This window comes from Paraconexibacter sp. (assembly GCF_059438195.1).
Genome location: NZ_JBLKKY010000031.1, coordinates 1 through 49,869 on the forward strand (window position 1 = coordinate 1; position 49,869 = coordinate 49,869).

A 49,869-nucleotide genomic window follows, 5' to 3' on the forward strand; every position below is an offset into this window, starting at 1 on the left:
GAGGCGGCCGACGAGGCGCGCGCCCTCCGCGAGGCCGCGGAGCGGGAGACGGCCGAGGCGTGGTCGCGTACCGAGACCGAGCTGCGCGACCTGCGCGCCGACGCCGAGGCCGAGGTCGCGGCCGCCCGCGACGAGGTGGCGCGGCTCCGCGAGGAGACCGAGGCCACGCTCGCCGCCGCACGCGAGGAGGCCGATCGCGCGCGTCCGGCCGCCGAGGAGGAGGCGGCTCGTCTCCTCGAGGAGGCGCGTGCCGAGGCCGACGCGATCCTCACCGTCGCACGTCGCGAGAGCGAGGAGAGCGTCAACCGCGCCGTGGCGCTCCGCGAGGAGGCCGACGCGGTGCGTCGCAGCGCCGCACAGGACGCAGCGGAGCGCCGCGCCGAGGCGGAGCGCGACGCGTCGGTCATCCGCGAGGCGGCCGAGCGCGCCGCCGAGGAGCTGCGCCGCCCCGCCGAGGAGCAGGCGGCGGCGCTGCGCGCCGAGGCCGAGGCGCAGATCGAGGAGCGCCGATCCGTCGCGGAGGCGGAGATCGCCGATCGCCGGTCCGCGGCGGAGGCGGAGGCCGAGGCGATCGTGGCGAAGGCGAACGAGGGCATCGAGGCCGCCCGGGCCGAGGCGTCGCGGCTCCGCGAAGAGGCGGAGGCGATCCGCGCGACCGCCGCCGAGGAGGCCGAGCAGGTGCGTGCCGCGGGCGAGGCGGAGGCGGCGCGTCTCAAGGAGGAGGGGGAGAGGATCCTCGCCGAGGCGCGCGCGGAGGCGGAGCGCTTCGAGCGCACGCGCGAGCACCAGGCCGCGGACCTGCGGCGCCGGGCGACCGAGGCGGCGCAGGCCGACGGCCGGCGCATTCTCGCCGAGGCCCGCAGCGCCGCCGACGAGATCCGTGAGCAGGCCGAGGCGGAGCTCGCCGACGCCCGGCGCGGCGCCCGCGAGACCCAGCGCGAGGTCCGTCAGCAGGCGGACCTCCTCCTGCGCGAGGCGGCCGCCCAGGCCGAGCGCGCGGCCGCCGAGGGCGCCGCTCTCCAGGAGGCCGTGAAGGCGGCGACGGACCAGCTCAGGGACTTCGGCGGCCGGCTCCAGGGGGAGCTGCGCGATGTCCACAAGCGGATCGCCGACGCGACGACGGTCCACTCGGTCCAGGCGCGCATCCGCGACCAGGGGACCGACGTCGACCAGGCGGCGAACGAGATCGCGGAGCGCGTCGCGCGGATCCTCGCGAGTCGCGAGCCGCAAGGCGACCCGCCCGCCGCGCCCGCCCCCGCGCAGCCGGCGCGGCCCGCGCCGGAGCCCCGCGAGCCCGCGGCGGAGCGTCCCGAGGCGCAGCGCCCCACGCCGACGTCCGCGCCCGCGCAGCAGCGCGAGGGCGCAGCGCAGCGCGGCGCGCCGCGCTACCCGCTCGAGGAGCCGCCGATCCGCGGCGACGGCCTCCGCCCGCGGTCACGCTGAGCACCGGACGACCGGGACCCGGCGACCGCCCCGGCCTCCTCAGGAGCGGCCGCGGGTCACGAGGCGATGAGCCAGAGCGCGAAGGCGGCCGTGGCGAGCGTGAGCACCGCTCCGAGGACCGTGAGCCCCGCGTACGCGCCGGCGAGCAGCGAGTTGCCCTCGCGCCGGTGGTCGCTCGAGCGGGTCGCCCCGAGGACCGAGAGCGCGAACACGACCGAGACGCCGATGCCCGCGACGGTCGCGGTCCAGATCGCCTCCCACAGCGCGCCGATGTCGACGACGCTCGCGAGGGTCGTCATGCCGGAGCCTCCGCCGCGGCGCCGGCGGGATCGCCCGCGCCCCCGCCGCCGTGCGCGTGCGCGCGACGCTGGAAGACCATCGTGAGGCAGACGACGAGGACGATCGAGACGATGATCGGCCCGGCGGCCCCGCTCCCGAACACGCTCGTCACGCCGTAGGCGGCCGCGCCGATCGCTCCCGCGGCCGGGATCGTGAGCACCCAGGCCGTGACGATGTTCCCGGCGACGCCCCAGCGGACCGCGCTCAGCCGCTTCGCGGCGCCCGCGCCGATGACTCCGCCGTTGATGGTGTGCGTCGTCGAGAGGGGGTAGCCGGCGTGCGAGGCGGCGAGGATGACCGAGGCGCCCGCGCCCTGCGCCGCGAAGCCCTGCGCGGCGTCCATCTTGATGATGCGCGTCCCCATCGTCTTGATGATCCGCCAGCCGCCGCTGTAGGTGCCGAGCGCGATCGCCGTCGCCGCGGAGAAGATGACCCAGAACGGCACGTCGAAGTCGTTCTCCGGCAGGTGGCCGCTCGCGATGAGCGCGAGCGTGATGATGCCCATCGTCTTCTGGGCGTCGTTCGTGCCGTGCGAGAGGGCGAGGAGACCCCCGGAGAGCAGCTGGCCGCCGCGGAACCCGCTCGACACCGGTCCCGGGCGCAGCCGGCCGACGATCCGGTAGATGAGCACGATCGAGACCCCCGCGACGGTGAACGCGAGGAGCGGCGCGATGACCGCGGGGATCATCACCTTGCCGAGGAGCCCCTCGCCGAGGATCGCGTCCGGTCCGGCGGCGGCGAACGCCGAGCCCACGAGCCCGCCGATGAGGGCGTGGGACGAGCTGGACGGGAGCCCGAACCACCACGTCGCGATGTTCCACGCGATCGCCCCGACGAGACCCGCGAAGACCATCGTCATCGTGATCGCCGAGGCGTCGACGATGTCGCTCGCGACCGTGGCCGCCACCTCGAGCGAGATGAACGCGCCCACGAAGTTGAGGATCGCGGCGAGGAGGACGGCGAGCTTCGGCGGTGCCGCGCGCGTCGAGATCGCCGTCGCGACGACGTTCGCGGTGTCGTGGAAGCCGTTGGTGAAGTCGAAGCCGAGGGCCGTCACCACGACGATGACGAGGATGATGTCCGCTTCCATCGCGGTCAGGCGTGCTTGATGACGATGCCCTCGAGCGTGTTCGCGACGTGCTCGGTCGCGTCGATCGCCGCCTCGAGGCCCGCGAAGATGTCCTTCCAGCGGATGACGACCATGGGGTCGATCCCGCCGTCGAACAGGGAGGCGACCGCGTCGCGAGAGAGACGGTCGCCGTCGTTCTCGAGGCGGTTGACCTCGACGGTGTAGTGCTTGATGTCGCGGAAGTCGCGCAGCCGCGGCATCGCCTCCGCGAGGTGCCGGCAGGCCTCCAGGAGGATGTGCGCGAGCTGCTGCGCCTGCTCCATCGGCGCCTCGATCTTGTAGAGGCCGAGCATGTCAGCGACCTCCTCGGTGTAGTCGACGACGTCGTCGAGGGCCGAGGCGAGCTCGAGGATGTCCTCGCGGTCCAGCGGCGTCACGAACGTCGTGTTGAGCCGGCTGATGATGTCGTGCGTGATGCGGTCGCCGTCCTGCTCGCAGATGAGGATCTCCCGCGCGAGCTCCGTCGTCTCGGGCCACCCCCGGAGCTGGCGGTCGAGGAGCTCCGCGGCGCGGACGGCGTTGCTCGCCGACTCCTCGAAGAGCTGGAAGAACTCGCGGTCCTTCGGGGCGAAGACGTTCGAGAGGCGCGCCATGGGCCGCGACCCTAGCGTGTGAACGGGATGTGAAAGTCCCGCCCCGTCCGCAGCGGACGGGGCGGGACGCCGCTCAGATGCGCTCGCGGAGCTCCGCGAGCTCGGAGGGGTCGATCGCGTACCCGTGCTCGGGGCCCGGGTAGCGGCCGCTGCGGACGTCGTCGGCGTAGGCGCCGACCCCGGCTGCCATGTCGTCGAGGATGTCGGCGTAGCGCTGGACGAACTTCGCGCCGCGCCCCTCGCGGATGCCGAGGAGGTCGTGGAAGACGAGCACCTGGCCGTCCGTCGACGGGCCGGCGCCGATCCCGATGACCGGGACGTGCATGCGCTCCATGACGATCTCGGCGACCGCGCTCGGGATCGCCTCGAAGACGACCGAGAAGCAGCCGGCCTCCTGGAGGGCGACCGCCTCGTGCACGACGCGCTCGGCGGCCGCCGCGGTGCGGCCCTGCGCGCGGTACCCGCCGAGGGCGGTCGCGGTCTGCGGCGTGAGGCCGACGTGGCCCATCACCGGGATGCCGGCCCCGACGATCGCGCGGGCGCGCGCGACCGAGGTCGGGCCGCCGCCCTCGAGCTTCACCGCGTCGCAGCCCGCCTCCTTCACGAACCGCATCGCCGTCTCGATCGCCTGCTCGTCGCTCACCTCGTAGGACCCGAACGGCAGGTCGCCGACGAGGAACGGCGTCTGCAGGCCGCGCCGGACCGCCTTCGCGAGCACCAGGATCTCCTCGAGGGTCACGGGGACGGTCGAGGGGTGGCCGAGGACGGTCATCGCGCCGCTGTCGCCGACGAGCACCATGTCGACGCCGGCCCGGTCGACGGCGAGCGCCGAGGGGTAGTCGTAGGCGGTGACCATGACGATCGGCTCGCCGAGCTCGCGCTTCTCCATGAGGCGCGGCAGGGTGACGGGGAGGCGCGAGGCGTCGTTCGGGACGTGGACCTCGGGCAACGTGGACATTCTCTGGCTCCGTTCTCGTCGGACGTGTCGCGCCTACGTGAGGAGCGTCGCGACCGCGGCGTCGACGTCGATGATGCGGTTCGTGCCGGACTCGACGTGGACGACGCGCGGCTCGTAGCGCTCGAGGTCGGCCTCGTCGTACTGGCCGTAGGAGATGACGATGATCGTGTCGCCCTTGTGGACGAGGCGCGCGGCGGCGCCGTTGATCTTCATGTCCCCGGAGCCCCGCTCGCCGAGGATCGTGTAGGTCTCGAAGCGGGCCCCGTTGTCGACGTCGACGACGTGGACCTGCTCGTGCTCCATGATGTCGGCCGCCTCGAGCAGGTCGGGATCGATCGTGATCGACCCGACGTAGTGCAGATCGCAGTCGGACACCGTCGCCCGGTGGATCTTGCTCTTGAGCATGACGCGCTGCATGGGTTCAGCGTCTCCCTGTCGTGGTGGCGGACGGCACGCCGGCCGCCCTGATGATCGTGTTGTCGATGAGTCGGACCCCGCCGACGCGCGCAGCGACCGCGACGAGGACGTCGCCGTCGATCTCCGCGCGGGGGGCGAGGGTCTCCGGGTCGACGACCGCGAGGTACTCGGGGTCGACCGAGAGGTCGGTGAGCTCGGCGCGGGCGGCGGCGAGGACGGCCTCCGCGTCGCGCTGCCCGTCGGCGACGGCGCGCTCGGCGGCGCGCAGCGCGCGGGGGAGGGCGAGCGCGCGCTCGCGGGCGTCGTCGTCGAGGCGGGCGTTGCGGCTCGAGAGCGCGAGCCCGTCGGCGTCGCGGACGGTCGGGCGGACGTCGATCCGCACCGGCATGTCGAGGTCGCGGACGAGGCGTCGCACCACGAGCGCCTGCTGGGCGTCCTTCTGGCCGAAGTAGGCGACGTCCGGCCCGACGATGTTGAGGAGCTTCGTGACGACCGTCGTCACGCCGTCGAAGTGGCCGGTGCCGCGGTGGGCGCCCTCGAGCGTCGTGGTGAGCGGCCCGTCGACGCTGACGACCGTCGAGAACCCGTGCGGGTAGATCTCCCTCGCCGACGGGGCGAAGAGGACGTCGCAGCCGGCCGCCCGCGCGAGGTCGGCGTCGGCCGCCTCGTCGCGCGGGTAGGCGTCGAGGTCGGTGCTCTCGTTGAACTGGGTCGGGTTGACGAAGAGGGACAGGACGACGAGATCGCAGTGCTCGCGGGCCGCGCGCAGGAGCGCGAGGTGGCCGTCGTGCAGCGCGCCCATCGTCGGGACGAGGCCGACCGTGCGCCCCTCCCGTCGGGCCCGGGCGGTCTCCTCGCGGACCTCCGCGATCGTCCGCGCGACCCTCATGCCGCGGCCTCCTCGGCGTCGCGGCGCCCGGCGAGCGCCCGGGTCGCGTCGGCGAGCGCGTCGACGAGGGGGAGGAGGTCCGGCGCGCGCTCGGCGACGACGGCCCGCTGGCGGGCGACCGTCGCCTCGTCCCCGCGGGCGATCGGGCCGGTGAGCGCGTCCCGCGCTCCGTGCTCGGCCCAGTTCTCGACCGTCGCGCGGACGAGCGGCACGAGGAGGTCGCGGGAGGCGCCCGTCGTCGCCAGGAGGCGTTCGGCGGCGGCCTCCAGCGCGACGAGGTAGTTCGAGGCGATCGAGGCGGCGGCGTGGTAAGCGGTCCGGTCGGCGTCGGCGACGCGCGCGGGGATCATGCCGAGGGCCTCGGCGACCGCCGTCACGGCGGCGAGCGCCGCCGGCGTCGCGCCGTCGACGGCGGCGCCGGCGCCGGCGAGCTCGGCCCCGCTCGCGGGAACGGTCATGAGCGGGTGGAGGGAGGCGGCGACGTGGCCGGCAGCGGCGATCGCGTCGAGACCCGTCGCGCCCGAGCAGTGCGCGACGACGCGCCCCTCGCGGACGGGCAGCGCCGAGGCGGCCTGCGCGATCGCCGCGTCCGGGACGCAGAGCAGCACGAGGGCCGCGTCGTCGGCGGGCTGCGCGCCGCGCCCGTGCGGTCCGTCGACCTCGAACCCGGCGGCGGGGAGGGCGGCGGCGAGCGCGGAGCCGAGGCGTCCCCGGCCGATGATCGCGCAACGGCGGGCGCCCACGGCAGCGGGCCAGGAGGGGGCGGGTGTCTTCATGGTCTCGGTCCAGTCCCCGGCGGCGGGGTACCGGTCGCGTCGATGAAGCGCGGCGGTCTGCAGGTGCTGCTCGAGGTCCGGCCCGCAGGAGCGGTGACGGCCTCTCGCTGGAGACTACACCCCGTCGGCGCGTTCGCAACACCTCCGACCGAGGAGCCCGCCGCCCGGGTGGGTCCGGACGGGCACTACCATCAGCCTCGTGCCGGACGCCGAGCCACGCGCGGACGCCCTCGCGGAGTGGGCCGCCGAGACGCGCGGCTGCGCGTGGTGCCCGCAGCTCGCGGCGGTCCGCGCCCAGGTCGTCGTCGGCGCCGGCCGACCGGACGCCGATCTGCTCCTCGTCGCCGGGGCCCCCGATCGCGACGAGGAGCGTGAGGGGCGCGCGCTCGTCGGGCGCGCCGGCGCGCTCCTCGACGATCTCCTCGCCGGGATCGGCCTCGCCCGGGCCGACGTCTTCCTCACCCACGCCGTCATGTGCCGCCCGCCGGACAACCGCGACCCGACCGCGGACGAGCTCGAGCGCTGCCGCGACCACCTCACGCGGCAGATCGAGCTCGTCGAGCCCCGCGTCGTGTGCCCGCTCGGCAACGTCGCGACGAGGGCCCTGCGCCGCGACGCCGCCCCGGTCACGCGTCTGCGCGGGCACGTCGAGAGCGCCGTCGCGGGCCGCCGGGCGTTCCACCTCTATCCGCTGCTCCACCCGGCCGCCGCCCTCTACCGGGACGAGACGGTCGCGCTGCTGCGCGCCGACGTCGCGCGCCTGCCCGAGATCCTCGGGCGACCCGTCCCGCCGCAGCCGGGCGACGCCGCGCCGACCCCCACGCCCGCGCCGGAGGCGGGCGGGCGGCCCGCCGCGCCCGCGGCCGCCGAGCAGCTCGAGCTGTTCTGAGGGCGCGGCCGCCGCGGCTGGCGGCGTGGGTCGCGGAGCGCCCGGTTAGGCTGGCGCGTCCCGGTGCCTCTTCGCCGCCCCGCCCGTCCCGCCCTCATCCCCCTGCTCGTCGCCGCCGGCGCGCTCCTCCTCGCGATCCTGCAGCGGCCGGGGACGCTCATCGCCGACAGTCGCGCCGCGCTCGCCGTCGACCCCGGCGGCCATCTCGGCGACGCGTCGAGCGCCTGGACGGCCACGGGCGCGCTCGGCGAGGTGTGGGCGGGACCGGCCGCGCTCGAGATGCTGCCCGCCTCGCTCCTGCTCGCGATCGGGGACGCGCTCGGGTTCCCTGAGTGGATCGCGCAGCGGCTCTGGGTCGGCGGGCTCCTCGCCGTCGCCGCATGGGGGACCGTCCGGCTCCTCGACCGGCTGCTCGCGGGTCCGCGCGGTCCCGAGCACGCGATCGCCGCCGTCCTCGTCGTGCTCAGCCCCGTGGTCGCGGCCGCCCTCTCCGGGGCGAGCATCGTGCTCGTCGCCTACGCCGCCCTGCCGTGGCTCCTCCTCGTCGTCCACGACGGCCTGAGGGAGCCCCAGGCGTGGGGCCGGCCGCTCGCGGCCGCGCTCCTGCTCGGGCTCGCGGCCGGAGGCACGCTCGCGGCGCTCGGCTGGGTCGCGGCCGGGGCGGCGCTCCTCGTCGTGCTCTCGGTCGCCTCGGGCGCCGTCGGAGGCGCGGCCGCCGTCGCGTTCTGCTGGCGTCTCGCGCTCCTCGGCCTCCTCCTCTGCGCATGGTGGCTCGTGCCGCTCGTCGTCGGCCTCGCCGCGGGCACCGAGACGCTCGGCCCCGCCGCGATCGATCTCCGCGACGTCCGCGGTGAGGGGCCGGTCCTCCTGCGGTCGGACGTCCTCGCGGTCGCGGGGCTCGCGGTCCTCGGCGCCGCCGTGCTCTCGTGGGCGTGGACGTGGAGGCACCGGGCGACGACGCTCGCCGCGGCGCTCGTCGCCCTCGGGCTCGCGGGCGTCCTCGCCGCCTTCCCGGACGCCGCGCCGCGCGGCGGGCTCGCGGCGGCGGGCCTCGACGACGGCGACCTCCTGCGCACGGGCGGGGAGGCCGCGCTCCTCGTCGGGCTCGGCGTCGCGATCCTCCTCGGCGTCGCGACCGGGCGTGTCGTCCGCGCGGTCGGGGAGTCGCGCGGCCCACGACCCGCCGTCCTCGCCGCCGCGCCGGTCGTCGCCCTCGTCGCGCTCGCCGCGTGGCCGCTGGCGTCCGGCCGCGCGCCCGACGCCGACCTCGGGATCGACGTCCCGGGCTTCTGGGAGGACGCCGCCGACGACGTCGACGCCGTCGAGGGCGACGCCCGGGCCCTCCTCGTGCCCGGTCAGGTCGTCGCGTCGCGCGACTTCGGCGAGGCGGTCGAGCCGGTGCTCGGGGCGCTCTCCGCGGCCCCGGTCGCACAGCGCTCCGGCCGCGCGCACGGCGACCCGCGCTCCGCCGCCCTGCTGCGGTCCGTCGACGACCTCGTCACGCGGGGGACGCTCCTCCCGGGCCAGCTCGCCCCCCTCCTCGACGTCCTCTCAGTCGGGCGCCTCGTCCTCGCCCGTGACGGCGTGCCCCGGCGCAGCGGCGAGACGCCCTCCGGGGAGGTCACCCGGACCCTCGGCGGCCAGCCCGCCGCGGGCGCCTCGCGAGCGAGGACGCTCGGCCCGCCGGTCCTCCTGCGCGACGACCCCGGCCGCATCGCCGGCGCCCGGACCGCACCGGCGATCGAGATCCGTCCCGTGCCGACCGACGGGCTCGTGCGGGTCCTCCCTCGTGGCCCGCTCACCGTCGTCGACGGGGGAGCCGAGGGGCTCGTCGACCTCGCGGCGTTCGGCGACCTCGACCCGGCCGCCCCGCACATCTACGCGCCGGACCTCGCGCGCGACGGGATCACCGAGGCCGCACGCTCCGGCGCGTCGTTCGTCATCGCCGACGGAGCGCACCGCCGCCTCCTCGCCCGCGACCGCCTCCGCGCGAACCGGGGGCCCGTCGTCGCGGCGGGCGAGGAGGTCGACGACCGCGCGCCCCCGCTGCCGTTCTCCACCGGCCTCGACGGCGCCGGCGGGCTCGACCGGCCGGAGACCCAGACCGTCGCGGTGATCCGCGGGGAGGGCGTCCGTGCCGTGCGCGCCCCCGTCGACCCGCACGCCGCGCAGTCGCCCGAGCACCGCGCCACGGCGGCTCTCGACGGCGACCTCGGCACGATGTGGCTCGCCGAGCCCGGGCTCCCCGAGGACGAGCACAGGCTCGACGTCGAGTTCGTGCGGCCGCGCGACGTCGACGTCATCGCCCTGCACCCCGCCTCCGACAGTCGCGGCGTCGTCCGCGCGGTCGAGGTGAACGGCACCCGGCACGAGGTGCGCCGCGGCTGGAACCGCATCGACGTCGACCTCGAGGACGTCGACCGCCTGCGGGTCCGGATCGCGGAGGTGGACCGCCCCGACCGGCGGCGCGCCGGGGCGGGCGGCATCCGCGAGCTCCGGATCCCGGGGGTGCGGGTCCGCGAGCTGCTCCGGCCGCCCGTCGTCCTCGAGCGCGCGCTGCGCGAGGAGGACGTCTCCACGAGCCCGCTCACCTACCTCCTCTCCAGGGTCACCGCCGTGGCGCCGCGCACGCGCGGCCGCCTCCGCGGCGAGCCGCAGGCCCGCGACCCGAGGGACGCGCGGGATCCCGAGGCGCGGATCTCGCGGATCCTCACGCCTCCCGCGGCGCGCAGCTTCACCGCCGAGGCGTGGGTCAGCCTCGACCCCCGGGCCTCGGACCGCACGATCGACCGCGCGATCTCACCGGCCGCCGCCTCGCTCGGCGCGCGGTCGTCCTCCCGCTACCGCAACCTCCCGCGCCATCGCGCCTCGGGCGCGTTCGACGGCGGACTCGACCGCGCCTGGATCGGCGAGTGGATCCCGGGGCGCCCGGCGTGGATCTCGTGGCGGACGCCGCGCACCGCGTCGCTCGAGCGGCTGCGGATCGTCCCGCCCGCCGTGAGCGTGCGCCGGCCGACCCGCGTCCGGCTGCGCTCCGAGAACGGCGCCTCGGACGTCGTCGCCGTCCGCGACGACGGCTTCGTGCGGCTGCCCGAGCCTCTGCGCGGGCGCTCGTTCCGCCTCGACGTCGTCGACGCCGACTACGCGCCGGGGGCGCCGCCGGCGGCGCGGGCGCGTCGCGCCGTCGGCATCGGCGAGCTGCGCGGCGCCGGCGTCGATCCCGTCCCCGCCCGCCGGTCGGGCCGGGTGAGCGTCGCCTGCGGCGCCGCCGAGATCGAGGCCGGCCGCGAGCGGTCCGAGCTCCGGATCCCCGCCCAGGACGTCCGTCGTCTCGACGCGGGGCGCCCGGTCCGCGCGGAGGGCTGCTCGCCCCTCGACCTGCCGTCCGTCCGGCTCGAGCTCAACGACACCGGTCGCGGCGCGTGGCGGATCGACCACCTGCGGCTCTCGTCGACCCCGCCCGCGGGACTCGCCGTCCCCGGCCTCGGAGGCTCCGTCCTCGACACCGGCACCCGCGGGCGCGGCGAGCGCACCGGCGTGCGCGTCGAGGTCGCCGGCCCGGCCTGGCTCGTCCACGGCGAGGCCTTCGACCCCGGCTGGCGCGCGAGCTGCGACGGGCGGGACCTCGGCGACCCCGTGCCGCTGCAGGGGTACGCGACCGCCTGGCCCGTCGAGGAGGGGTGCGAGGAGGTCGAGATCTCCTTCGCCCCGAACGGCGCGGTCGCGGCCGGGCGCGTCGCGACGGCCGCGACGCTCGTCGTGCTCCTGGCGCTGCTGCTGCTCCTGCGCCGCCAGCGTCGCGTCGCGACGACGACCGCGGGCCTCGGCCGCGTCCTCGGCGCCATCGGCGGCGCGAGCCTCACCGGGGAGACGCCGTCGCACCTGCGCCCGCGGCCGGCGCGTGACGTCGGTCCCCTCGCGGCCCGCTGGGCGCGACGCAGCGCCTTCGTCGCCGGCGCGGCGCTCCTCGTCGCGGCGCCCGCGCTCCACCTCCTGCGGGACGAGATCGACGCCGCCGGGCCGAGCGGGCCGGTCTCCCTGCTCGACGTGCCCGGGCACTGGGCGGTGCTCGCCGCCCTCGTCGTGCTCGCCGTCGGCGTCGCGGGCTCGACGCTCGCCGACCGGCGACCGTCTACGCCTCGCTGATCCCGACGCGGCCGTGGAGCCGCCGCAGGGGCGAGGGCGACCACCACGCCGAGGGCCCGAGCAGGTGCATGAGCGCCGGGAAGAGGAGCACGCGGACGAGGGTCGCGTCGATCGCGACCGCGAACGCGGTGCCGACCCCGGACTGCTTGAGGAAGATGAGAGAGCTCGTGGCGAGAGCGCCGATCGCGACGCAGAACAGCGCGGCGGCGGCCGTGATGAGGCTTCCCGTCCGCTCGGTCGCGAGCACGATGGCGTCGCGGTCGGCGTAGCCGGAGCGGCGCAGCTCGGCGATCCGCGCGAGGAGGAAGACGGCGTAGTCGGTCGAGAGGCCGAAGACGAGCGCGAAGAGGAGCATCGTCGTCGCGGTCTCGATCGCCCCGAGGCTCGTGTAGTCGAGGAGCCCCTCGAGGCGCCCGTCCTGGAACACGAAGACGAGCATCCCGTAGGCGGCGACGAGGACGAGGCCGTTGGCGAGGACCGCCTTCACCGGGAGCACGACGGACCCGGTGAGGAGGAAGAGGACCAGGAGGGTCGCGCCGCCGGCGACGAGGAGCGCGGCCGGGAGGTGCTCGTCCACGCTCGCGCGGAAGTCGAGGAGGCCGGCGCCCGCTCCGGTGACGCCGAACGGCACCGACGCGCGCAGGTCCCGGACGCGCTCCACGTAGGCGAGGCCCGCGTCGGACATGGGGGCCGCCCGGGGCAGCGCCTGGAGGAGGACGAGGTCGGGCCCGAGCCGCCTGGGGAACGTGACGCTCGAGGTGCCCGGGAGCGCGCGCAGGCGCTCGGCGAGGGCGGCGACCTCGTCGTCCTGCTGCGGAGTCGCGCGGACGGCGAGCGACACCGGGCTGTCGAGGTTCGGCGCGAAGTCCCGTGAGACGGCGTCGGCGACGACGCGGACGTCGGTGGTCGGCGGGAGGACGCGCTCGTCGATGCCGTTGCGCTCGAGCCGGGTCGCGGGGACGGCGATGAGGACGAGGAGCAGGAGCGCGACGATGCTCGTCGCCCCCGGGCGGCGGGCGACGAGGCCGGCGACGCGCCGCCAGCGCGCCGCGCGGGCGCGGTTCGCGGCCTCGTCGCCGCGCCCGAGCCGCAGCGCGTCGATGCGCGGTCCGAGGACGACGAGGAGCGCCGGGACGACGGTGAGGGACGCGATCGCCGCGAAGATCGTCACGAAGGTCCCGCCGAGGCCCATCGAGTAGAGGAAGCGCTGCGGGAAGAGGGCGAGCGCCATGAGCGCCGCCGCGACGGTGAGGGCGCTGAAGGCGACCGTGCGCCCGGCCGTCCGCATGGTCGTCCGCAGCGCGGTCCGGGGGTCTGCTCCCGCGGCGAGCTCCTCGCGGTGGCGCGAGACGAGGAAGAGGCTGTAGTCGACCGCGAGACCGAGGCCGAGCGCGCTCACGATGTTGATCGAGAAGATCGAGATCGGGACGAGCTCGTTGAGGAGCCGCAGGCCGAGGATCGAGCCGACGATGCTGATGATCCCGACGAGGAGCGGGAGGGCGGCCGCGACGAGCCCCCGGAAGACGACGACGAGGAGCAGGAAGAGGATCGGCACCGCGAGCAGCTCGGCCCGCGCGAGGTCGGCCTCGACCTCGTGGTTGACCTCGGTGAAGGCGGCGCCCGGGCCGCCGATCATGAGCGACAGCGGGCCCGCAGCCTCCTCGACGCGGTCCTCGAGCCGGTCCACCGCCTCGGCCTTCGGCTTCTCGTCGCGCTCCCGGAAGAAGACCGCGAGGAGCGTCGAGCGGCCGTCGGGGGCGAGGAGGCGCGGGTCCTGCGCCGGGCTCGCGACGCGTGCGACGGCGGGATCGCCGGTGAGGGCGCGGGCGGCGTCGGCGAGCTGACGCTGCGCGGCCGGCTCGGCGAGCGAGACGCCGTCCGGGGCGGAGGCGAGGAGGACGATGCCCGGCTCGGTCTCGAAGCCCGCGGCGTCGCGGAGCGCGTCCGCGGTCCGCTCGGAGGGCGAGTCGCCGTCGCGGAAGCCGGCCGGCGAGAGCGCGTCGAACGTGCTCGGGACGAACGCCACGCAGACGGCGACGAACACGGCGGCCACGGCGAGGAGACGCCGAGGGTGGGTCGTCGCGAGCGACGCGAGTCGGTCCATGGCGCCGCACCCTAGTGCATCCACTATGTCTTTTTGAAGTCATCGCGCGGAAGTGGCATCATCGCCGTCGATGGCGGAGCGCAGCTACGGCCAGGCCTGCCCGCTCGCGCGGGCGCTCGACGTCCTCGGCGAGCGCTGGACCCTGCTCGTCGTGCGTGAGCTCGGCGGAGGCCCGCGGCGCTTCGGCGAGCTCCTCGAGGGCCTCCCCGGCATGAGCACGAACCTCCTCGCGATGCGCCTCCAGCGCCTCTCCGACGCCGGGCTCGCCGAGCGGGCGCCCGACGAGCGGGCCTGGCAGCTCACGGAGCGCGGCGCGGCGCTGCGTCCCGTGCTCGCCGAGCTCGCCCGCTGGGGGATCGAGACGCTCGGCGTCGACGAGGCGTTCCTCAGCGGCTTCCGGCCCCGCGTCCTGGTGAGCGCGATCGCCCTCACGGCGCCGCTCGACGGCGAGGACGTCTCGGCTCTCCCGGGTCCCCTCGAGCTCCGCTCGGAGGGAGAGGTCGTCACCCTGCGCCCGGGCGCCGACGGCGTCCTCGTCGAGGAGGGTGCGGCGGCCGGCGGAGCCCGTCTCGGCGTGACGATCGATCGCGGCACCCTGCTCCTCCTCCTGGGCGGGCACGTCACGGTGGCGGCCGCCGTCGACTCGGCTGCGCTCACGCTCGACGGCGCGACCGAGGACCTCGAGGCCTGGATCGCGGCGCTGCGCCTCGACGTCCCGCTCCGCGCCGGCTGAGACCGGCCGGGGAACCGCTACGCCGGCGCGGTCACCGGCGCCGGCATCGGAGAGCCCGGGCGCGCCGCGCGCCATCCGAGGACGAGGACCGCCGCCGAGGCCACGACCTGGGCGGAGAGGACGACGGCCGCGAACGACTCGATCCCGACCTCCAGCGCGAAGAGGAGCGCGATCTCCGTCGCGGCGACGACCGCGAGCACCCCGAGGAAGCGGACGAGATGGAGCGCGAGCATGTACTGCACGGTGAGGTAGGAGATCGCGAGCAGCGTCATCGCGACGCCGAGGAGGGGGAGGGCACCGGCGCCGTCCGCGCCGTCCGGGCCGAAGCCGACGCGGAGGAGGAGCTCGGGGGCGACGGCGAAGATGAGGAGCGCCGGTGCCGCGACGGCGACGAGCACGCCGAGGGCCCGTGCGAGGACCGGGCGAGGGTCCCGTCCCTCGGCGGCGCGTCGGGTCGCCTCCGGGAGCAGCTGGAGCCCGACGCCGATCGCGACCCACACGACGCTCTTCGCGGCGACCGCGGCGATCGCGTAGGCGCCGGCGCGCTCGGAGTCGAGCTGGTGGCGGGCGATGACGACGTCGACGTTCTGCAGGAGCGCGAGGAGGAGCAGCCCGGCGATCGGGACCCAGCCGCCGGAGACGAGCCCGCGCAGCGTCGAGATGCGTGGCAGCGCACCCGCCGGCTCCCCCTCGGCGGCGAGCCGGCGGGAGATGACGAGCCCGAGCGCCACCGCCGTCACCCCGAGGGTGAGGGGCGTCGCGACGAACGCGCCGGTGACGCCCGCCCCGGCGAGGACGAGGCCGACGCCGACGACGAGCCGCCCGAGGGACTCGACGATGAGCGAGGTCCCCACGGCGACGTAGGCGTGGAGTCCCTGCAGGACCCCGCGCTGCAGCGAGACGAGCATCCAGAGGCCGCCGGTCGCCGGGATCGCGGCGGCGGCCCACGAGTGCTCGGGCGTCCCGGCGAGTGCGGCGAGCGGCGACCGCAGCACGAGCCCGGCGAGGACGAGCGCGAGGGTCGCTCCGGCGATCTGGAGCGTCCACGCTCGCACGGTGCGGCGCGCGCGGACCGGATCTCCGAGCGCGCCCAGCGCCGTCTCGCGAGCGGCCGCGGCCTGCACCGCCTGACCGGTCACGAGGAGGATGAGGAAGAGCCCGACGATCGCGGCGAGGGCGCCGTAGTCGTCGGCGCCGAGGAGCCGCGTGACCGCCACGGTGAAGCCGAGCTGGACGACGTTGCTCACCATCGTCGCGCCTGCGAGTCCGGCGGCGGCCCCGGTGCTCGAGCGCTCGAGAGCCGCGACGAAGGCGGGCAGCCCGCGAGCCGCGGTGTCGGACCGGACGCTCGGCACCGCGCGACGGTAGCGCAGCGGGGGGCTGCAAGCGGCAGACCCGGGCCGCGTCCGGCTCCTCCCTAGACTTGCGGATCGCGTGACCGGACGCCGTTCCATCGCCGCGCTCACCAGCGCGCTCCTCATCGCCGCCGCCGTGCCGGCCCCCGCCCTCGCCCAGGACGCGACGGGAGAGGCCGTCGACCCCGCGACGCTCGCCCAGGAGATGCCGCCGCTCGAGTCCGTCGCCCCGCTCACGCCGGTCCCGCAGACCGACGAGCCCGCGCCGGAGCCCGAGCCGGAGCCCGATCCCCGGCCGGAGCCCGATCCGGAGCCCGATCCCGCACCGGAGCCGGAGCCGGCACCCGAGGTGAGCGACGCCCCGCGCGAGGCGTCGCAGGCCGAGCTCGCCGAGACGGGCGCCGATGCGCGGCTCGTCCTCGGGATCGGCCTCGCGATGCTCCTCTCCGGAGCCGGGCTGCGGCTGCGCACGATCCCCGAGCGGTTCTGACCGGGTCCCGGCGCCGGACCGCCGACCCGGGCGGGGCGCGTTCGTATGCTTCCGGTCCGATGCGCACGCGCACCGTCCGCACCGCCGCAGCGCCGGAGACGGAGGCCCTCGGGGCCGAGCTCGCGCGTGGGCTGCGTCCCGGGGACGTCGTCCTCCTGCGGGGCGAGGTGGGCGCGGGGAAGACGACCTTCGTGCGCGGCGCGGCGGGCGCGCTCGGGGTCCGCGGCCCGGTGACGAGCCCGACCTACACGCTCGGCCGCCGCTACGACGAGACGACGCCGCCCGTCGCGCACCTCGACCTCCATCGCCTCGCGACGCTCGAGGGGGAGGACCCGGGGCTCCTCGACGACTACGTCGGCGCCGACACGATCGCCTTCGTCGAGTGGCCGGAGGCCGCGGGATCGCTGCCGGGAGTGCGCTACGAGGTGACGCTCGCGCACGCCGGGGCCGACGCCCGCGACGTGACGATCCGCGACGCGGAGGACGTCGCGTGATCGTCCTCGGCCTCGACACGGCGACCGCCGACACCGTCGTCGGTCTCGCCCGCGACGGCGTCCCCACGGGGGTCGCGCGCGACGTCCCCGCGCCTGGCGACCGCCCGGGGCACGTCGAGCAGGTGCTCCCGCTCGCCCAGCGGCTCCTCGACGACGCGGGCCTGCGCTTCGCCGACGTCGACCTCGTCGCCGTCGGCGTCGGGCCCGGCACGTTCACCGGCCTGCGCATCGGCGTCGCGACCGCCCGCGCGCTCGCCCACGCCGCCGGGGCGGGCATCGTCGGCGTCCCGACGCTCGCCGTGCTCGCCGCCGCCTCCGCGCACCCGGGTCCGGTCCTCGCCTGCCTCGACGCCCGCCGCCGCGAGGTCTTCGTCGCCTCGTGGCCGGACGACGCCTCGGCGGCGGCCGGGCGGCCCGCCGCAGCGGGTCCCGTCGCCGTGCCGCCGGCCGAGGCGGCATCGCGCGCCGGCGTCGCCGGGCCCGGCTGCCTCGCCGTCGGCGACGGTGCGGTGCGTCACCGCGAGGTCCTCGCCGCCTGCGGGCTCGAGATCCCGCCCGACGACGATCCGCGCCATCGCGTCGACGCCCAGGCGCTCTGCGCGCTCGGCACGACGCTCGGTCCGCTCGAGGATCCGGACTCCCTGCGACCGGAGTACGTCCGCGCCCCGGACGCCGTCCCGGTCGCCGAGCGGGAGGCGGGCCGGTGAGCCGCGCGCCGACCGCGATCGTACGCCGCCTGCGCTACCAGGACCTCCCGCAGGTCATCGCGATCGAGCGACGCGCGTTCCCGACGCCGTGGTCGCTCGCGATGTTCGTGCTGGAGCTCTCGAAGCCCGGCGGGGTGTGCCTCGGCGCGTGGCGGTCCGCGGACGGCGGGGAGGAGGAGACGCTCGTCGGCTACTGCGTGTGCAGCCGCTACGACGTCGTGTGGCACATCATGAACATCTCCGTGGACCCCGTGCACCAGCGCACCGGCGTCGCCAGGACGCTCCTCGACGCGCTCCTCGCAGAGCACATCACCGACCCCGAGGCGCGCTTCACGCTCGAGGTGCGCCAGAGCAACACGCCGGCCCTGCGGCTCTACGAGCAGTACGGCTTCCTCAGCGCCGGCGTCCGGCGCCGCTACTACCAGGACAACGGCGAGGACGCCTACATCATGTGGCGGACCCCGGGCACGCTCCTGGGTCGCCTCGACGACGTCCCGAACGCCGGCCCCGTCATGCCCTCGCCGTCATGAGCGACGTCGTCCTCGCCATCGAGACGAGCTGCGACGACACGTGCGCGGCGGTCGTCACGCCCGACGCGGAGATCCTCTCGAACGTCATCTCCTCGCAGGGCGTCCACGACGCCTACGGCGGCGTCGTCCCCGAGATCGCCTCGCGCCAGCACCTCGAGCTGTGCACGGTCGTCGTCGACGACGCCCTCCGGCGCGCCGGCCGCACGCTCGACGACGTCGCGCTCGTCGCGGTGACCCGCGGGCCGGGGCTCGTCGGCGCGCTCCTCGTCGGGCTCTCGACCGCGAAGGCGATCGCCGCCGTGCGCGAGCTGCCCCTCGCGCCGGTCGACCACCTCCAGGGCCACGTCGCGGCGAACTTCCTCCACGTCGACGGCGATCCGCCGTTCGACCCGCCGTTCCTCTGCCTCGTCGCGAGCGGCGGCCACAGCTTCCTCGCCCGCGTCGAGGACCGCCGCGGCTTCACGGTGCTCGGCAGGACGCTCGACGACGCCGCCGGCGAGGCGTTCGACAAGGGCGCCCGCATGCTCGGGCTGCCCTTCCCCGGCGGCCCGCACCTCGAGCGCCTCGCCCGGGACGGGGACCCGTCGGCCTTCGCGTTCCCGACCGCGGCCGGGGTCGCCGGCCTCGACATGTCCTTCAGCGGCCTCAAGACCGCGCTCCTCTACGCGATCCGCGACCTGGGGGAGGACGAGGCACACCGCCGGCGCGCCGACCTCGCGGCGAGCTTCCAGCACGCCATCGTCGAGACCCTCGCGACCCGCGTCGAGCGTGGCGTCGCCGAGACCGGCCTGCGCCGCGTCGCGATCGGCGGCGGCGTCGCGGCGAACGGTCCGCTCCGCGAGCGCCTGTCCCGGCTCGGGCTCGAGCTGCGCGTGCCCCCGATCGCCCTCTGCACCGACAACGCGGCGATGATCGCGGCGGCCGCCCTCCACGGCGACGCCCTCCCCGCCCGGGACGCGCTCGGGCTCGACGCGTACGCGACCGGCGAGCTGGGGCTGTGAGCGTGGCGCCGGGGACGACGGGCGCCCGGGAGGCGCCGCGGATCACCGTGTACGTCCGCGAGGGCTGCCACCTGTGCGACGACGCCCTCGCCGTCCTGCGGCCGCTCGCCCACGCCCACGGCGCCGTGCTCGAGACCGTGGACATCGAGGAGGACGACGCGCTGCACCGCCGCTATCTCGAGCGGATCCCGGTGACGTGCCTCGACGGCGAGGAGCTCTCGGACTACTTCGTGGACGTCGACGACATCACCGCGCGGCTCGCCCGGTCGGACCGCAACTAGACTTCGGGACGTTCCATGACCCTCGGCGATCCACCCCTCCCCGAGATGTCGTCCGAGCGGCTGTCGCTCGGCGTCGCGGCGCGCCTCTCGCGCTATCTCCAGGTCCTCACCCAGGCGAAGAAGATGGGGAAGGAGACGATCTCCTCCCAGGAGCTGAGCGACTACACGCACGTCAACTCGACCCAGATCCGCCGGGACCTCAGCGGCTTCGGGAAGTTCGGCAAGCGGGGCGTCGGCTACAACGTCGAGTCCCTCGTCTCGCAGATCCGCGGGATCCTGCGCACCGCCGGCCAGCACAACATCGCGCTGTTCGGCGCCGGTCACCTCGGCCGGGCGATCGCGAGCTCGGACATCTTCGCCGACCACGGCTTCCAGGTGGTCGCGATCTTCGACGCCGACCCGGCGAAGGTCGGGACGGAGATCAACGGCCAGCGCGTCCGCCCCGTCGACGAGATGCGCGCCGTCGTCGCCGAGGAGGACGTCGTCGTCGCCGTCCTCGCCGTCCCGCCGGCCGCCGCCCAGGCGCTCGCCGACGACCTCGTCCGGGCGGGCGTGAAGATCATCTTCAACTACTCCGAGACCCTGCTGCAGGTGCCGCCGGAGGTGACGGTCCACACGTCGAGTCCGGCCGTCGACCTGCTCTACGCGCTGTACTTCTACCTCACGTGATCGACCTCGCCGCCGCGCAGCAGGCCTACGAGTCGTCGGTCGACGGGACCGTCGGCCTCGAGGAGGAGTTCGCGATCCTCCACCCCGAGACGCTCGACCTCGTCCCCCGCTACGAGGAGCTCGTCGAGGCCGCGCGCGCCGACGAGGCGCTCACCGCCTCCCTGAGCGGCGAGCTCATCGCCTCCGAGATCGAGATCCGCTCGGGGCGCGGGGAGGACCTCGGGGACGCGACGCGGCGCATCCGCGACTCGCGCCGACGCCTCTTCGCGCTCGCGGCCACCCGCGGCGTCCGCCTGGGCGCGCAGGGGACGCACCCGTGGGCCGACTACCGCGAGCAGCCGAACATCGACACCGAGCACTACCGCCGGGTCGTCGAGGGGCTGCAGTACGTCGCGCGCCGCAACAACACCTTCTCGCTCCACGTGCACGTCGGCGTCCGCGGCGCCGACCGCGCCGTCCGGGTGTGCGACCGGCTGCGGCCCGTCCTGCCGACGCTCCTCGCGGTGAGCGCGAACTCGCCCTTCCTCGACGCCCGCGACAGCGGGCTGCACTCCGCGCGCACGCAGGCGTTCACGAAGACCTTCCCGCGCTGCGGGGTGCCCGACGCCTACGGCTCGTGGGCGGCGTACGCCGAGTACATCGACCTCCTCGTGCGGACGCGGTCGATCGTCGAGTACACGCAGGTCTGGTGGTCGATCCGCCCGCACTTCTCCTTCGGCACCGTCGAGGTCCGGATCTGCGACGCGCAGTCGACGGCTGCGGAGTCCGAGGCGCTGGCGGGCCTCATGGTCGCCTGCGTCGCCCAGGCGGCGCGCGACGAGGACGAGGGCTGCCCGCTGCCCGACGTCCCGCCGCGGCTCGTCGAGGAGAACATGTGGCGGGCGATCCGCCACGGCATGGACGGCGAGCTGCTCGACCTCGAGCGCCTCGACGTCCGCCCGGCGCCGGCCGCGCGCGAGGCGCTGTGGGCGTGGACCGAGCCCGTCCGCAGCGAGCTCGGGATCCGCGACGACGCGCTCCCCGAGCGCAACGGCGCGCAGCGTCAGCGCGACCTCATCGCCGCAGGTGCGACGATGGAGGAGGCCTTCGCCGCCGCGGTCGCGGAGACGGAGGCGACGTACGGAGGCGGCGCCCCTGCCGCCACGTCCGACCCCGATCACGAGGAGGCACCGGCAAGATGAGCAGCCAGCCCCCCTTCCCGCCCGGTGCGGGCGGCGGAGAGCAGAGCCAGCCGACGGAGGAGGAGCTCCGCGCGGCCTACGAGCAGCAGGTGAAGCAGCTCCGCGTCGAGGACGTCGTCGTGCAGACGCTCGTCTCGCTCGTCAACCTCGCCGGCCGCAAGGCCGGCCTCGTCCCGAACAGCGAGGACGAGCGCGACCTGCAGCAGCTCAAGCTCGCGATCGACGGGGCGCGCTCGCTCCTCGTGCTCGTGGACGAGGAGCTCGGCGAGGAGGGCAAGCAGATCCGCGATGCCCTGTCGCAGCTCCAGATGGCCTACGTGCAGCTCGGCGGACAGGAGTCCGGGGCCGGCGCGGGGGAGCAGCCCGGCGCGTCCCAGGGTCCCCCGGCCGGGGGGTCGCAGGGCGGCGGCGAGGGTCCGGGTCCGGCCCAGGGCAGCGGCCGCCTCTGGGTGCCCGGCCAGTAGGCCGGCGCCCACCTCCACGAAATCCTGCACATGCGACCGGCGATGCCGGTTAGGCTCGCCCTGCTCAGGGGGGAAGGGCCGGTCACGCGGTTCGGTGCCCGGTCGAGTTCCCCGTGGGCTCGTCGCGTGAGGGCACCGTGGGTCGATGTCCCGCGTGGCATACGACCCCATCGAGAGGAGTGGAGGAACCTTGAGCGACTTCCTGACCGACCAGGGGGTGATCGTCGCGCTCGTCTGCGCGGCCCTCGCCGTCGTCTACGGCGTGCTGACGACACGCTCCCTGCTCGCCCTGTCCCCCGGCAACGAGGAGATGCAGCGCATCTCCGGCGCGGTCCAGGAGGGCGCCCGCGCCTACCTGAACCGCCAGTACACGACGATCGCGATCGTCGGCGTCGTCCTCGCCGTCGCCCTCATCTTCATCCAGGACGGCTACGTCGCGATCGGCTTCGTGCTCGGCGGCGTCCTCTCCGGCGCCACCGGCTACATCGGCATGAACGTCTCCGTCCGCGCGAACGCACGCGTGGCCGAGGCCGCACGCGGCGGCATCTCGCCGGCGCTCGACGTCGCCTTCCGCGGCGGCGCGATCACCGGCCTGCTCGTCGTCGGCCTCGCGCTCCTCGGCACGGCCGGCTACTACGGCATCCTCACCGAGTTCGCCGACCGCAGCGACAAGGAGGCCGTCGAGGCGCTCATCGGCCTCGGCTTCGGCGGGTCGCTCATCTCGGTGTTCGCCCGGCTGGGCGGCGGCATCTTCACGAAGGCCGCCGACGTCGGCGCCGACATCGTCGGCAAGATCGAGGCGGGCATCCCCGAGGACGACCCGCGCAACCCGGCGGTCATCGCCGACAACGTCGGCGACAACGTCGGCGACTGCGCGGGCATGGCCGCCGACCTCTTCGAGACCTACGCCGTGACGGTCGTCGCGGTCATGTTCCTCGGCGTCCTCACGTTCAGCGACACGAGCGCCGTCGCGGTCTATCCGCTCGTCCTCGGCGGCGTCGCGATCATCGGCTCGATCATCGGGACGTTCTTCGTCCGCACCTCGAGCGACAACGTCGAGGGGGCGCTCTACCGCGGCCTCATCGTCTCGGGCCTCATCTCCGCCGCGGCGTTCTACCCCGTCACCGACGCGATCGTCGGTGACCTCTCGTTCGCCGACGCGGCGGCGGGCACGACGATCCCGTCGGTGGGCGACCTCTACCTCTGCTCGCTCATCGGGCTCGGCGTCACCGCGCTCCTGTTCCTCATCACCGACTACTACACGTCGACGCGCTTCGGCCCGGTGAAGAAGACCGCACGGGCCTCGCAGACCGGCCATGCGACGAACATCATCCAGGGCCTCGCGTCCGGCCTGCAGGCGACCGCGCTCCCCGCGCTCGTCCTCGTGCTCGGCGTGTGGACCTCGTGGAAGATCGCCGGCGGCGGCTTCGAGGGCATCTACGGCATCGGCATCGCGGTCGTCGCCCAGCTCTCGCTCACCGGCGTCATCGTCGCGCTCGACGCGTTCGGTCCGATCACCGACAACGCGGGCGGCATCGCCGAGATGGCCGAGCTGCCCGAGGACGTCCGCAACGTCACCGACCCGCTCGACGCGGTCGGCAACACGACGAAGGCGGTGACGAAGGGCTACGCGATCGGCTCGGCGGTGCTCGCCGCCGTCGTCCTCTTCGCGGCGTTCACGCTCGAGCTGGAGGAACGGGGCGGCATCGACCCCGCCACCCTCGACTTCTCGCTCGTGAATCCCGAGGTCCTCATCGGCCTCATCGTGGGCGGCATGATGACCTGCCTCTTCGCGTCGCTGTCGATGGAGTCCGTCGGCCGCGCCGGCGGCGAGGTCGTCGAGGAGGTGCGCCGGCAGTTCCGCGAGAAGCCGGGCATCATGGACGGCACCGACCAGCCCGACTACGCGACCTGCGTCGACCTCGTCACGAAGACGGCGCAGCGCGAGATGATCCTCCCGGCGATGATCCCGATCTTCGTCACCCTCATCATCGGGATCATCGACATCGAGGCGCTCGGCGGCCTCCTCATCGGGGTCATCGTCGTCGGCTTCTTCTTCGCGGTGATGATGACCGCGGGCGGCGGCGCGTGGGACAACGCGAAGAAGCTCATCGAGGACGGCGAGTTCGGCGGCAAGGGCTCCGAGGCCCATGCGGCCTCCGTCACCGGCGACACCGTCGGCGACCCGTTCAAGGACACGGCGGGGCCCGCGATCAACCCGATGATCAAGGTCGCGAACATCGTCGCGATCCTCATCATCCCGATCATCACCTGATCGGCGCCGACGCAGCGATGCAGGACCGGGGGCGGCCGGAGTGGCCGCCCCCGTGCGTGAGCGGCCTCCCTCAGGCGTACACTGCGGCGCCGGATGGCCGAACGGCGACTCCAGGGCCTTCAGCGCGTGCTCGGGACGAACGCGCTGTTCTCGACCGCCTACGGGAGCGCCGGATCGTCGATCTACTACGCGCTCGGCATCATCGCCGGGCTCGCGCTCGGGCTCACCCCGGTCGTCTTCCTCGTCACGGGGCTGCTCTTCGTCTGCACCGCCGCGACCTACGCGGAGGCGACGGCGATGTTCCCGGAGGCCGGCGGCTCGTCGAGCTTCGCCCGTCGCGCCTTCAACGAGCTCGTCTCGTTCCTCGCCGGCTGGGCCCAGCTCCTCACCTACGTGATGACGGTGGCGATCTGCGCCTTCTTCATCCCGCACTACCTCGGGTGGCTCGTGTGGGAGCCGCTGCGCTCCTCGCCGGGGGACGTCATCGCCGGCGTGACGATCGTCGTCGTCCTCGTCGCGGTGAGCGTGCGCGGCCTCAGCGAGCCGCCGCGGGCGAGGATCGCCGTGGCCGTCGTCGACTTCCTCACGCAGATCCTCCTCGTCGGGCTCGGGGCGGTCCTCGTGCTGTCGCCGGAGACGCTCGTCGACAACATCGACCTCGGCGACGCCCCCGCGTGGGAGGACTTCCTCCTCGCGATCCCGATCGGGATGATCGCCTACACCGGGGTCGAGGTGGTCTCGAACCTCGCCGCCGAGGCCGAGGACGAGGCGGCGACGATCCCCGCCGCGCTCGGGCGCGTCCGGCTCGCGGTCTTCGCGATCTTCTTCACGCTCCCGGTCGTCGCCCTCAGCGCGCTGCCCGTCGAGCGCGATCCGTCGACGGGGGAGGCGTTCACGCTCCTCGGGCGCTCCGAGGACGAGGGCGGCGTCGCCGGCGAGCCGATGCTCGGCGTCGTCGAGGCGCTCGACCTCGGCGTCGCCGGAGGGGCCGCGGAGGTCTACGTCGGGCTCCTGGCGGCGACGATCCTCCTGCTCGCGGCGAGCGCGGCGCTCGCCGGCGTGAGCCGTCTCGTCCTCGCGATGGGCATGCACCGGCAGGTCCCCGACGCACTGCGCCGCCTCCACCGCGGCTACGGGACGCCCTGGCTCGGGCTCGTCATCGCCGGGCTCGTCGCGTCGCTCGCGCTCCTGCCGGGGGACGCGCTGTTCCTCGCGAACGTCTACGCGTTCGGCGCGATGCTGTCGTTCACCGTCGCGCACGTCTCCCTGCTCGCGCTGCGCCGGCTGCTGCCGGACGCCCCGAGGCCGTACGAGAGCCCCTGGAACGTCCGGCTGCGCGGCACCCGGGTGCCCCTCACGGCGGTGATCGGCGGGGCCGGGACGGCGCTCGCCTTCCTCATCGTCACCGTGCTCAACCTCGAGATCCTCGCGGTCGGCGGCGGCTGGATCGCGCTCGGCGCGGTCCTCTTCGCGGCCTACCGCCGGCTCCAGGGCCTCGACCTCACGACGACGAAGAAGGTGGCGGTCGAGGGGCCGATCGTCGAGCACGAGGCCGAGTACGAGAGCGTCCTGGTCCACTTCGACAGCCGCCGCTACCGGCCGGGGGCGATCGCGATGGCCCAGAAGGTCGCGGCGCGCCGGCGCCGCGGCATCCACGTCCTCGTGACGATCGACGTGCCGTCGAGCTCGCCGCTCGACGACGAGCTGCCCGAGGCGGAGCTCGCCGCGCAGGCGATCATCGAGCAGGCGAAGCTCCGGGCGGGTCGCCGCGTCACCGGCCACGTCGCCCGCGTCCGTCCCGGCCAGGCGGGGCGGCTCATCGTCGACGAGGCGCGCGGGATCGGAGCCCGGGCGATCGTGCTCCCGCTCCCGCCGCGCGGCGTCGGGGGGACGGTGTTCAACCGCACGCTCGAGACCGTCCTCACGGAGCGGCCCTGCCGCGTCATCATCCACAGCGACCCGGCCGACGCGGTGGCCGGCGGGCGGCGCGTCGCCCGCCGCTGAGGCGCGGGCGGCGGCGGTCCCCGGCAGCCCCCGGCAGTAGCCTTCCGATCGATGCCCGAGACCCGCGAGGTCCATCGCGCCGCGACGAGGACGACGTCCGCGATCCTCCTCGTCCTCGGCCTCGCGATGCTCGTCTCGACGATCGCGCGCGGCGGCGGCCCGTTCGCGCTGGGCATCCTCCTCGGGCTGCTCTTCGCGGCGGCGGGCGGCGGGCGGCTCTACGTGAGCCGCCGGGGCGCGTGATGGGCGACGGCCGCGCCGGCACCGGCCCGGACGAGGGCGGCGGCGCGCCGCAGGCGGCGCTCGAGGCCGCCGACCGGGCGGGCGTCGCCGCGGACCGCCTCCTCCAGCGCGGGCTCGGGTCCCCGGCGCTCTTCTCGGTCGTCTACACCGCGCTCACGAGCGCCGTCTACTTCGCGCTCGGCGTCGTCGCCGGCTACGCGCTCGGCCTCACGCCGGTCGTCTTCCTCGGCGCGGCGGTCCTCTTCGCGCTCGCCACGCTCACCTACGTCGAGGGCGCCTCGCTCCACCAGGACCGCGCGGGCGCCTCCGTGTTCGCCCGCTACGCCTTCAACGAGCTCATGAGCTTCGTCGCGGGCTGGGCGATCCTCCTCGACTACACGATCCTCATCGCGGTCACGTCGCTCAGCGCGGCGCACTACGCCGGGGCCTTCTGGTCGCCGCTCGACCACGGGGCGGGGGAGGTGCTCGTCCCCCTGCTCGTCGTCGGCTACGTCGCCGCGCGGAGCATCCGCGGGGGCGCGCCGGGCCGGGGCGTGAAGACCGGGATGCTCGTCGTCGCCGACGTCGCGCTCCAGCTCGTCCTCATCGTCGTCGGCCTCGCGGTCTTCTTCGATCCGCAGCTCCTCCTGGACCCGATCGACCTCGGCACCGCGCCCTCGTGGGAGGACGCGGCGTTCGCGCTCGGGGTCGCCGCCGTCGTCTTCACCGGCCTCGAGTCGGCGAGCGGCCTCGCCGGGCAGGTCGGCGTCCGTCGTCACGGGCTGCGGCGTCTCGTCATGAGCGCGACGGGGACCGTCCTCGTCGTCTACGTCGGCATCTCGCTCGTCGCGCTCACGGCGCTGCCGGTCGTGGGCGGTCAGACCGGTCTCGCCGCCGACAACCTCGAGGCGCCGGTGCTCGGGATCACGCGGGCCTTCGAGCAGCAGTGGCTCGCCGACGGCCTCACCTACGCCGTCGCGGCGGCCGCGGTCCTCACGCTCGTCGCCGCGGCGAGCAACGCGATGCTCGGCCTCTCGCGGCTCTCGTACAACATGGCGACGAACCGCCAGATCCCCTCGTCGCTCGGGCGGCTGCACCCGACGCGGTCGACCCCGTTCGTCGCGATCGCGTGCGGGGCGGTCATCGCGGGCGGCCTCGCGGCGGCGCGCGACATCGACATGCTCGTCGGGATCTACGCCTTCGGCGCGCTCCTCGGCCTCACGATCGCGCACGTCTCGATCGTCGTGCTGCGCGTCCGGGAGCCCGACAAGCCCCGGCTCTTCCGCATCCCGGTCAACGTGCGCGTGCGCAACCGCGACATCCCGGTACCGGCGGTCATGGGGGCGGTGCTCTCCGCGGCGACCTGGGCGACCGTCGTCGCGTTCCACTCGGATGCGCGCTGGGTCGGGTCCGGGTGGATGGTGACGGGCGTCCTCCTCTACGTCGTCTACCGGCGGTCGGAGGGCAAGTCGATCACCCGCCGGGTGACGGTGCCCGCCGAGGCCCTCAGCGGCACGGAAGGCGCGGAGGCGGGGGAGTACGGGTCGATCCTCGTGCCGGTGACGGGGACCCCGCTCGACGACGACATCGTCCAGACGGCGGGTCGGCTGGCGGGGAACTGGCACGACGACTTCGCCGACGAGCGCGGGGCGACGATCGAGGCGATCTACGTCATCGAGATCCCGCTCGCGCTGCCCCTGGAGGCCCGGATCCCGGACGCGGAGCTCGAGAAGGCGCGCGCGGCCCTGCGGCGCGCGAAGGCGGTCGGCGAGGAGTACGAGGGCGTCTCGGTCGAGACGGCGACCGTGCGGGCGCGGCGCCTCGGCCAGGGGATCATCGACGAGGCGCGGCGCCGCGGGGTGGAGGCGATCGTCCTCGCGGCGGAGGAGCCCTCGCGCATCCGCGGGGGCGCGCTCCTCGGCGGTCGCGGCGGCCCTCGGGACAACTTCGTCGGCGCCGCGACGCGCTACGTCCTCGAGAAGGCGCCGTGCCAGGTGATCCTCACGGCGGCGCCCGCCGACGACCCCTCCGTCTCCGGTGGCGGGAACGGCGGCCCCGCCCGCTAGGCTCACCGTCCATGTTCGTCCTCATCGTCGGGGCAGGTCGCGTCGGCTCGGCCGTCGCCCGCTCCGCCCTCGCCGCCGGGCACGACGTCTCGGTCCTCGACGAGGACCCGCTCAGCCACGAGCGCCTCGACGCCGGCCTCGACACGACGTGGGAGGAGGCGGGCGGCCGGTTCACGGTCGGCCATGCGATCGAGATCGAGGCGCTCCTCGAGGCGGGGATCGAGCACGCGGACGTGTTCATCGCCTCGACGAACGGCGACAACACGAACATCATCATCTCCCAGATCGCGCAGCGCCGGTTCGACGTCGAGCACGTCATCGCGCGCGTCATGGACCCCGCACGTGCGACGTGGTACCAGGAGCAGGGCGTGCGGACGATCTCCCCGACGAAGGTCGCGGTCGAGATGTTCGAGCGGGCCCTCGACGAGGTGGTCTGAGCGTGTACGTCCTCATCTGCGGCGCCGGCAAGGTCGGCTGGAACCTCGCCCGCGAGCTCATCGCGAAGGGTCACGAGGTGACGCTCATCGAGGAGCGGCGCGACCGCTACCTCACGATCGAGCAGGAGCTCGAGCACGCCGTCCAGTACGGCGACGCGACGGAGCTGTGGGTCCTCGAGCGCGCCGGCATCCAGCGCGCCGAGCTCGTCATCGCCGTGACGGGCGACGACGAGGACAACATGCTCATCTCGCAGGTCGCGAAGGAGAAGTACCTCTGCGACCGCATCATCGCCCGCGTCAACAACCCGCGGAACCGGCAGTGGTTCGAGCTGCTCGGCGTCAGCCCGATCGTGAGCGCGACGGACCTCATCCTCCGCCTCATCGAGCACGAGGTGCCGAGCTACGGCCTCGTCCACCTCCTCGACCTCCACGCGGAGAAGCTCGAGATCATCGAGATCGAGGTCGCGCCCGACGCGCCGGCCGCCGGCTCGGCGGTGAAGGACGTCCGGCTCCCCGAGGGATCGCTCATCATCAGCGTCCTGCGGCAGGGCGAGGGCTTCGTCCCGAAGGCGGACACGGTCATCGAGAGCGGCGACGAGGTGCTGCTCGTCCTCGATCCCGGGCTCGAGGAGCGCATCATGCAGCACTTCTCGGGCCCCGCCGGCAACGGCGCGAGCGCGCTCTGACCATCGGGACGCCGTGCGCCGCCGAGGCGGCGTCGTCGTCGCCCGGCGCTCAGCCGAGGTCGACGTCGTCGAGGAGCGTGACGGTCCGGGCGCGACCGCGGGAGTCGATGCGCACGGCGGCACCCGGCCAGTAGGGGTGACCGGCCTTGGCGCCGGCGAGGAGGAGCGGCTCGTGGACCCACGAGCCGGTGTTGAGGAGGCGCGGTCCACCGCGCAGCGGGCGCCAGTCGGCGCGCGGGTCCCCGGGGAGGGGGCCGGCGCGGTGGAGGTGCCCGAAGACGACGACGTCCGCGTCGATCCCGAGGCGGGCGATCGCGGTCGCCATGGCGGGCAGCCCGGCACGCCGGAACTGCTGCCCGAGGAGGCCGGAGCTGAACGGCGCGAGGACGGGGGAGGGGAGCGCGGCGTCGAGGGCGGGTCCCGCGACCATGCCGGCGTTCCGGGCGAGGGCGGCCGCCCGGTCGATCGCGGCGCTCACCCCGCGTGGCAGCGTCGATCCGAGCGCGACCTGGACGGCGGCGAAGGTCGCGCCGAGCCCGCGCTCGTAGTCCTCGGGGCGCTGATCGGCCTCGACCTCGGCGAACGCGCGCGGCTCGGCGAGCCTCGGCGCCGCGCCCTCCTCGCCCGCGGGCACCTCGGCGCCCGTCGCGCGCGAGGCGAGGAGCAGCTCGCGGTCGACGTAGTGGCCGTGGTGGGCGTAGACCCCGTCGGCGAGCCAGAAGCCCGGGTAGTGGACGCGCACCCGCGCGGGCTTGAGGGCCTGGGCGACCGCGAGGAGCGCCGGGGAGCTCGACGTCGCCACCCGGGCCGCAGGCGTGAGCGCCTTGCCGAGCTCCGCCCGGCCGCGCACCCAGCGGCGGACGAGACGGTGGTCGTGGTTGCCGGGCACGACGACGATCTCCCGCTCGCGGCCCATCGCGGCGCCGAGCCGCCGGAGGACCGGCTCCGCGTCGTCGAACGCGGCCCGCGGACGCCCCTCGAGCATCTCGATGACGTCGCCGAGGAGCACGAGCCGGTCGACGTTCTCGAGGGCCGCCACGAGCGCCTCGAGCGGCGCCTCCCGGCGCAGGACGTCGCGCTGCAGACGCGAGCCGAGGTGGAGGTCGGAGATGACGAGCGTGCGCACGCGAGGAGTACGGGCCGCGAGGGGCGGGCGCGCTCAGTCTCGCAGGTGGAGGAGGCTCGTCCGGGAACGACGAACGCGGCCCGTGGGGCCGCGTCGGGAAGCTGCCGGACTAGGATTCGAACCTAGACTACCTCGTCCAGAGCGAGGCGTGCTGCCGTTACACCATCCGGCAATGCGACGCCGTGGAGCGTCGGCCCGCAGGACGATAGCAAGCGGCGGGGGAGCGTTCCGTCAGGCGTCGACGCGAACGGCTGTTCGTCGCCGGAGAGCGCCCGCGGGCCGAGACTTTGCACGTTGACGGGCAGACCTGACCGTCAACGTGCAAAGTCCGCCCGGCGAGATCAGGCCGCTGCCTGCTCCGCCCAGGCGCGGTAGAGGCGCGAGTACGCTCCGCCCGCCTCGAGGAGCTCCTCGTGCGTGCCCTGCTCCGCGATGCGGCCGCCGTCGAGGACGACGATGCGGTCGGCCTGCCGGATCGTGGAGAGGCGGTGCGCGATGACGATCGCGGTCCGGCCCTCGAGCAGGTGGCGCAGCCCCTCCTCGAGCCGCGTCTCGGTGCGGAGGTCGACGTTCGCCGTCGCCTCGTCGAGGATGAGGACACGCGGGTCGGCGACGAGAGCGCGCGCGAAGGCGACGAGCTGGCGCTGGCCCGCGGAGAGCTGCACGCCGCGCTCGCCGACCTCGGTGTCGAGTCCGTGGGGGAGACGCGCGGCGAAGTCCCAGGCGCCGACGGTGCGGGCGGCCTCCTCGACGTCCTCGCGCGTCGCGCCCGGCCGGCCGAAGGCGATGTTGTCGGCGACCGTCCCGCTGAAGAGGAAGCCCTCCTGCGGCACGATGCCGAGCTGTCGGCGCAGCGAGGCGATCCGCGCGCCGCGGAGGTCGACGCCGTCGACGAGGACGCTGCCCTCCGTGGGGTCGTAGAAGCGGGCGACGAGCTTCGCGAACGTCGACTTCCCGGCGCCGGTCGCCCCGACGAGCGCGACCGTCTCACCCGGGGCGATCGTGAGGTCGACGCCGGCGAGCGCGTGCACGACCTCGCCGCCGTCCTTGCGGTACGCGAAGGTGACGCCGTCGAAGGCGATCTCCCCGCGCAGCGGGTCCGGCAGGTCGACGGCGTCGGGCGCGTCGCGCATGTCCGGCTCCTCGTCGAGGAGCTCGAAGATCTTGTCGAGCGCCGCCATGCCGGACTGGTAGGTCGTGTAGACCTGCGAGAGCTGGCCGATCGGGTCGAAGAACGAGTTGAGGGCCGCGATGAAGCCGACGAGGATGCCGATCGTGAGGTCGCCGTCGAGAACCTCGAACCCGCCGTAGACGAGGATCCCCACGGTCGCGAGCGCGCTGACGAACTCGACCGCCGGGAAGTACGCCGCGTTGAGGTGGACGGTCGTCATGTTCGCCTCGCGGTTGCGCTCGTTGAGCACGTCGAACTCCGCGCGGTGGCGCCCCTCCTGGGCGTGCGAGCGGACGACCCGGATGCCCGACAGCGACTCCTGGAGCGCGCCGGAGATGGCGGCGATCGTCTCGCGGGTCCGCTTGTAGGCGTCGGCGCTCGCGATCCGGAACGCGAACGAGCCGAGGGCGAGGACCGGGAAGACGAGGAAGACGAGGAGGGCGAGCCCGACGTCGAACGTGAGGAGGATGACCGCCGCGCCGAGGAGCGTGAGGCTCGCGCTGAACAGCGTGACGACGCTCGTCGTGACGAGCTGGTTGAGCGCCTCGACGTCGTTGGTCATCCGCGAGATGAGGACGCCGGCGGGCCGGCGCTCGTAGAACGCGACCGGCTGGGACTGCAGGTGGCGGAACATCGTCATCCGCAGGTCCTGGAGCGCGCGCTGGCCGATCCAGCCGGTGAGGTAGGTCTGCGCGTACGTCGCGCCCCAGTTGACGAGCGCGCTCACGACGAAGATGACGACGATGAGGGTGAGCGTCCCCTTGTCGCCGGCGAGGATGCCGTCGTCGATCGCGCGCTGCGCGAGCGGGGCGGGCGCGAGCGCCGCCGCTGTCGCCGCGACGAGCGCGACGAACATGAGGATCACCCGCGTCCGGTAGGGGCGCAGGAGGACGAGGACGCCTCGCAGCTTGCGTCCGCGGCCGGACGTCTGCCGGATGCGCCGGCGGATCTCCTCCCGGCGCGAGGGCGGGACCGCGGGTGGCTCGGGGGCGCTCACAGGCCCGCCGTCTCCCGCTCGCGGGGCTTGCGCGTGAGGAAGACCTGGTCCGGCAGCCCCTTCTCGACGATCTCGCGGTAGAGGTCCGACTGGTCGAGCAGCTCGTCGTGCGTGCCGTGTGCGGCGACGGCGCCGTCCTCGAGGACGACGATCTCGTCGGCGAGCGCGATCGTCGAGAGCCGGTGGGCGATGACGATCGTCGTGCGGTCCGTCATCACCTCTTGCAGGGCGTCCTTGATCGCGCGCTCGGTCGTCGCGTCCACGGCGCTCGTCGCGTCGTCGAGCACGAGGATCCGCGGATCCGCGAGGAAGGCTCGCGCGATGGCGATGCGCTGGCGCTGCCCGCCGCTGAGCGTGAGCCCGCGCTCCCCGATGCGGGTCCCGTACCCGTCGGGCAGCTCGCCGATGAAGTCGTGGGCCTGCGCCCGGCGGGCGGCCTGCTCGACCTCCTCGTCGCTCGCCTCGGGGCGCGCGTAGGCGATGTTGTCGCGGACGCTCGCGCTGAAGAGGAACGGGTCGTCCGTGACGATCGCGATCTGCCGCCGCAGCGACTCCGCGTCGAGCTCCCGGACGTCCACGCCGTCGACGAGGACCGCACCTTCCTGCGGGTCGTAGAGCCGGGGGAGGAGCTGGACGAGCGTCGTCTTCCCCGAGCCCGTGGCGCCGACGAGCGCGACCGTGCGCCCCGGGGCGATCGCGAGGCTCACGCCGCGCAGGGCGGGGGTCGACGTCCCCTCGTAGGACAGCGTGACGTCGCGCAGCTCGACGGCCCCGCCGCCCTGGGGCAGCGGGCGTGGCTGCGCCGGCGTGACGATCCGCGGCTCCCGGTCGAGGATCTCGAAGAGCCGCGCGCCCGAGGCCGTGGCGCGCTGCGCCATCCCGAGCATGACCCCGAGCGTCCGCATCGGCCCGAGGAGCATGAGGAGGTAGACGTAGAAGGCGGTGAACTCGCCGGTCGTGAGGCTCCCGTCGATGACGCGCGTGCCTCCGACGAGGAGCACGGTCGCGAGGCCGATCTGCGGCAGGAAGCCGATGAGCGGGTTGTAGAACGCCTGCAGGCGCGTCGAGACCATCGACTGGCCGAAGACGCGGCCGACCCCGTCGGTGAAGCGGTCGAGCTGGTGGTCCTCGCGCGCGAAGGACTTCACGACGCGGACGCCGCCGATGTTCTCCTCGACGTCGGCGGTGAGCTCCGCGAGCCGCTGCTGGACCTCCTGGAGCGCGGGCCGGGCACGCGTCCCGTAGCGCGAGGCGACGAGGACGACGAAGGGGAGCGGGATGAGCGAGAGCGCGGCGAGAGCCGGGTCCGTGATCGTCATCGCCACCGAGGCGAGGACGATCGTGAGCGCGGACTGCATGATGAAGACGAGCCCGTAGCCGAGGAAGAAGCGGACCGCCTGGAGGTCGACCGTCGCGCGGGACATGAGCTGGCCCGTCTGGTGGCGGTCGAAGAAGCCGAGCTCGAGCGAGAGGAGGTGGCCGTAGAGGCGGTTGCGGAGATCGAGCTCGACGCCGAGCGCGACGCGTCCGGCGATGAGTCGCCGCGCGACGGTGAGGAGGAGGCGGAGGAGACCCGCGACGCCGACGAGGACGCCGAGGAGGACGAGCTCGTCGCGGTCGCCGCGCTCGAGGCCGTCGACCGCCCGGCCGGTGAGCCAGGGGATCGCGACGGTCATCACCATCGCGCAGGCCGCGAGGATCGCCGAGAGGACGACCCCCGCCCGGTGCGGCCGCAGGAAGCCGAGGAGTCTTCGGAACGTCACCACTCGCACCCAGTCTAGTTGCTCGCGCAACGAACCTCGTCGGGCCGTCGCGTGCGACCCTTCGAGCCGCGATGTCCGTTCCCGGAGCCGGCCTCTGCAACCTGTGCGTCCATCAACGCGTCGTACGGAGCGGCCGCGGCTCGGTGTTCACGCTCTGCCGCCGCTCGGCGACCGACGAGCGCTTCCGGAAGTACCCGCCGATCCCGGTCCTCGAGTGCCCGGGCTTCGAGGAGGGGGACTCCTCTCCCGGCGCGGAGAGCGACGACGGCGAGGGCTGAGCCGGCTCGGGCTCAGCCGAGCCGCGGCGTGCCGAGCGCGCGGTGCGGGGCGACCGCGTCGAGGTCGGTCGCGGCAGGCCCGGAACCCGGCGCGGCGGTGACGACGTCATCGCGGAACGCGATCGTCCCGCCTCCGCACCTCGGGCACGACTTCAGGAGGCGGAGGCCGTCGACCATCGCGGCGCTGTTCCACGTCGCGTCGCACGCCGTGCAGCGGGCGGGGGGATCGGGCACGAGGGGCACTCCGAAGTTGTCGGCAGGTCGGCGCGCGACCGACATCGGATGTCCGTCCAGCGCCCGCGGCGCTACTGGAGCGGTCCCTCGACGTCCGGGACCTCGTCGTCGCCCTCTCCGCCGAGCTGCTCGAGGAGCATCACCGCGGTGATCTGCGCGGGGGTCCCGCCGATCTCGCCGCTGCCGAGGTCCTGCAGCTCGGGGTGGAAGGTCGCGTGGACCGTGACGTCCTCGCCGCCCGCGTCCTGGAGGACGATGACCGCGCGGCCCGGCAGCCCCTCGACGGACGGCATCTGCGGAGCGCCGCCCTCGTCGGAGAGCGTCGCCCGGGCGGCCGTGAGGACGTCGGTCACGAGCTCCAGCCAGTGCTGGAGCGCCTGCTGGCGCTCCTCCTCGCTCATGCCCTCGAGGTGGTGGCTGTTCCGGGCGGCGAGGGCGCCGACCGCGGCCTGCACGGCGTCGTCGCTGAGGAGGTCGTCGGGTGCGAAGGTCACGCACCCAGCCTCGCAGACCGGCGGGGGCCGCGTCCGCCGGGTGCGGCACGCCGGCGCTCGTCGTCCGTTAGGTTCGGGGCGCACGCGAACGAGGAGGACGGCATCTTCCCCGGACACCACGACGTCCGCGTGCGCGGCGCAGCTCTCGGGGCCGTGCTCGCCGCGTTCGCCTCGCTCGCCGCTCCGGCGGCGCACGCCCGCCCGAGCGTCGGCGGCGCGACGAAGGACTCCGCGCACTTCCGGGTGCACTACCCCGTGGGCGCGGGCCTCGGCTCACACGTCGACGCGGCTCTCGAGGGCGCCGAGCGGGCGTACCGGCGTCTCGTGCACGGCGCCGGCGGGGTCCCGGACGTCGGGATGCGCGCGCCTCGCAGCGACGCGCTCTCCGACCCGCTCGACGTCCCCGCCGCCGACCGCGACGGCCTCACCGACATCTACTTCGAGGATCTCCCCGGCGAGGGCGGCGCGCAGACCGTCCGCGATCCGCGGCCGCCGCACGCGGCGTGGTTCTCGATGGACCCGGGCGGATCGACGCTCCACACCGCGAAGGGCGCGTCGCACGAGCTGATGCACGTCCTGCAGAGCGCCTACGTCACCCCCCAGGAGGCCGGCGAGGGGGTGAGCGGGTGGCTCACCGAGAGCACCGCCGCGTGGGCGGAGGAGCTGTCGACGGACGGCAGCCCGCTCCTCACCAACGGGCTCCACGACTTCCGCGTGCCGATCACGTGCACGCGCGGCAGCTGGGGCGGTCGCGCCTGTGGGCTCGGGTACGGTCGCTGGCTCTTCGTCGCCCACCTCGCGCAGGCGGTCGGCCCCCGCGTCGTCGCGAACGCGTTCGCGCGCTTCGAGAAGGACTATTGCCCGGACCGGTGCGACGGCGGCGTGAGCGGCTCCGACGGCCTCGTGCACGTCGAGGCGCTCGAGGACGAGCTCGCCGCGGAGGGGACGAGCCTCGCGACCGAGTTCCGCCGCTACGCGTGGAAGGCGCTCGATCCGACGGCCTGGCCGGCGTACGTCGAGAGGATCCTCACGGCTCCCGGCTTCCCCACGGCGCCGGGCGGGCTGACGGGCGCGTCGGTCGGCCCCTCGGCGCCCGACACGGGGTGGCGGCCGGCGACGCTCGACCACCTCACGGCCCGGTACGCGTCCGTGCGCCGCACCGCCCGGCCCACCGCCGACGGGGAGCGGCTCCGGCTGCTCGTCCGGGCGCCCTCCGACCTCGCGCACGCCCCGCGCGTGCTCGTCCGCGCGAGCACCGCGACGACGGCGCGGACGGTCGTGGCGATGCGCCGCGTCGCGGCCGGCGGCGGGACGAGCACCTGGGAGCTCGTCGTGCCCTTCTCGGCGCGGGACGCGCTCGACGCGGCCGTCGCGCTCGTCAACGACACCGCCCGCGACGACGTCGCGTTCGCCTGGCGCGCCGTCCACGTGCCGGCGCCTCCTCCGCCACCGCCGCCGGTGACCGCTCCGGCGCCCGCGCCCGTCGTCGTGCCGGCCCCCGCTCCGCCGGTCGCGCCGGCCGCCGTCCCGCCCGTCGAGGGCGCGCCGGGGTACCTCTTCCCGGCGAAGCTCCGGGTGAGCCGCGCCGAGGTCGAGCGGTCCGACCGCCGGCTCGACGTCCTCGCCCCGATCACGTCGCGCGCCGACGGGGAGGTCGAGGTCTCGTTCCGCGCCGCCGGGCGCACGACCGAGTTCGAGACCCCCGTCCGCTCCGCCGACGGCGCCTTCGACCACGTCCGCTTCCGACACCGGATCCCGGCCGCTCAGGCGCGCAAGGGCACCGGCATCGTGACGATCGCGTACCCGGGGAGCAGGACGACCCGGCCGCAGGAGGTCCGGCTCCGCGCGGCGCGGCGCAAGGCGCGGCTCGACGTCGACCGCATCCGCCTCGACGCCGGTGGGCTCGACGTCGACGGCTCGGTCTCGTCCCGGGTGAGCGGCGTCGTGAGGGTCGAGGTCTCTTACCAGGAGACCACCGGGGCGCCGCGCACCTGGCGCACGCAGACGGAGATCGACGACGAGGGCGACTGGAGCCTCTCCGATGCGCGCGTCCCGCCGGAGGTGGCGATCGCAGGCGGCTATCTCTCGGTCCTCTTCACCGGGGACCTCGAGGCCCGGACGCGCGGCGAGATGCTCTCGTACGCCGTGCAGCCCGGACGGACGCGAACGCCCGGGGACTGAGCGCCTACGGCTCCCGCGTCTGGCCCGGGGCGATCTGGTAGGTCACCATCTCGCCGCGGACGCGGGGGCCGAAGTCGCCGGTGAAGAGCACGCTGAGCGAGCCGCCCGCGACCGCGACCTCGGGCGGCACCCGGGCATCCTCGACCCTCCAGGCCCCGTCCTCGCCGATGCGCGCCCGCGCCGTCCACGTCGACGGCGCCCCCGTCTCGTCCTGGTAGGAGATCTCCAGCCTCACGATGCCGCTCACGCGGCGCGTGAGCGTGCCGCGGACGTCGAGCGAGCGACCGTCGAGCGAGATGCGGTCGACGTCGAGGCGGGCGCGGTTCTCCGCCGCGCGGAGCCGGACCTCCTGCGGGCGCACGCTCGAGGACCCGCCGTAGCGGACGGTGACGATGCCCGTTCCGAGCCGCGCCTGCGCGGCCGGGATCGACCGGCGGACGCGGACGACGTCGAACGCGCCTCGCGCATCGGTGATCGGCGCCGTGAAGCGCGTCGTGCGGCCGGCGGCCTCGAAGGCGATCTCGACGCGGCCGTCGGCGCGTGCGGTGATCGGGGCGAGGAGGTCGAGCGCGCGGTCCGAGGGCAGGACGCGCACCCGGCTCACGCGGAGCTTCGCCGGGTGGAGGTAGCCGGCCTCGCCCGCCTGAGGCGGGGCGGGTGCGAACGACGAGCGCGCCTGCTGCGCAGGGGCCGGAGCAGCGGCGGAGGCGACGGACGCGATGATGAGCGCGACGAGCGTCGTGAAGCGCATGGGTTCAACGTATCTGGCGCGGCCGTGGTTCATCCCGCCTCGCCGGTGCAAAGGGGTCTCTACAGGTTCGTCGGCCGATGCCGATGACATGGGGGTGGCACCTCCCCCTTCGCAGGGCGGCGCGGGCAGCGCTCTCGACGCTTCGATCCCCGTGCGGCCGATCGTCTGGCTCTTCGCCGTCGCGGGCGTCCTCGGCCTGATCTCGGTCGTCGTGCCCCACGATCCGGTCACCGACGACGGGCTCGTCGTCGGCGTCTCGCTCGCGGCGGGCGTCGCCGCCCTCGTCGTCGGCCGGGCGGGCCGCCTCGGGCGCGTCGGCGTGTCGGCCGCCCTCGCGGCGGGGACGATCCTCACATCGGTCGCGATCGCCGCGACGGGCGGACCGCCGAACGCCTCCGCCGCTCTCTACACGTGGATCTGCCTCTACGGCGCCTACGTCCTCCCGCTCCGAGTCGCGCTCGCGCACGCGGCCTTCTGCGGCGCGGCGTACGCCGTGCTCGTCGTCGTCGCCCCGCCCGACTTCCCGCCCGTCGCGCACCTCACGACGACGGTCGGCTCGCTCGTCGGCGCCACCGCCATCGTCGCGGTCCTCCGCAGTCGCCTGGACCGGACGGTCGAGCAGCTCGTCGACGTCGCGCGCCGCGATCCGCTCACGGGGCTCCCGAACCGGCGCCACCTCGCCGAGACCCTCGAGGCCGAGCTCGCGCGCTCGCGGCGGACCGGAAGGCCCGTCGCCCTCCTCATCTGCGACATCGATCGCTTCAAGCTCGTCAACGACACGTACGGCCACTCCGCGGGGGACCGGGTGCTCGTCGAGTTCGCGGGCGTGCTCCGCGACAACGTGCGGTCCATCGACGTCCCGGGACGGCTCGGCGGCGAGGAGTTCGCCGTCGTGCTCCCCGAGACCGATCCCGCCGGGGCGATGCTCGTCGCCGAGCGCCTGCGGCGCGAGACGACCCAGCGGCTCGCCGGTGACGGTCACGCGATCACCGTGTCCCTCGGCGTCGCCTGCGGTCCGGTCGACGGCGACAGGCCCGGAGACCTCCTCGCGGCCGCCGACCGCGCCCTCTACGCGGCGAAGCGCAGCGGGCGCGACCGCGCGGTCCGCTACGACCCGGACGCGACGGAGGAGCTCATCAGCGGCGGCAGCCAGGCCCCCGCGCGCGTGGAGGCGCTGCTCCTCCTCGCGGAGTCGCTCGATCTCCGCGACCCCTCGACGGCCGCGCATTCGCGCACGGTGGGCGGATACGCCGCCGAGCTCGCCGATCGCCTCGGGCTCGAGCCCGACGAGGTGACCCGGGTCCGGCTCGCCGGGATGCTGCACGACATCGGGAAGCTCGCGGTGCCGGACGCGATCCTCCAGAAGCCCGGCCGCCTCACCGACGAGGAGCGACGGGTCGTCGAGCGCCACCCCGAGCTCGGTGCCCGCCTCCTCGAGGGCGCCGGCCTCTCCGACGTGAGCGAGTGGGTCCGCTGCCACCACGAGCGCGTCGACGGGGAGGGCTACCCGCGACGGCTGCCCGTCGACGCGATCCCGCTCGAGGCGCGGATCCTCGCCGTCGCCGACGCCTACGAGGCCATGACCGCCGAGCGCCCCTACAGCCCGCCGCTCGAACCGCTCCTCGCGCTCGCCGAGCTCGAGCGCTGCGCGGGCACGCAGTTCGACGCGGCGATCGTCGCGCACCTCGTCGAGATCGAGCGTCCGCGGCTCGCGCCGGACGCCGGTCGCGCCTGAGCACCCGCCCCGCCGGTTTGCGGACCGGCGGCGACGGGCACCGTCGGGTCGCCGGATCCCCGAGCGCAGCGCCACGGGCCCCGGCCGGGACACGGAGCACAGATGCTCGAGCGCTACGCACGGATCGTCGTCGCGGCACGGCACATCGTCGTGCCGCTGTGGATCGCGGCCGCCGTCGCCGCGTGGATCGCGCTCCCGGCGCTCGGGGGCGGAGGGGCGTCGCTCGACGACATCATCCCCGAGGACAGCGCGGCGGCGCAGGCCCAGGAGCGCGCGATCGAGCGGTTCGGCACGACCCTCGGCGCGGACACCCTCGTCGTCCAGCGAGACCCGGACGGGCTCGGCCGCGACGCGGTCGCCGCTCACGTCGACGCCGTCCGGCAGGGCCCCGACATCGGCGTTCCGCTGGCCGTGCCCGTGCCGAACGTCGACCTGCCCGGCCTCGACTGGCCCGAGGACCGGACCGCGGTGGTGAGCTTCCTCTTCCTCGATCCGTCGCTCGACCTCGACGACCGGCGCGACGCGGCCCTGCGGTACGCACGGAGCCTCGACGGCGCCGGGTCCGGCGCCGACGCCCGCGTGACGGGCGCCGGTCCGGCACGGCTCGCCCAGTACGAGGAGATCGAGGATGCGCTCCCGATCGTGGAGGCGGCGACCGTCATCGTCATCGCGCTCATCGTGGGCGTGTACTTCCGGTCGATCGCGGCGCCGGTCATCACGCTCGTCGTCGCGGGGATCGCCTATGCGGTGGCGCTGCGAGGCATCTCCTGGGTCGCCGAGCGGGCAGGGACCCCGGCACCGCAGGAGATCGAGCCGGTCCTCGTCGTCCTCGTGCTCGGTCTCGTCACCGACTACACCGTCTTCTACATGTCGGACCTGCGGACCCGCCTCGGCGAAGGGCTGTCGGTGCCCGGGGCGGCCCGGCGCGCGACGACGCGCATCACGCCGATCGTCCTGACCGCCGGCATCGTCGTCGCGAGCGCCTGCGCATCTCTCCTGGCAGGCGACATGGAGCTCTTCCGCATCTTCGGCCCCGGGCTCGCGCTCTGCGCCCTCGTCGTCACCGCGGTCTCGGTCACGTGCGTCCCCGCGATCCTCGCGATCGCGGGCGGCACGCTCACCCCGCGGTCGTCCGAGGGCACGAGCGGACGGACCGTCGGCCGGCGCGTCTCCGGCCTCCTGGCGACGAGGCCGGTCGCGCTCGTCGTCGTGCTGATCGGGCTCGGAGGGCTCGTGCTCGCCGCCTCGCCGGCGCGCTCCGCGGATCCCGAGGTCGGGCTCGTGGCGTCGCTGCCCGAGGACTCGCCGGAGCGCCGCGCAGCGGCGGACGTGGCGGCGGCCTTCGGCCCGGGCCTCCTCGCACCGGTCGACGTCATCGTGGAGCAGGCCGGCATCGGCGACCGCGCCGAGGCGCTCGCCCGCATCCAGTCGCGGATCGAGGAGCACGACGGCGTCCGCACCGTCATCGGCCCTCCCAGCATGGGCGAGGTGCCGTTCCGCGACCTCGTCGTGGCCGACGACGGCGGCGCGGCGCGCTTCATCGTCCTCCTCGCGGAGGACCCGACCGGGGCCGGGGCGATCGACGCCGTCGGGCGACTCTCGGACGAGCTGCCCGGCATCCTCGACGAGGCGGGACTCGGCGGGGCCCGCGCGTCGATCGCGGGGGAGACGGCGCTCGCCACGGAGACCGTCGACCGCACGCTCGGCGATCTCGTGCGCGTCGCGATCGTGGCGCTCGTGGTCATCGCGGTGCTCCTCACCGCGTTCCTGCGAGCGCCGCTCGCCGCGGCGCTCCTCGTCCTCGCCAGCGCCCTCGGCCTCGCGGCCGCCTACGGGCTGTCCGCGCTGCTCATCGGCGTCGTGCTCGGCGGGGAGCACTTCGTCTACTACGTCCCGCTCGTCGCCGGGGTCCTCCTCATCGGCCTCGGGTCCGACTACAACGTCTTCATCGCCGGTCGCGTCCGGCAGGAGGTCGACCGGCGCCGCGTCCGCGAGGCGATCGCCGTCGGAGCGGCCTCCGCCTCCGGCGCGATCACCGTCGCCGGGGTCACGCTCGCGGCGACGTTCTCGCTCCTCGCGATCGTGCCGCTGCGGCCGTTCCGCGAGCTCGCGATCCTCATGGTCGTCGGGATCCTGCTCGACGTCCTCGTCGTGCGGCGCGTTCTCGTCCCCGCGCTCCTCGCGGTCCCGGGGCGGCTCACGTGGGGCAGGGCGTCGCGGTGAGGCGGGACGGCGAAGGGCCCGCGGTGAGCGGGCCCTTCGCGCAGTAGCTGGGGGGAGACTCGAACTCCCGACCTCACGATTATGAGTCGTGCGCTCTGACCAGCTGAGCTACCCAGCCCCAGGAGGCCGAGTCTAGCGCGGCGGGTCCGGACCGCGGCCCGCCGCCCGGGACGCCTCCCGGGCGCCTATGCTCGGCGCCATGGCCGACCTCGCCGCCGCCGCGTCCGCCGTCGTCACCCGCTGCCTCGGCATCGTCTCCGGCGAGGACGTCCTCGTCATCGCCGACCCCGACACGACGGACGTCGGGCAGGCGCTGCTGGACGCGTCGCTCGACGCGGGCGCCGACGCGATGCTCGTCACGCTGCCGCCGCGCCCGGAGCGGGGCACCGAGCCGCCGCCGGCCGTCGCCGCCGCGCTGCGGCACTGCGACGTCTACCTCGCGCCGTGCCTGCCGTCGCTGTCGCACACGAAGGCCCGCAAGGCCGCGACCGAGGCGGGGATCCGCGGCGCGACGCTCCCGGGCGTGACGTCGGACCTCCTCGCGCGGCTCATGGGCGTCGACGTCGAGCAGATGGCGCGGCGCAGCCGCGAGGTCGCCGAGGCGCTCGACGCCGCCGACGAGGCGACGCTCACCTGCCCGCACGGGACCGAGATGACGTTCGACCTCCGCGGGCGCGCGGCGATCGCCGACGACGGCGACCTCACGACTCCCGCCGCGTTCGGCAACCTCCCGTGCGGGGAGGGGTTCATCAGCCCGGCGGGCGGCGAGGGAACGCTCGTGGCCCACTCGCTCGCCGGCATCGGCCTCCCCGCCGAGCCCGTCCGGCTCACCGTCCGCGACGGCGCGCTCGCGGACGCGAGCGGCGAGGACGGCGCGCGCTTCCTCGCGCTCCTCGACGCCCACGGCCCCGACGGGCGGCACCTCGCCGAGCTCGCCGCCGGGACGAACCCCGCAGCGGGACTGACCGGGAACATCCTCGAGGACGAGAAGGCGCTCGGGACCGCGCACGTCGCGTTCGGGGCGAGCGCCGCGATCGGCGGCACCGTGGCGGTGCCGGTCCACCTCGACGTCGTCGTCCTCGAGCCGACGCTCGTCGCCGGCGGCGTGACGGTGGTGCAGGACGGGACGCTCGTCGGGTGAGCGCCGTCCCCGGCGACGTCCTCCTCGCGATCCCGAACGTCTCGGAGGGGGAGGACGAGCAGATCCTCGACCTCGTCGGCCGCGCGTTCACGGCCGGCGGCGACGCGCATCTCCTCGACGTGCACGCCGATCCCGACCACGGCCGCAGCGTCTTCACGCTCGCCGGCCGGCCGGGGTCGCTGTCGCGCGCGCTGCGGGACGGAGCCGCCGCGGTCGTCGAGCACGTCGACATCCGCGCGCATCCCGGCAAGCACCCGCACGTGGGGGCCCTCGACGTCGTGCCGGTCGTCCATCTCGACCACGCGAGGCGGGGCGCCGCGTGCGCGGAGGCGCTCGTCGCCGGCGCGCTCCTCGGCGAGCTCGGGCTGCCGTGCGTCCTCTACGGCGCGCTCGGAGGCGGCCGGACGCGCGCCGACCTGCGGCGCGGCGGGCCCGAGGGCCTCGCGCGCCGCATCGGGGCGGGGGACGTCGTCCCGGACTTCGGCCCGCGGGGCGCCGCGCACGAGACGGCCGGCGCCGTCCTCCTCGCGGCCCGGCCGCCGCTCGTCGCCTTCAACGTCGAGCTCGCGCCACCGGCGACGGTCGCGGACGCGAGGGCGATCGCGGCGGCGATCCGGGAGAGCGGCACGGAGGGCCTGCCCGGCCTTCGCGCGATCGGGCTCGAGCTGAGCGACCAGGGCGGCATCGTCCAGGTCTCGACGAACGTGGAGGACCATCTCGCCGTCCCGCTGCGGGACGTCGTCGCCGCCGTCGCCCGCCACGCGGAGGTGAGCGGGGCCGAGCTGGTCGGGCTCGCGCCCGCCGCCGCGCTCGACGGCTTCCCGGCCGAGGTCCCGCTGCGGGGGCGCCGGACGGTCGAGGATGCGCTCGCGGGCGTACAGTGGTAGGTGCGATGGCTCAGACCAAGAGGAAGCGGAAGCACCGCGGGAACGCGGCGGGCATGGTGGAGACGAGGGGACGCACGAGCCGTCCGGCGAGTCCCGCGGAGCGCAAGAAGCTGGCGCGGGCGACGGCGGCGCAGGCGCGCCTCGAGCGCGCGCCGAGCTGGACCTCGGCCGCGAACCGCGCCGCGATCGCGTCGGTCATCTTCGGCGTCGCGCTCATCCTCCTCTTCGGCCAGCCGGTCGCCGGCGCGATCGGGCTCGCGGCGTTCATGTTCGTCGTGTACATCCCGCTCGGCTACTACACCGACCAGTTCATCTACCGCCGGCGCATGAAGCGCAAGGCGGAGGGGAAGGGGTGACCGCCATGGACGTCCGCATGTTCACCGTCGGCCCGGTGCAGGAGAACAGCTTCCTCTTCCGCCGCGACGGCGCGACGGAGGCCCTCCTCGTCGACCCCGGGGACGAGGCGCCGAAGATCCTGTCGGCGATCGAGCAGCTCGGCGTCAACGTCGAGGCGATCCTCCTCACGCACACGCACTTCGACCACGTCGGCGCGGTCGCCCCGGTCGCCCGGGAGACGGGCGCGCCGGTCTACTGCCCCTCGCTCGAGCGCGAGGTCCTCGCGAACGTCATGGACTACGTGCCGTGGCCGGGCTTCGGGCCGTTCGAGAGCTACGAGGCCGACCACCTCGTGGAGGGCGGCGAGACGCTCGAGCTCGCCGGGATGAGCATCGACGTCGTCTTCACGCCCGGTCACAGCCCCGGCCACGTCACCTACGTCGTGCCCGACGAGCAGATGATGTTCAGCGGCGACGTCCTCTTCCAGGGCTCGGTCGGGCGCGTCGACCTGCCCGGTGGCGACTGGCCGACCCTCGCGGCGTCGATCGCGACCCTGCTCGACGCCTATCCCGACGAGACGCGCGTCCACCCGGGGCACATGGGGCTCACGACGCTCGGAGCGGAGCGGGCGACGAACCCGTTCCTGCAGGACCTTCCGCAGAGCACCTGATGGCCGAGCGCATCCAGGTCCCGCGCGGCACGCAGGACGTGCTGCCGCAGGACGCCGTGCCGCGGCTCGCGGTCGAGCGCGTCGCGCGGTCCGTCCTCGAGGGCGCCGGCTACGAGCGGATCGAGACGCCGACCTTCGAGGCGACCGAGCTCTTCGCGCGCGGCGTCGGCGAGTCCACGGACATCGTGCAGAAGGAGATGTTCACGTTCGAGGACGCGGGCGGCCGCAGCCTCACGCTGCGACCGGAGGGCACCGCGCCCGTCGCCCGCGCCTACCTCCAGCACGGGATGCACAAGCTCCCGCAGCCGGTGAAGCTCTGGTACCTCTCCAGCTTCTACCGCAACGAGCGCGCTCAGGCGGGGCGCTACAAGCAGTTCTGGCAGGTCGGGGCCGAGGCGATCGGGAGCTCCGACCCCGCGGTCGACGCGGAGTCCGTCGTCCTCCTCCACGCGATCCTCTCGGAGCTCGGCGTCCGCGAGCTCGAGGTGCGGATCGGGTCCCTCGGCACCCCGGACACGCGCGCCGAGTACCGCGAGAAGCTGCAGGCCCACCTGCGGGCGAACGCCGATCGCCTCAGCGAGGAGGTGCGGTCGCGCATCGAGCTGAACCCGCTGCGGGCCTTCGACGCCGACGACCCCGGCACGCGCGAGGTGATGGCGAGCGCCCCGCGGCTCATGGACGAGCTGCACGCCGACGACGCCGAGCACTTCGCCGAGGTCCGCGGGCTCCTCGACCGGGCCGGCGTGAGCTACGAGATCGACCCGACCCTCGTCCGCGGCCTCGACTACTACGCGCGCACGGTCTTCGAGTTCACGAGCGGCGCCCTCGGCGCCCAGAGCGCCGTCGGCGGCGGCGGCCGCTACGACGGCCTCATCGAGCAGCTCGGGGGCAAGCCGACGCCCGGCATCGGGTGGGCGATGGGGGTCGAGCGCGTCCTCCTCGCCGCGACGCCGCGCCCCGAGCCCCGTGCGCCGCTCGACCTCTACGTCGCGATGGAGGGCGGCGGCGCCGACGGCGGCCCGCCGCACGAGATCCGCGCGACGGCGTTCGCGCTGGCGACGCGTGCGCGGGCGGCGGGGCTCCTGTCCCAGCTCGAGCTCGCGGGCCGCTCGATCAAGGGCCAGCTCAAGCAGGCCGACCGGCTCGACGCGCGGTACGTCGCGATCGTCTCCGAGGACGCCATCGAGCTGCGCGACATGGAGTCGGGAGAGCAGTCGTCGGTGGACGGCGGGGTCGACGCTGTGGTGCACGACGTGTTGCGGGGACGCGGATTGGCGGCGCTGTAGGTCGTTTCTCGGCGTCCCTGGTCGGGAGCTGCGGGCGGGCGGGGGATCGGACATTCCGCCTCACTCCGCAACCCGGCCTCCGGCCGTCTTGCGACGCCGTTCGGCAGAACGTCCGATCCCCCGCCCCGTCGGCGCCGGCGGTGGTGCTCGCGCTCTCACCCCGGTCGTTGCGATGGAGCTGGGGCGGTGGTTCAGACGTGGCGGTCGCGCTGCCACCCCTTGGTACCCACAGCCTCCGTGGTGGTGGCGTTCCGTGGTCCCGGTGCCTCTCACCGGGCGGCTGACGTGATGTTCCCCTGAGCGACGTCCGAGCCGGAGCCGGAGGCGGAGGCGAGAGCGAAGGGGAATGTCACGGCGGCCGCACGACCGCGAGCGATACGTTGCCACCTGTGAGCAGCCCCGACACCGCCATGAAGCAGCCGCCTGCCGCCAACGCGTACCGCGACACGTGGTGCGGGGACGTGCGGGCGACCGACGAGGGGCGCGAGCTGCGGGTGTCCGGCTGGGTCCACCGGCGCCGCGACCACGGCGGGCTCATCTTCATCGACCTCCGCGACCGGTCGGGTCTCGTCCAGCTCGTCTTCCACCCGGATTCGAGCGGCGAGGCGTTCGCGGCCGCCGAGCGGCTGCGCTCCGAGCACGTCGTGAGCGCGCTCGGCAAGGTCGTGAAGCGCGAGGAGATGAACGTCAACCCGAAGATGCCGACGGGCGAGGTCGAGATCTGGGTGACGGAGATGGACGTCCTCGCCGAGGCGGAGACGCCGCCGTTCCCCGTCGACGACGAGACGCCGGTCGACGAGCTCACGCGGCTCGCGAACCGCGTCATCGACCTGCGGCGCGACCGGATGCGCGAGGCGCTCGTCCTGCGTCACGAGATCGTCCACGCGATGCGCGAGACGCTCGCCGCCGAGGACTTCCTCGAGATCGAGACGCCGATCCTCACGCGGTCGACGCCGGAGGGCGCGCGCGACTTCCTCGTGCCCTCGCGGATGCAGCTCGGCTCGTGGTACGCGCTGCCGCAGTCCCCGCAGCTCTTCAAGCAGCTCCTCATGATGAGCGGGTTCGAGCGCTACTACCAGATCGCGCGCTGCTTCCGGGACGAGGACCTGCGCGCCGACCGCCAGCCCGAGTTCACCCAGCTCGACCTCGAGATGTCGTTCGTCGAGGAGGACGACGTCATGGGCGTGATGGAGCGGGTGATGACCGCGGTCTTCGACGTCGCGGGCCTGCCCCTGCCGCCGGCGCCGTGGCGGCGCATGAGCTACGACGAGGCGATGCTGAAGTACGGCGTCGACCGGCCGGACACGCGGTTCGGGCTCGAGATCACCGACGTGTCGGAGCTCGTCGCGGGCTCGGACTTCAAGGTCTTCCAGGGCGTCCTCGACTCCGGCGGGGTGGTGCGGGCGTTCAACGCCGGACCGCGGGAGATGTCGCGCTCCGAGCTCGACGGCCTCAACGACGTCGTGCGGCGGCACGGGGCGAAGGCGGTCGCGCCGATCTACGCGGGCGGCGACGACGCCGAGCGGCCGTGGCAGGGCAACCTCGCGAAGTTCTTCACGCCCGACCAGATCCGCGGCGTCAACGACGCGCTCGGCGCGCAGCCGGGGGACCTCCTCCTCTTCGCGGCCGACACGGAGGCCGTCGCGGCCGCCGCGCTCGGCGCGCTGCGGCTCGAGCTCGCCGAGCGGTTCGCGCTCGTCCCCGACGACGCGCACGACGTCCTCTGGATCGTCGACTTCCCGATGTTCGAGCACGATCCGGCGGCCGACCGCTTCGACCCGCTCCACCATCCGTTCACGGCCCCGCAGGGGGATCTCGACGACCCGGCGGCGCTGCGGTCGCGGGCCTACGACCTCGTGCTCGACGGGACGGAGATCGGCGGCGGGTCGATCCGCATCCACGATCCGGCCGTCCAGCGGCGGATCTTCGAGCACCTCGGGATGGGGGAGGACGAGGCGCGCGACCGCTTCGGCTTCCTCCTCGACGCGCTCCGCTACGGCGCGCCGCCGCACGGGGGGATCGCGATGGGCATCGACCGGATCGTCGCGATCTGCGCCGCGCGGGAGTCGATCCGCGACGTCATGGCGTTCCCGAAGACGGCGACCGGGAGCGACCCGCTCACCGGCGCGCCGGCACCCGTGGACGAGGAGCAGCTCCGGGAGCTCGGGCTCATGAGCCTCGCTCCGCCGTCTCGCGAGGAGCCGGACGGCGGCTGAGCACCGTCCGCGCGGCCTGGACCGGGGTCCGCGCGAGACAGGTCGCCCTCAAGCCGCAGGGCGGGACAGCCGATGCCTCGTCCCGTGAGCTCGCAGATCTCCCGTCCCTACCAGTTCGCCCTCATCGGGCTTCTCCTCGGCGTCGTCCTCTGGTTCGTCGCCCTGCGCGGCGGCGACGAGGAGCCCGTGCCGGCCCCCGTGCCCGCCGCCGGGGCCCCCGCACCGGCACCCGGAGCGCCGCCGGCCCCGGCCGGGGTCCCACCGGCGCCGATCGGGCTCTACCCGTCGGGCGGGCACGGTCCCCGGGCCGGGACGCTCTGGTGCGGGGCCGCACCACTGCTGGGACGGCTCAGCCCCGCCGGCGCCGCCGGTTTGGCCGACCTCGCCCAGGACCTCTGCGGCGGCGAGCTCCGGCTCACGCCCTGGCGGGGTGTCATCCTGGCGGGGATCGCCCCCACCCAGGCGCCCGCCGTGGTCGCCGCCCTCAACCGGCTGGGGCTCTCCGCCGATCCGGACGACCCGGCACACCGGGTGGTGGCCTGCGCCGGCAGCTCCGGCTGCCACGCCGGCCTGGCCGACACGCAGGCCGACGGTGCCCGGGTGGTGGCGCGCCTGCGGGCGCTCCCCGCTCCGGTGGCGGATCGGACGATCCATCTGTCGGGGTGCCCCAAAGGGTGTGCCACCCGCACCCAGTCGGATTCCACGCTGGTGGGCGGGCCGGCACCGGGCACCTACGAGCTCTACCTTCACGATGACGACGCCGCCGGGTTCGGCCGCCTGGTGGACGCCGGCCTCCGCCCCGAAGCGGCCATCAGCAGCGTGGTCACACAGCAGGACCGGGGGACCGGCGGACCGGCCGCTCCCCAGCCGGTGGAGGACTCCGGACGATGACGGTCACCTACGACTATCTGCGCGACGGGCCCGAGATCTACCGGCAGTCGTTCGCCGCCATCCGGGCCGGTGCCGACCTCAGCCGGGTGCCCCCGGGGCTGGAACCGGTGGCGGTGCGGATGATCCATGCCTGCGGGATGCTCGACCTGCCCGCCGATCTCGACTGGTCGCCCGGGTTCGCCGAGGCGGCAGCAGCGGCGCTCCGCTCCGG

Annotated in this window: 45 protein-coding genes, 2 tRNA genes and 1 pseudogene; 31 read left to right on the forward strand and 17 right to left on the reverse strand. The window is 74.9% G+C overall.

Annotated features, from left to right (window positions below):
• Positions 1 to 1,443, forward strand: a pseudogene (locus ACME2J_RS11865) (hypothetical protein); the annotation flags it as partial.
• A 56-nt stretch (positions 1,444 to 1,499) separates the two neighbouring features.
• On the opposite strand, the gene ACME2J_RS11870 reads toward ACME2J_RS11865, so the two are convergent.
• The 7 genes from ACME2J_RS11870 to ACME2J_RS11900 all read right to left on the reverse strand — a co-directional run bounded on the left by ACME2J_RS11870 (position 1,500) and on the right by ACME2J_RS11900 (position 6,511).
• Positions 1,500 to 1,742, reverse strand: coding sequence for a hypothetical protein (locus ACME2J_RS11870; protein ID WP_495545126.1), 243 nt, complete (start codon positions 1,740 to 1,742; stop codon positions 1,500 to 1,502).
• Positions 1,739 to 2,872 carry an inorganic phosphate transporter gene (locus ACME2J_RS11875; RefSeq protein ID WP_495545127.1) on the reverse strand — a complete coding sequence of 378 codons (1,134 nt, stop codon included), beginning with the start codon at positions 2,870 to 2,872 and terminating at the stop codon, positions 1,739 to 1,741. Before ACME2J_RS11875 ends, ACME2J_RS11870 begins: the two co-directional genes overlap by 4 nt.
• Before the next feature lie 5 nt (positions 2,873 to 2,877).
• Positions 2,878 to 3,504: a DUF47 domain-containing protein gene (locus tag ACME2J_RS11880; protein WP_495545128.1), complete on the reverse strand. Its 627-nt coding sequence runs from the start codon at positions 3,502 to 3,504 to the stop codon at positions 2,878 to 2,880.
• Positions 3,505 to 3,577: 73 nt separating this feature from the next.
• On the reverse strand, positions 3,578 to 4,462 hold the full coding sequence (gene panB / locus ACME2J_RS11885; RefSeq protein WP_495545129.1) for a 3-methyl-2-oxobutanoate hydroxymethyltransferase: 885 nt from the start codon (positions 4,460 to 4,462) through the stop codon (positions 3,578 to 3,580).
• Positions 4,463 to 4,495: 33 nt separating this feature from the next.
• Positions 4,496 to 4,879, reverse strand: coding sequence for an aspartate 1-decarboxylase (gene panD, locus ACME2J_RS11890; RefSeq protein WP_495545130.1), 384 nt, complete (start codon positions 4,877 to 4,879; stop codon positions 4,496 to 4,498).
• A 4-nt stretch (positions 4,880 to 4,883) separates the two neighbouring features.
• Positions 4,884 to 5,768 (reverse strand): pantoate--beta-alanine ligase, encoded by an 885-nt coding sequence (panC, locus tag ACME2J_RS11895; RefSeq protein WP_495545131.1) that lies wholly within the window; start codon positions 5,766 to 5,768, stop codon positions 4,884 to 4,886.
• Complete coding sequence (locus ACME2J_RS11900; RefSeq protein WP_495545132.1) at positions 5,765 to 6,511, reverse strand: DUF2520 domain-containing protein; 747 nt, start codon at positions 6,509 to 6,511, stop codon at positions 5,765 to 5,767. Before ACME2J_RS11900 ends, panC begins: the two co-directional genes overlap by 4 nt.
• Positions 6,512 to 6,743: 232 nt before the next feature.
• Between ACME2J_RS11900 and ACME2J_RS11905 the strand changes: the two genes are divergently transcribed.
• Positions 6,744 to 7,433: a uracil-DNA glycosylase gene (locus tag ACME2J_RS11905; protein ID WP_495545133.1), complete on the forward strand. Its 690-nt coding sequence runs from the start codon at positions 6,744 to 6,746 to the stop codon at positions 7,431 to 7,433.
• A 63-nt stretch (positions 7,434 to 7,496) separates the two neighbouring features.
• Positions 7,497 to 11,579 (forward strand): alpha-(1->3)-arabinofuranosyltransferase domain-containing protein, encoded by a 4,083-nt coding sequence (locus ACME2J_RS11910; RefSeq protein ID WP_495545134.1) that lies wholly within the window; start codon positions 7,497 to 7,499, stop codon positions 11,577 to 11,579.
• Here the strand turns inward: ACME2J_RS11910 and ACME2J_RS11915 are convergent.
• Positions 11,566 to 13,683: an MMPL family transporter gene (locus tag ACME2J_RS11915; RefSeq protein ID WP_495545135.1), complete on the reverse strand. Its 2,118-nt coding sequence runs from the start codon at positions 13,681 to 13,683 to the stop codon at positions 11,566 to 11,568. The genes ACME2J_RS11910 and ACME2J_RS11915 overlap by 14 nt on opposite strands.
• Before the next feature lie 70 nt (positions 13,684 to 13,753).
• Here ACME2J_RS11915 and ACME2J_RS11920 point away from each other — a divergent pair, with 70 nt between their 5' ends.
• Complete coding sequence (locus ACME2J_RS11920) at positions 13,754 to 14,416, forward strand: winged helix-turn-helix transcriptional regulator (RefSeq protein WP_495545136.1); 663 nt, start codon at positions 13,754 to 13,756, stop codon at positions 14,414 to 14,416.
• Positions 14,417 to 14,433: 17 nt separating this feature from the next.
• On the opposite strand, the gene ACME2J_RS11925 is transcribed toward ACME2J_RS11920, so the two are convergent.
• Positions 14,434 to 15,771 carry an oligosaccharide flippase family protein gene (locus tag ACME2J_RS11925; protein WP_495545137.1) on the reverse strand — a complete coding sequence of 446 codons (1,338 nt, stop codon included), beginning with the start codon at positions 15,769 to 15,771 and terminating at the stop codon, positions 14,434 to 14,436.
• 79 nt (positions 15,772 to 15,850) lie between these two features.
• On the opposite strand from ACME2J_RS11925, the gene ACME2J_RS11930 reads away from it, so the two are divergent.
• From ACME2J_RS11930 to ACME2J_RS12000, 15 genes are all read left to right on the forward strand, one after another.
• Positions 15,851 to 16,261: a hypothetical protein gene (locus tag ACME2J_RS11930; protein ID WP_495545139.1), complete on the forward strand. Its 411-nt coding sequence runs from the start codon at positions 15,851 to 15,853 to the stop codon at positions 16,259 to 16,261.
• A gap of 59 nt (positions 16,262 to 16,320) precedes the next feature.
• The gene (gene tsaE, locus ACME2J_RS11935; protein WP_495545140.1) at positions 16,321 to 16,755 is read left to right on the forward strand and encodes a tRNA (adenosine(37)-N6)-threonylcarbamoyltransferase complex ATPase subunit type 1 TsaE; all 435 of its coding nucleotides are present in this window, start codon (positions 16,321 to 16,323) and stop codon (positions 16,753 to 16,755) included.
• A complete protein-coding gene (gene tsaB / locus ACME2J_RS11940; protein ID WP_495545141.1) occupies positions 16,752 to 17,462 on the forward strand; it encodes a tRNA (adenosine(37)-N6)-threonylcarbamoyltransferase complex dimerization subunit type 1 TsaB in 711 nt (236 codons plus the stop codon). Before tsaE ends, tsaB begins: the two co-directional genes overlap by 4 nt.
• Positions 17,459 to 17,992 (forward strand): ribosomal protein S18-alanine N-acetyltransferase, encoded by a 534-nt coding sequence (rimI, locus tag ACME2J_RS11945; RefSeq protein ID WP_495545142.1) that lies wholly within the window; start codon positions 17,459 to 17,461, stop codon positions 17,990 to 17,992. Before tsaB ends, rimI begins: the two co-directional genes overlap by 4 nt.
• Positions 17,989 to 18,993 carry a tRNA (adenosine(37)-N6)-threonylcarbamoyltransferase complex transferase subunit TsaD gene (tsaD, locus tag ACME2J_RS11950; RefSeq protein WP_495545143.1) on the forward strand — a complete coding sequence of 335 codons (1,005 nt, stop codon included), beginning with the start codon at positions 17,989 to 17,991 and terminating at the stop codon, positions 18,991 to 18,993. The genes rimI and tsaD overlap by 4 nt, the downstream gene beginning before the upstream one ends.
• Positions 18,990 to 19,274 carry a glutaredoxin family protein gene (locus ACME2J_RS11955; RefSeq protein ID WP_495545144.1) on the forward strand — a complete coding sequence of 95 codons (285 nt, stop codon included), beginning with the start codon at positions 18,990 to 18,992 and terminating at the stop codon, positions 19,272 to 19,274. Before tsaD ends, ACME2J_RS11955 begins: the two co-directional genes overlap by 4 nt.
• A gap of 15 nt (positions 19,275 to 19,289) precedes the next feature.
• On the forward strand, positions 19,290 to 19,943 hold the full coding sequence (locus ACME2J_RS11960) for a redox-sensing transcriptional repressor Rex (protein WP_495545145.1): 654 nt from the start codon (positions 19,290 to 19,292) through the stop codon (positions 19,941 to 19,943).
• Positions 19,940 to 21,124 carry a carboxylate-amine ligase gene (locus ACME2J_RS11965; protein ID WP_495545146.1) on the forward strand — a complete coding sequence of 395 codons (1,185 nt, stop codon included), beginning with the start codon at positions 19,940 to 19,942 and terminating at the stop codon, positions 21,122 to 21,124. The genes ACME2J_RS11960 and ACME2J_RS11965 overlap by 4 nt, the downstream gene beginning before the upstream one ends.
• Entirely contained in the window at positions 21,121 to 21,588 is a 468-nt protein-coding gene (locus ACME2J_RS11970) for a hypothetical protein (RefSeq protein WP_495545147.1), read from the forward strand. The genes ACME2J_RS11965 and ACME2J_RS11970 overlap by 4 nt, the downstream gene beginning before the upstream one ends.
• A gap of 190 nt (positions 21,589 to 21,778) precedes the next feature.
• Complete coding sequence (locus ACME2J_RS11975; protein ID WP_495545148.1) at positions 21,779 to 23,863, forward strand: sodium-translocating pyrophosphatase; 2,085 nt, start codon at positions 21,779 to 21,781, stop codon at positions 23,861 to 23,863.
• A 93-nt stretch (positions 23,864 to 23,956) separates the two neighbouring features.
• Positions 23,957 to 25,867, forward strand: a complete 1,911-nt coding sequence (locus ACME2J_RS11980) for an amino acid permease (RefSeq protein ID WP_495545149.1) — start codon at positions 23,957 to 23,959, stop codon at positions 25,865 to 25,867.
• 51 nt (positions 25,868 to 25,918) lie between these two features.
• Positions 25,919 to 26,110: a hypothetical protein gene (locus tag ACME2J_RS11985; RefSeq protein WP_495545150.1), complete on the forward strand. Its 192-nt coding sequence runs from the start codon at positions 25,919 to 25,921 to the stop codon at positions 26,108 to 26,110.
• Positions 26,110 to 28,155, forward strand: coding sequence for an amino acid permease (locus ACME2J_RS11990; protein ID WP_495545151.1), 2,046 nt, complete (start codon positions 26,110 to 26,112; stop codon positions 28,153 to 28,155). The genes ACME2J_RS11985 and ACME2J_RS11990 overlap by 1 nt, the downstream gene beginning before the upstream one ends.
• An 11-nt stretch (positions 28,156 to 28,166) precedes the next feature.
• Positions 28,167 to 28,592: a potassium channel family protein gene (locus ACME2J_RS11995; protein WP_495545152.1), complete on the forward strand. Its 426-nt coding sequence runs from the start codon at positions 28,167 to 28,169 to the stop codon at positions 28,590 to 28,592.
• Positions 28,593 to 28,594: 2 nt separating this feature from the next.
• Positions 28,595 to 29,278: a potassium channel family protein gene (locus ACME2J_RS12000; protein ID WP_495545153.1), complete on the forward strand. Its 684-nt coding sequence runs from the start codon at positions 28,595 to 28,597 to the stop codon at positions 29,276 to 29,278.
• Positions 29,279 to 29,327: 49 nt separating this feature from the next.
• Here the strand turns inward: ACME2J_RS12000 and ACME2J_RS12005 are convergent, their stop codons facing one another.
• The 4 genes from ACME2J_RS12005 to ACME2J_RS12020 all read right to left on the reverse strand — a co-directional run bounded on the left by ACME2J_RS12005 (position 29,328) and on the right by ACME2J_RS12020 (position 34,335).
• Positions 29,328 to 30,404 carry a metallophosphoesterase gene (locus tag ACME2J_RS12005; RefSeq protein WP_495545154.1) on the reverse strand — a complete coding sequence of 359 codons (1,077 nt, stop codon included), beginning with the start codon at positions 30,402 to 30,404 and terminating at the stop codon, positions 29,328 to 29,330.
• Between the two features lie 101 nt (positions 30,405 to 30,505).
• A tRNA-Gln gene (locus ACME2J_RS12010) sits at positions 30,506 to 30,576 on the reverse strand.
• Between the two features lie 169 nt (positions 30,577 to 30,745).
• The gene (locus tag ACME2J_RS12015; RefSeq protein WP_495545155.1) at positions 30,746 to 32,572 is read right to left on the reverse strand and encodes an ABC transporter ATP-binding protein; all 1,827 of its coding nucleotides are present in this window, start codon (positions 32,570 to 32,572) and stop codon (positions 30,746 to 30,748) included.
• Entirely contained in the window at positions 32,569 to 34,335 is a 1,767-nt protein-coding gene (locus ACME2J_RS12020) for an ABC transporter ATP-binding protein (protein ID WP_495545156.1), read from the reverse strand. The genes ACME2J_RS12015 and ACME2J_RS12020 overlap by 4 nt, the downstream gene beginning before the upstream one ends.
• Positions 34,336 to 34,406: 71 nt before the next feature.
• Here ACME2J_RS12020 and ACME2J_RS12025 point away from each other — a divergent pair, with 71 nt between their 5' ends.
• Positions 34,407 to 34,613 carry a hypothetical protein gene (locus ACME2J_RS12025; protein WP_495545157.1) on the forward strand — a complete coding sequence of 69 codons (207 nt, stop codon included), beginning with the start codon at positions 34,407 to 34,409 and terminating at the stop codon, positions 34,611 to 34,613.
• 12 nt (positions 34,614 to 34,625) lie between these two features.
• Here the strand turns inward: ACME2J_RS12025 and ACME2J_RS12030 are convergent, their stop codons facing one another.
• Together ACME2J_RS12030 and ACME2J_RS12035 are read right to left on the reverse strand one after the other, a co-directional pair.
• A complete protein-coding gene (locus ACME2J_RS12030) occupies positions 34,626 to 34,847 on the reverse strand; it encodes a hypothetical protein (protein WP_495545158.1) in 222 nt (73 codons plus the stop codon).
• A gap of 71 nt (positions 34,848 to 34,918) precedes the next feature.
• Complete coding sequence (locus ACME2J_RS12035) at positions 34,919 to 35,341, reverse strand: hypothetical protein (RefSeq protein WP_495545159.1); 423 nt, start codon at positions 35,339 to 35,341, stop codon at positions 34,919 to 34,921.
• Between the two features lie 129 nt (positions 35,342 to 35,470).
• Here ACME2J_RS12035 and ACME2J_RS12040 point away from each other — a divergent pair, with 129 nt between their 5' ends.
• Entirely contained in the window at positions 35,471 to 37,522 is a 2,052-nt protein-coding gene (locus ACME2J_RS12040; protein WP_495545160.1) for a hypothetical protein, read from the forward strand.
• 4 nt (positions 37,523 to 37,526) lie between these two features.
• Here the strand turns inward: ACME2J_RS12040 and ACME2J_RS12045 are convergent, their stop codons facing one another.
• Complete coding sequence (locus ACME2J_RS12045; RefSeq protein WP_495545161.1) at positions 37,527 to 38,273, reverse strand: hypothetical protein; 747 nt, start codon at positions 38,271 to 38,273, stop codon at positions 37,527 to 37,529.
• 151 nt (positions 38,274 to 38,424) lie between these two features.
• Here ACME2J_RS12045 and ACME2J_RS12050 point away from each other — a divergent pair, with 151 nt between their 5' ends.
• A complete protein-coding gene (locus tag ACME2J_RS12050; RefSeq protein ID WP_495545162.1) occupies positions 38,425 to 40,008 on the forward strand; it encodes a diguanylate cyclase in 1,584 nt (527 codons plus the stop codon).
• A gap of 102 nt (positions 40,009 to 40,110) precedes the next feature.
• Positions 40,111 to 42,231 (forward strand): MMPL family transporter, encoded by a 2,121-nt coding sequence (locus tag ACME2J_RS12055; RefSeq protein WP_495545163.1) that lies wholly within the window; start codon positions 40,111 to 40,113, stop codon positions 42,229 to 42,231.
• A gap of 44 nt (positions 42,232 to 42,275) precedes the next feature.
• Here ACME2J_RS12055 and ACME2J_RS12060 read toward each other — a convergent pair.
• Positions 42,276 to 42,349, reverse strand: a tRNA-Met gene (locus tag ACME2J_RS12060).
• An 81-nt stretch (positions 42,350 to 42,430) separates the two neighbouring features.
• Between ACME2J_RS12060 and ACME2J_RS12065 the strand changes: the two genes are divergently transcribed.
• The 8 genes from ACME2J_RS12065 to ACME2J_RS12100 form a co-directional block, all read left to right on the forward strand.
• A complete protein-coding gene (locus ACME2J_RS12065) occupies positions 42,431 to 43,372 on the forward strand; it encodes an aminopeptidase (protein WP_495545164.1) in 942 nt (313 codons plus the stop codon).
• Positions 43,369 to 44,259: a hypothetical protein gene (locus ACME2J_RS12070; RefSeq protein ID WP_495545165.1), complete on the forward strand. Its 891-nt coding sequence runs from the start codon at positions 43,369 to 43,371 to the stop codon at positions 44,257 to 44,259. The genes ACME2J_RS12065 and ACME2J_RS12070 overlap by 4 nt, the downstream gene beginning before the upstream one ends.
• 5 nt (positions 44,260 to 44,264) lie before the next feature.
• Entirely contained in the window at positions 44,265 to 44,615 is a 351-nt protein-coding gene (locus ACME2J_RS12075) for a hypothetical protein (RefSeq protein WP_495545166.1), read from the forward strand.
• A 5-nt stretch (positions 44,616 to 44,620) separates the two neighbouring features.
• Entirely contained in the window at positions 44,621 to 45,265 is a 645-nt protein-coding gene (locus tag ACME2J_RS12080; protein ID WP_495545168.1) for an MBL fold metallo-hydrolase, read from the forward strand.
• Entirely contained in the window at positions 45,265 to 46,551 is a 1,287-nt protein-coding gene (hisS, locus tag ACME2J_RS12085) for a histidine--tRNA ligase (RefSeq protein WP_495545169.1), read from the forward strand. The genes ACME2J_RS12080 and hisS overlap by 1 nt, the downstream gene beginning before the upstream one ends.
• 410 nt (positions 46,552 to 46,961) lie before the next feature.
• Positions 46,962 to 48,767 carry an aspartate--tRNA ligase gene (aspS, locus tag ACME2J_RS12090; protein WP_495545172.1) on the forward strand — a complete coding sequence of 602 codons (1,806 nt, stop codon included), beginning with the start codon at positions 46,962 to 46,964 and terminating at the stop codon, positions 48,765 to 48,767.
• Between the two features lie 84 nt (positions 48,768 to 48,851).
• Positions 48,852 to 49,658 (forward strand): ferredoxin-like domain-containing protein, encoded by an 807-nt coding sequence (locus ACME2J_RS12095; protein WP_495545170.1) that lies wholly within the window; start codon positions 48,852 to 48,854, stop codon positions 49,656 to 49,658.
• Positions 49,655 to 49,869: precorrin-8X methylmutase (locus ACME2J_RS12100; RefSeq protein WP_495545171.1), on the forward strand; the 215-nt coding region annotated here is incomplete at its 3' end. The genes ACME2J_RS12095 and ACME2J_RS12100, both read left to right, overlap by 4 nt.

What these genes read in the sequence shown, in the direction of transcription:
- ACME2J_RS11870 (WP_495545126.1), bottom strand. Translation starts at nt 1,742, where the DNA reads ATGACGACCCTCGCGAGCGTCGTCGACATCGGCGCGCTGTGGGAGGCG.
- ACME2J_RS11875 (WP_495545127.1), bottom strand. Translation starts at nt 2,872, where the DNA reads ATGGAAGCGGACATCATCCTCGTCATCGTCGTGGTGACGGCCCTCGGC.
- ACME2J_RS11880 (WP_495545128.1), bottom strand. Translation starts at nt 3,504, where the DNA reads ATGGCGCGCCTCTCGAACGTCTTCGCCCCGAAGGACCGCGAGTTCTTC.
- panB (WP_495545129.1), bottom strand. Translation starts at nt 4,462, where the DNA reads ATGTCCACGTTGCCCGAGGTCCACGTCCCGAACGACGCCTCGCGCCTC.
- panD (WP_495545130.1), bottom strand. Translation starts at nt 4,879, where the DNA reads ATGCAGCGCGTCATGCTCAAGAGCAAGATCCACCGGGCGACGGTGTCC.
- panC (WP_495545131.1), bottom strand. Translation starts at nt 5,768, where the DNA reads ATGAGGGTCGCGCGGACGATCGCGGAGGTCCGCGAGGAGACCGCCCGG.
- ACME2J_RS11915 (WP_495545135.1), bottom strand. Translation starts at nt 13,683, where the DNA reads ATGGACCGACTCGCGTCGCTCGCGACGACCCACCCTCGGCGTCTCCTC.
- ACME2J_RS11920 (WP_495545136.1), top strand. Translation starts at nt 13,754, where the DNA reads ATGGCGGAGCGCAGCTACGGCCAGGCCTGCCCGCTCGCGCGGGCGCTC.
- tsaE (WP_495545140.1), top strand. Translation starts at nt 16,321, where the DNA reads ATGCGCACGCGCACCGTCCGCACCGCCGCAGCGCCGGAGACGGAGGCC.
- tsaD (WP_495545143.1), top strand. Translation starts at nt 17,989, where the DNA reads ATGAGCGACGTCGTCCTCGCCATCGAGACGAGCTGCGACGACACGTGC.
- ACME2J_RS11960 (WP_495545145.1), top strand. Translation starts at nt 19,290, where the DNA reads ATGACCCTCGGCGATCCACCCCTCCCCGAGATGTCGTCCGAGCGGCTG.
- ACME2J_RS11970 (WP_495545147.1), top strand. Translation starts at nt 21,121, where the DNA reads ATGAGCAGCCAGCCCCCCTTCCCGCCCGGTGCGGGCGGCGGAGAGCAG.
- ACME2J_RS11980 (WP_495545149.1), top strand. Translation starts at nt 23,957, where the DNA reads ATGGCCGAACGGCGACTCCAGGGCCTTCAGCGCGTGCTCGGGACGAAC.
- ACME2J_RS11985 (WP_495545150.1), top strand. Translation starts at nt 25,919, where the DNA reads ATGCCCGAGACCCGCGAGGTCCATCGCGCCGCGACGAGGACGACGTCC.
- ACME2J_RS11990 (WP_495545151.1), top strand. Translation starts at nt 26,110, where the DNA reads ATGGGCGACGGCCGCGCCGGCACCGGCCCGGACGAGGGCGGCGGCGCG.
- ACME2J_RS11995 (WP_495545152.1), top strand. Translation starts at nt 28,167, where the DNA reads ATGTTCGTCCTCATCGTCGGGGCAGGTCGCGTCGGCTCGGCCGTCGCC.
- ACME2J_RS12025 (WP_495545157.1), top strand. Translation starts at nt 34,407, where the DNA reads ATGTCCGTTCCCGGAGCCGGCCTCTGCAACCTGTGCGTCCATCAACGC.
- ACME2J_RS12045 (WP_495545161.1), bottom strand. Translation starts at nt 38,273, where the DNA reads ATGCGCTTCACGACGCTCGTCGCGCTCATCATCGCGTCCGTCGCCTCC.
- ACME2J_RS12055 (WP_495545163.1), top strand. Translation starts at nt 40,111, where the DNA reads ATGCTCGAGCGCTACGCACGGATCGTCGTCGCGGCACGGCACATCGTC.
- ACME2J_RS12065 (WP_495545164.1), top strand. Translation starts at nt 42,431, where the DNA reads ATGGCCGACCTCGCCGCCGCCGCGTCCGCCGTCGTCACCCGCTGCCTC.
- ACME2J_RS12075 (WP_495545166.1), top strand. Translation starts at nt 44,265, where the DNA reads ATGGCTCAGACCAAGAGGAAGCGGAAGCACCGCGGGAACGCGGCGGGC.
- ACME2J_RS12080 (WP_495545168.1), top strand. Translation starts at nt 44,621, where the DNA reads ATGGACGTCCGCATGTTCACCGTCGGCCCGGTGCAGGAGAACAGCTTC.
- hisS (WP_495545169.1), top strand. Translation starts at nt 45,265, where the DNA reads ATGGCCGAGCGCATCCAGGTCCCGCGCGGCACGCAGGACGTGCTGCCG.
- aspS (WP_495545172.1), top strand. Translation starts at nt 46,962, where the DNA reads ATGAAGCAGCCGCCTGCCGCCAACGCGTACCGCGACACGTGGTGCGGG.